Origin of the sequence: Streptomyces cynarae (assembly GCF_025642135.1) — a bacterium.
GTDB lineage: Bacteria > Actinomycetota > Actinomycetes > Streptomycetales > Streptomycetaceae > Streptomyces > Streptomyces cynarae.
This window is the reverse complement of record NZ_CP106793.1, coordinates 6,244,777-6,302,447: the sequence shown is the minus strand read 5'-3', so window position 1 is coordinate 6,302,447 and position 57,671 is coordinate 6,244,777. Positions and strand designations below refer to the sequence as shown.

Genomic DNA, 57,671 nt, shown 5'->3' with positions numbered 1-57,671 from the left:
CGTACTTCGTGTCGATCTTCATGCCGAAGGCGCCGAGCTCCTTGAGCCCGGTGATCGTCTCGTCGGGGATCCGGGCCTCGCGTTCGATACGGGCGCCGTCGATGTGCGTCTCGCAGAAGTCGCGCAGCTTGGCGAGGAACTCCTCGCCGCGCTGGACGGCCTCCTCGGCGGGCATCGGGTGGGGGTGGATGAGGTCGAGCCGGAAGCGGCCGAGGAACAGTTCCTTGGCGAAACTGGGCTTGCGCCAGTCCTGCTCGCGCGCGGCCTCCGCGACCTGGCGGGCCTCACGCTCGGTGACCGTCGGCTTGGTCGGCTTGGGAGTGGGGGCTGTTGGTGCGGTCATGAGGCTCACCTCGCCGCGAATCGGGATGTTTGGGGCGTACACCGCTCGAGGGGCCGTACGGCGACCACGTGTGCCGTACGGCGATCTTGCGGGCGTACGTTACTGACCGGTGCTACTCGATCGTTGGTACCCCGATCCGGGCAAGGTCACCAGTCCTCGCGCAGCGACCGGCCGCGGAAAAACGCTCAGCCGACGCCCACCGGGTACGTCTCGGTGTCAAGTCGGCCGACTCCCTCGAAGTGCTTGCGCCCGGGGGCCTTCCGGGGGGACGGTTCGGTTACGCCCGTTCGGTGGCCGCCCAGGGGCCGGTGAGCTCGACTGGCCGCTCGGTGAATGCCTTTTGGTTATCGAAGCGCTTCGACAAACTATGGACAGCCCACTCACGTCAAGCTACTGTCGATCCACCCTTACACGCCCCTGCTTCACGACGCGCGCACTGTCGAAGCGCTTCACTCACGCTTGGAGAGCTGGATGGTCACCCTCGCCGAGGTCGCCCAGCACGCCGGAGTGTCGGCGAGCACGGTGAGCTATGTCCTCAGCGGCAAGCGGTCCATCTCCGCCACCACCCGGCAGCGGGTCGAGCGGAGCATCCGGGAGCTCGGCTACCACCCGAACGCCGGGGCGCGCGCCCTGGCGAGCAACAAGTCGAACATCATCGCGCTGATGGTGCCGCTCCGCACCGACATGTACGTGCCGGTGATGATGGAGATCGCCATCGCGGTGGCGACCACCGCGCGCGCTCACGGGTACGACATCCTGCTGCTCACCGGTGAGGAGGGTCCGGACGCGGTGCGCCGGGTCACGGGCAGCGGCCTCGCGGACGCCATGATCCTCATGGACGTCGAACTGGACGACGAGCGGCTGCCCCTGCTGCGTGAGACGGACCAGCCGTCAGTGCTCATCGGCCTGCCCGCCAACACCTCCGGACTGACCTGTGTCGACCTCGACTTCGGGGCGACGGGCGCGCTGTGCGCCGAGCACCTCGCGGGCCTCGGCCACCGTGACATCGCTGTCATCGGCGAGGCGCCCGCCGTGTACGAACGGCACACCGGCTTCGCGGAGCGCACGCTCGACGGCCTCAGGTCCCGCTCCCGTGAGCTCGGCCTCAGGACGCTGCACCGCCCCTGCGAGGGCGGGTACGACGCGATGGCCGTGACCCTGGCCCGGATCCTGGACGAGCGGCCGGGGACCACCGGGTTCGTCGTGCAGAACGAGTCCGCGGTCGAACCGCTGCTCGCGCTGCTGCGCCAGCAGGGCCGGGCCGTCCCCGAGGACGTCTCGGTGATCGCCGTCTGCCCGGACCAGGTCGCCACCCAGGCGTCGGTGCGGCTGACGTCCGTCGCCATCCCCGCGCAGGAGATGGGCCGGCGCGCGGTCGAACTGCTGGTCGCGAAGCTGGACGGCCACGGCACGGACGAAGTGGTGCTGCTCGCACCGGAGCTCACGGTCCGGGCGAGCACCGGCCCGGCGCCGTCCGCGCCCTGACACCACGGCTTCGCGCCCCCGGCCGCAGGGGCACCCCACGCCGTACTCCTCCCGGGCGCCCGCCGTTCCCGGCGCCCGAAGTTCCAGGCACCCTTCCTGTCTGCACTCCTCCAGGAGCACCCCACCGTGAATCAGCCTGCCGAAAACCAGCCCCAGGTCAGCCTCGCCCAGTCCTCCCCCACTGTGGGCACCTTCCGTGAGCGGGACGGTGCGCTTGAGTGGAGCGGACGTCAGGAGACCGTACGCATCGAGCCGTGGGGGCCGGACGCCGTGCGCGTGCGGGCCCGGCTCGGCGGTCCGGTCCTCGACGGGCTGCCGGGCGCCCTGCTCGACCAGCCGCCGGCCGCCGGGAGCACCGTCAAGATCGAGGAGGGGCGGGGGCGGCTCACGGTCGGCGCGCTCACGGTGGACGTGGACGCCGAGGGCCTGATCCGCTTCCTGCGCACGGAGGACGGCGGCGAGCTGCTGGCCGAGGAGCGCGCCCACTTCTGGTGGCCGGGCTCGCGCCTTTACACGGCCGTCGGCAACGGCCACCACCGTCTGGAGCAGCGTTTCGCCGCGTACGACGACGAGAGGCTGTACGGCCTGGGCCAGCACCAGCACGGGCGGCTGGACCAGAAGGGGCTGGTCGTCGATCTGGTCCAGCGCAACGCCGAGGTCTCCATCCCGGTGCTGACCTCCAGCCGCGGCTACACCCTGCTGTGGAACAACCCGGCGATCGGCCGAGTGGAACTGGCGGGCAACGGCACCCGCTGGGTGGCCGACTCCGCCCGCCAGATCGACTACTGGATCACCGCGGGTGCCCCGGCCGAGGCGCAGCGCGCGTACAGCGCGGTCACCGGCCGCACCCCGATGCTCCCGGAGTGGGCGGCGGGCTTCTGGCAGTGCAAGCTGCGCTACCGCACCCAGGACGAACTCCTCGCTGTGGCCCGGGAGTACAAGCGGCGGGGCCTGCCGATCGACGCGATCGTGTGCGACTTCTTCCACTGGACGCACCTGGGCGAGTGGAAGTTCGACCCGAAGGAGTGGCCGGACCCGGCGGCGATGGTGCGGGAGCTTGAGGAGCTCGGCATCAAGCTGGTCGTGAGCGTCTGGCCGTCCGTGTCGCCGCTGAGCGAGAACCACCCGGTGATGGAGCAGCGCGGCTACTTCATCGGCACCCAGTACGGCCCCCTGGCGCACGCCGACTGGCCCGACAAGGAGGTCGCCTCCACCGTCCAGGTCGCCTTCTACGACGCCACGAATCCGGATGCCCGGGAGTTCGTGTGGTCACGGGTGAAGGAGAACTACCTCGACCCGTACGGCATCAAGGCGTTCTGGCTGGACGCCTGCGAGCCGGAGCTGAAGCCCGGCTTCCAGGAGAACCTGCGCTACTGGGCGGGCCCGGGCCTGGAGGTCGGCAACATCTACCCGGCCGACAACGCCCGCACCTTCTACGAGGGCATGCTCGCGGCCGGTGAGAGGGACGTCGTCACCCTCAACCGCTCGGCGTGGGCGGGCAGCCAGCGCTACGGCGCCGCCCTGTGGTCCGGCGACATAGGCACCGACTTCGCGACCCTGCGCCGCCAGATCGCGGCCGGCCTCAACACCGCGCTGTCCGGCATCCCGTGGTGGAACACCGACATCGGCGGGTTCCACGGCGGCGACCCGGACGATGAGGCCTACCGCGAGGTGATGGTCCGCTGGTTCCAGTTCGGCGCGCTGTCCCCGCTGATGCGCCTGCACGGCTTCCGCGACCCGGGCATGCCGCTGGGCCCGGAGATGACCGGCGGTTCCAACGAGGTCTGGTCGTACGGGGAGGAGGCCGGCGCGATCCTGGAGAGGTACCTGCGGCTGCGCGAGCGCCTGAAGCCGTACGTCCTGAAGGTCATGCGGCAGGCCCATGAGGAGGGGCTGCCCGTGATGCGTCCGCTGTTCCTGGAGTTCCCCGGGGACGAGCGCGCCTGGCAGGTGGCCGACGCCTACCTGTTCGGGCCGGACCTGCTCGTCGCCCCGGTGCTGGAGCCGGGGGCCACGACGTGGACGACGTACCTGCCGGCGGGTGCCCGCTGGAAGGACGCGTGGACGGGCGACACGTACGAGGGCGGCGCGTCCGTCACGGTCGACGCGCCGCTGGACCGGATCCCGTTGTTCCTGCGGGACGGGGCCGAGCTGCCGATCGCGGAGTGAGGCCCGCGTGACGAGCGTGCGGCCGGTCCCGCAGGGGGCCGGCCGCACGCCCATGAGCTCCTCCGGGTCAGCTGCTGCTGACGCTCTCGCTGTTGGTGGTGAAGTTCAGACCGCCGGACGAAGACGTGATCTCGAAGCCGAACTGCAGGTCCCCGATGGTCACGTTGCCGAACCAGCCCTTGGTGTCCTTGATCCACTTGAGGATCGGCAGGACGTCGACGGTGCCGGAGCTGGAGTTGGAGGTGCGGACGAACGAGAAGACGTCGTTCGAGCCGTTGTTGCCCTTGTAGACGGTCCAGGTGTGACCGCCGAGCGTCACGTTGCCCTGCGAGGTGCCGAGCGGCCCGACGGCTCCGGTCTTGTTGACCCAGAGCATGATCTCGTACTTGTAGCCGGTGTCCCAGATGTCGTACGACGTGTTGTACGCGCCGGACGACGGCACGGTGACGTTGTAGCTGCTGGACAGCGAGGAGAGCGAGGTGATCGACTTGTTGATCACCTTCTTGGCGTTCGGGTAGGACTTGATTCCGCCGGTGTTGGGGTGGTTCGCCCACACGCCCCAGTTGGTACCGGAGTTGGCCCAGATGCACTGGCTGCCGGCGCCGGAGCCCCAGATGTTGTTGTAGAGCGTGTAGCCGTTGAGTGTGGTGCTGCCCCACTGGTCGCAGGAGTTCCACACGGCGGCCTGGGCGGGGGCGGAGGCGATGCCGACGGTGGCGCCGAGCGCGAGCGCGGGGGCGATCAGCGCCTTGGTCAGCCTGTTCAGCGTGCGTATTGCCATGGTGTCCCTTCCATGGGTGGGGGGAATTGCTGCTGGTCCTGCGGCCCCGTGGTGAGGACGCAGTCTTCGCCGGCGACGAGGTCGAGCGGGGTCGCGCCGGCGGAAGTCCGGAGGTCGACGCGGCAGCTGCGGGTGGGGCGCAGTACGGCTGTCGTTCGCTCGGGGCTCCAGGTGAGGTCGAGTTCGGCGCCGAACCGGGTGCGGACGCCGAGGAGCCGGCCTCGGGGGTACGCGGCGGGCAGCGCGGGCAGCAGCACCAGCCGGCCGGGCGTCGACTGGACGAGTGCTTCGATGAGCACGGCCGGGAGCGCGTGGGCCGCGTCGGCGTTGTAGACGTCGAGGTGCGGGTAGTGCGCGCTCATCAGGGATGCGTGGAAGTAGTCGCCTGCCAGTACCTGGCCGAGGGCGTGCGCGACCCGGTCCGCATCGCGCAGACGTGCGGCGACGAGCGCGTGGTGCAGGTGGCCGTGCGCCGAGTCGTTCTCGGCGCCGCGCAGTTCGAGCGCCCTGTGGGCGGCCGCGGCGAGGCCGGGCGTGTCATAGGGGTTGATCTCGTCGAGCGGCCACACGCCGTAGAGGTGGCTGAGATGACGGTGGTCGTAGGTGTCTTCCAGGCCCGGCCAGGCCCATTCCGCGAGGGCGCCGTCGGCGTTGACGCGGTGCGGCGGGAGGCGGTCGGCGAGGGCGCGCCAGTCCTCCGCCCGGTCCGGGTGGTAGGCGGCGGCCGTGAGCAGGGCGTGCCGGGCCGCCGAGAGGTCCATGGCGGCGTTGATCGTGCCCCAGCTCGCGTTCGCCGGACGGTTCTCGGGCGAGTAGGAGGGGACGACGACGAGCCGTCCCTCGTCGTCGGTGCGGGTGAGGAAGTCCTCGTAGAACGCGGCGACTTCGGCGAGGACGGCGGCGGTGCGGGGGTCTCGCTCGCCGTAGGTCTCGTCGTGGTCGACGAGCGGCTTGAGCAGCCAGTCGGCGCCCGCGGTCCACAGGTGCAGTGGGTACTCCCGGCTGAAGTGGTACGCGTACCCGGACTCCCCGTCGGTGTGCGCGGGGGCGACGACACCCCGGGCGCCGTGGACGGCGCGGGCGTTCTCCCGCCAGTGGTCGAGTTGGCCGTGGATCAGCGCCGCGTGGGCTTCTGTGACCTCGGGCAGGGCGCCGGCCGACGCGGAGGCGGTCTGCAGGTTCAGGTTGGCGTCGGTGGTGAACGCACCGGACCACGCCGTGTTCCAGTCGCCGGTCCACAGGCCGGTCAGGCGGGGCGGGAGCATGCCGCTGGAGCTGAGCAGGTGGTAGCGGCCCGCGGCGAAGAGCCGTTCCAGAAGGGCGGCGCTCGTGGGGCGCCGGAGGAGCTCGCTGCCGGGCAGGGCGCGTTCGGCGGCGTCCGCGCCGAGATCGAGGGTGGCGCGGCGGTAGGCCGGGCGGTGGAGCGCCAGATGACGGTCGAGGAGTCCGGCGAAGGGTTCCTCGGAGGGCAGCAGGGCGCGCAGGGCACGCGCCTCCGCGAGGGCGTCCAGTTCGCCGGTGTGCCGGTGGACCCGGGTCAGCAGCAGGACCGACTCGGCGTCGGCGATGCGTACGCCCTGCGAGGCGAGGGCACTCGTGCCGCCGGTGACGACGGCCAGCGTCACGCCGGTGAAGGCGCGGTCGCTGCCCGGGTAGCGGGCGCGCAGGGTGAGGAGGGCGCCCTCGGCGGTGAGGGCGGTGCCGTGGCCGACGGCCAGGTCGCGTGGGGCGCCGGGCAGCCGGTGGTCGAGGGACAGCTCGAGTACCGGTCCGGGGGCGGTCACGTACTGCACGATCACGTCGTCCGCGCGCGAGACGAAGACCCGGCTGCTCCAGCCCGCGCACCCGGCCCTCGTGACGCCCGTGGTGAAGTCCACCGAACGCCGGTAGTCGCGTCCCTCCCCCGCCGGCCGCCGCAGCCGCGTCTGGAACGCCGGGTGGAACGGCTGCACCCACTGCAGCTTCCGCCCGTCGGTGAAGTGTTCGGCGGCGGCGGTCTCGCCCGCGAGCAGTCGGTCCTGGAGGGCTGAGAGCCGGGAAGCCAGCTCGGGCGGCCGTGCGTGTTCGCTTCCGTTGGGGCGTAGGAGGGTGTGATGCGTGACGATGACCCGGTCGTCGTTCGGATCCCCGAACATCATGGCGCCATGTCGGCCGTTCCCGCTCAGGAAGGCGTCCTCCCAGCGGGCGGCGGGATCGGGCTCCCAGGTTCCATGCACGACTTCACCGGTCATGGGCGCAGCACCGCCACTCCGTATCGGTCGAGGGCGAGCGTGTCCGTGACCGTCCCACCGGTGAGCAGGTCGTGGTGGGGGCCCGGCACCGTGACCTGGACCGGCTCGCGCCGGTGGTTGAGCACGAAGAGCAGGTCGCCGCGCCGGACGGCCTCGACCCCGGTGGGCAGATCGTCGAGCACGGGCCGTGCGCCCGCGTCGGCGGCGATGCCCGCGAGCAGCTCGCGCAGCGCGTCCGGTTCGGGGAGCGTGGAGAGGTACCAGGCGCGGCCGGTGCGCAGGACGGCGGGGAGTCCGTCGAGTTCGCCGCCCTTGTAGCGGGCGGCCACCGCGGCCGGTTCGGCCTGGAGCTCCTCGGACCACAGGGTGCCGCGGAAGCCACCGCCCGGGCCGTCGCATTCCACCGTCTCGCCCGCGTGCAGCGGCCACCACTCGTGCAGGGTGCGGATGCCGAAGAGGGCACGCAGCCGTGGGTCCATGCCGCCGGGCCTGACGCGGTCGTTCTCGTCCGCGACGCCGGTGAGGAAGCCGCAGACGAGGGTGCCACCGCCGCGTACGTACCCGAGGAGGTTCTCGATCGCCGTGTCCGTGAGGAGGTAGAGCTGCGGGACGACGACGAGACGGTACGCGGACAGGTCGTGCTCGGGGTGCGCGAAGTCGGTGGTGAGGTGGGCCTCCCACAGGGCGCGGTGCCAGGCGCGCACGACCTCGGCATGGTCGACCTCGGTGGACATACGGCCGTCCTGGGCGCCGGCCCACCAGGCGTGCCAGTCGTGGAGGATCGCCACATCGGACTCGAGGTGGCTGCCCGTCACCTCGGGTCCGAGCCGCGCCAGCTCCGCACCGAGCCGCTTGACCTCCTGGAAGGTGCGGCCCTGTTCCCCCGCGTGACTGACCATGCCCGAGTGGAACTTCTCCGCGCCCTGCCGGGACTGGCGCCACTGGAAGTAGCACACGGCGTCCGCCCCGTGCGCCACGGCCTGCAGGGACCACAGGCGGTTCATGCCCTGCGGCTTGGGATGGTTGACACCCCGCCGGTTCACCGGGCCCGCCGCCTGCTCCATGAGCATCCACGGCCCGCGGGCCTGGGAGCGGGTCATGTCCTGCACCAGTGCGCCCTGCTGGGCGCCGAGGGGGTCGCGCGGGTCGGGATAGATGTCGACGGAGACGACGTCCTCCTCCTCGGCCCAGCGCCACGCGTCCTGCCCGAACCACAGCGGCATGAAGTTGGTGGTGACCGGGATGTGCGGGGTGTGCCGACGCACGATGTCACGCTCGGCGACGTAGCACTCCAGCAGCATGTCGGAGGTGAAGCGCCGGAAGTCCAGCACCTGGGTGGGGTTCTTCATGTAGTGGGGTTGCCGGGGCGGCAGGACGCCGTCCCAGCTGTCGTAGCCCTGACTCCAGAAGGCCGTCCCCCAGGCGGTGTTGAGGGCGTCGAGGGTGCCGTACTTCTCCCGGAGCCAGCGGCGGAAGGCCACCGCCGCCTGGTCACCGTGGTCGAAGGTGCAGTACTCGTTGTTGATGTGCCACATCGTGAGGGCGGGGTGGCCGCCGTAGCGGGCGGCCAGGTCCTCGGTGATGGCGGCGGCGTAGCGCCGGTAGGTGGCGCTGGAGTGCGAGAAGTGCTGCCTGCCGCCCCACCACTCGGTGCGGCCGTCCTCGGTGACGGGCAGGGTGTCGGGGTGCAGCCGGCCCATCCAGGGCGGCGGCGATGAGGTGGGGGTGGCGAGGACGACGCCGATGCCGTTGCCGTGCATCAGGTCCATCAGCGTGTCCAGCCAGTCGAACTCCCGTGCGCCCGGGTGCGGTTCGAACTTCGCCCAGGAGAAAACACCGAGCGTCACGGAGTTGACGCCGGCGTCCTTCATCAGCCGGACGTCCTCGTGCCAGGTCTCCTCGGGCCACTGCTCGGGGTTGTAGTCGCCACCGAAGAGGATGCGGCCGCGGGTGGCGGCACTGAGGTCCGGCATCAGGACGGCTCCCCGTACTGGATGCCCCGGCCGTTCGTGGCCAGGTAGACACGGCCGTAGACGCGCGGGTCACCGGTGACGGCCGTGCCGATCCAACCCCACTGGTGCTGGTCGTCGTTGATCCGCACCCAGGTCTTGGCCTCGTCGTCGGAGCGGTGGACGCCGGTGACGGTCCCGATCCTGCCCACCAGATAGATGGCGGGGTGGTCGGCGCCGTCCGCGGCCCTGCCGAAACCGAGACACTCCGAGGCTGCGACGCCGACGGTCTTCGAGAAGCTCGCGCCGCCGTCGGTGGACCGGTGCAGGCCCTCCCATTTGGCGCTCAGCCACAGGTCGCCGGACCTGCCCGGCGACGCGACCAGCTTGAACTGGCTGTCCCCGGAGGGCAGTCCGGTCGCGCGGGCGGTGAAGGTACGGCCACTGTCAGTGCTGGCGTACAGCGTTCCTGTTTCGGTGTCGTACGCGTAGAAGAGCGTCGGGTCGGCCGGGTCGGCGACCGGCGTGGCGCCCTTCGGGAAGGAGGTGACCTCGGACCAGGTGACGCCGTTGTCCGCGGAGCGGTAGGCGGGGAACTTCGTGCCGTCAGAGTGCACGAAGACCCAGAGCAGCACACTGCCGTCGGCGTTGGTGGCGATCGGCCCCGGTGCGTCCTTGGCGATGGAGGGCTGGGCCGTGAAGGGCGCCCAGGTCTGCCCGCCGTCGTTCGAGTAAGCGCCGTTGCCGTGGTCGCCCCAGCCGGTACGGACGACGTACGCCGGCCTGGCCGCGGCCTGGGCGAGCCCCATGGCCGACCCGAAGACCGGGTTCGACGCCATGCCGCGCGAGGGCGATGCCGTGAGCGACTCGTGGTACATCACGCCGATGTCCCCGCACCCGCTGATCAGGTGCGCCTCCCCGACCGGAGGCGAGATCAGCAGGCGCACGGCCGTCTCCTCCAGGCCGCGGATCTGCGGGGCCCAGTTCTTCAGATCCCGCGTGCCGTAGAGGGTGGCGCCGGTGCCGTAGACGATGTGCCGCGAGTCGTACGGGTCGAGGGCGAGAGCCTGGATCCACCAGCCGAACTTCGGCTTGGCCTGGCCCCACTTGAGGTAGGGGGTCTCGGAGACGTCGAGGACGGCCGTGTCCTTCAGGGATATCCAGGTACGGCCGCCGTCGGTCGTCCGGTACAGGGTGTCGACGTCCGCCCACCGGTTGTTGGTGGAGACGACGACGGTGCCCGGGTGGCGGGCGTCGACGGCGACACCCCCGTATCCGAAGGTGTCGGCGGATCCGTCGGCGGCGGTCCCGCCCGGCTTGACCGGCGTGACCTCGGTCCACTTGCCGTTGAGGGTGCAGAGCTTGTGCACGCTGCCGTCGGACTGGCCGTTGGGGCCGGGCGCGTTGGCGTAGGTCACGTACAGGTGGCCGGTGCCCCGGTCGAAGGCCGCCCGGATCGGGACCTCGGCGGCGGTGCCGGAGGGCCGGCCGGGGACGGCTTCCCAGGTGGTGCCGTCGGCGGTGCGGTAAAGGTTCTTTGCACCGGCCGTACCGTCACCGTCGCCCCAGCCGGCGTAGAGGGTGCGTCCCGCGGCGACGAGGAAGGTGACCCCCTGCCCGGTGGCGCTCGGGGACGCCGGGAATCCGGTCACGGCCGCCCAGGTCGCGCCCCGGTCGGTCGACTTGAGCAGCCCGTCGTGCCGGGTGCCCAGCCACAGGGTGTTGCTGTCCCGCGGATCGACGAGCAGCCGCTCGCCCGTGCCCCGGCCGTCCTCGTTGGCGCCGAGCTTGACGCCGAGGTCGGTGCGGGTCCAGGTGGCACCGCGGTCGTCGGACCGCAGGATCGCCCCGTTGCCGGCCCAGGACTGGGTGTAGGTGCCGAGGGCGAGGTAGACGCGGTCGGGGTGGGCGGGGTCGACGGCGATGGCCTCGACGCCGAGGAGGTTCCAGTCGTCCGAACCGAGGTGGTCGGTCAGCGGGGTCCAGAGCGCGGTGCGGTCGTCCCAGCGGTAGGCGCCGCCGATGTCGGTACGGGCGTAGGCGAGGCCGCGGACCGCGGGGTGGAAGAGAACGCCGGTGACGAAACCTGTACCGCCTATGACGGCGTTGCGCCAGCGGTAGGCCGGCGTGGTGGTGGCGGTCGATGCCGCGGCCAGCGCCTGTCCGGGGACGAACGGGACGGCGGTGAGCGCGGCGGTCGCCGCGGTACCGGCGAGAACGACACGTCGGCTCGGAGTGGACGCGGGCATGACATACCTCGTTCCGTGCGGTGGGGACAAGGGGGAGGTTTGGGCCCGCCGCGGCCGACCGCTGATGGGGGCAGGTCGGCCGCGGCGGAGTCGAAAGGGGTGGCTCAGCCCTTGATGGCTCCGGTGAGCATGCCCTTCTTGAAGTGCCGCTGGACGAAGGGGGAGGCGATCCCGACGGGGATCAGGGCGAGGACCATGACCGCCATCTGCAGTCCCAAGGACGAGAGGTGACCGGTTGCGACCGCTTGCTGGAGGCCGGCCGGCGCCTCGGTGTTCTTCTGGACCAGCTGGATGAGCACGTTCTGCAGCGGCATCATCCGCTGGTCGGTGAGGTAGATGGAGGCGTTGAACCAGGCGCTCCAGTACCCGACCGCGTAGAACAGCGAGATGACGGCCAGCACCGCCCTCGACAGCGGCATGATGATGGTCAGCAGAATGCGCAGGTCACTGGCCCCGTCGATGCGGGCGGACTCGGTGAGTTCGGGGGAGATCCCCATGAAGAAGGCCCGCAGGACGAGGATGTTGAAGATGCTGACCGCGCTCGGCAGGATCAGCGACAGATAGGTGTCGGTGAGATGCAGCGACTGCACCAGAAGGTACGTCGGGATGAGGCCGGCCCCGAAGAACATGGTCGCCATCATGGTCATCAGGAAGAACCGGTGGCCCAGAGTGCCCCGCCGGGACAGACCGTAGGCCGCGAGGACCGACACCGTCATCGAGAACAGCGTGCCGCAGAGCGTGACACCGACCGAGACCATGATCGCCCGGCTGACCTGGCCACCGCTGAGCAGTTCCTTGTAGTTGACGAAGGTGATGCCCTGGGGGATCACGACCAGACCGCCGACCCGGTCGATCACCGGTTTGGGCGAGAGGCTGGTGACGATCACGATCCACAGCGGACCGAGGACTCCCAGACAGCACAGCAGAAGGAATCCGCCCTTGGCGGTGAGTCCGGCCTTGCTGGGCGGCTCCTCCCACACGGGGCGGGCGGGTGCCTTGAGGCTGCGGATGAGCGTCGTGTTGAGGCTCACTTCTGATACACCCCCTGCTCGCCGAGCAGATGCGCGACCCTGTTCGCGCCCAGGACGAGACACACTCCGATGACTCCCTTGGCGAGGCCGACCGCGGCCGCGTAGCTGAAGTCGCCGTGCTGGATACCGACGTTCCACACATAGGTGTCGAGGACCTCGCTGGCCCCCGCACCGACCGCGTACCGCTGGAGCAGGAACTGCTCGAACCCGACGCTCAGCGCGTCGCCCACCCGCAGGACCAGCAGCAGTGCGACCACCGGGCGCAACGCGGGCAGCGTCACGTGCCACATGCGTCGCCAGCGCCCCGCGCCGTCCATGGCGGCGGCCTCGTACAGATCGGTGCTGACGGCGGCCAGCGCGGCGAGGAAGACGATGATCCCCCAGCCGGCGTCCTTCCACACGGCCTGCGCGGTGACCATGTACTTGAACAGGCTCGCGTTGGTCATCAGGTCGAAGCCGCTCCACCCGTGGTCTTCCAGGGTCTGGGCGATGATGCCCGCACCGCCGAAGATCTGCTGGAAGACGGTGACCACGAGGACCCAGGAGAAGAAGTGCGGCAGATACATGATCGCCTGGGCCACGGCCCGCACCCGGGGCCGGATCACGCTGTTGATGACCAGCGCGAGGGCGATGGGGATCGGGAAGAACAGCACCAGCTGGAGCACGAACAGGACGATGGTGTTCTTCGCGGCGCCCCAGAACAGCGGGTCGTCGAACATCCGCGAGAACTGCTCCACGCCGACCCAGGGGCTGTGGAAGATCGCCGTGATGCCGTTGCTGGAGGTGTACGGGTCGTAGTCCTGGAAGGCGACGACGTTGCCGAGCAGCGGGACGTAGTTGAAGATCAGGAGCAGGACGATGACGGGCAGCGTCATCAGGATCAGCGCGCGGTCGCGGCGCCACCGAACCCGGAAGGGAACCTTGTCCGCCTTGCCGGCTCTGCGCGGCACGCTCTCCTTCACGGTGGCGGCGGCGACCGCGGCCGTCGGTTCCTCGACGGCCGCGGGGGGACGTGTCCCGTCAGGCCTGCTCCCGGCCGTGAGGGACATCAGTTGCCACTGCCGTTCTTGTCGAGGAGCTGCTTGTACCAGTCGCGCAGCTTGTCGCCGCCGGAGGACTTCCAGGTGGAGATGGCCTGCTGCACGTCGGACAGACTCTTGTTGCCGCGCACGTAGTCGATCTCCAGCTGCTCGAACGGGCTGGAGAGATTGGCGTAGCGGCTCGGCTCGATGATGTTCATGCCGTAGGTGGACGTCTTCTTCACGAAGGCACCCTGCCGCTGTTGCCACTCGACCTGCTTGCGGGTGACCTCGGGCAAGTCGGGGTGGGCGAGGTAGGGAGCCGGGGCGGCCAGCAGCACCCAGGCGTTGTTGACCTCCTGGTTGCCCAGGTCGGTCTTGACCGGGACGCCGTTCTTGACCGTGTAGTGGGTGCCCTCGACGCCGTAGTCGACGAACATCCGCTCCTTGGTGCCGAAGGGGGCTGCCGCGAAGTTGGCGGCGGCCAGCGCGTTCTCGATCGTCTCCTTCGAGGCGCCCTTGCGGATCATCGACCAGATGCTGGCGGGCGGGACGGCGTACAGCGTCGGGTTGCCGCCGCCGGCGGCGAAGTAGTCCATGCCGTCCATCTCGAAGCCGGGGTTGGACTTGGCCTGTTGGGCGGTCAAGCCGTACCAGCCGGACATGTCGCTGTTGACGACCAGGGTCTGCCCGGCGGTGAACCGCTGGGTGGGGTCTCCCGTGTTGGCCTTGTCGTCGGGATGGACCACGCCCGCGTCGAACAGCTTGCGGACCCACTCCAGGTGTTCGAGGTACTCGGGGTGCTCGATGCGGTACGTGAGCTTGCCGTCGGCCCCGATGTTCCAGCCGAGGGGCCCGGCGGGGAGGAGACCGAAGATGGACGCCGCCGCCCACCTCATGTCGCCACAGGCCCACACCTTGGCCTTGGCGCTGGTGGCCTCCTTGGCCCAGCTGAGGAACTCGTCGGCCGACTTGGGAACGGTGTAGCCCTTCTTGTCGAAGATGTCCTTGCGGTAGAAGGGCACGATGTTGGTCACGGGGGCGGCGGGCATCGGGATGCCGCGCAGCGCGCCGCCGAAGATGCTCATGCGCCAGGAGTCGGACGGTATCGCGGCCAGGTTCGGGTACTTCTTGATCTTGTCGCCCGCCAGGTAGGGGCCGAGGTCCATGAACTTCGCGCTGACGGCGCTCGCGATCTTGCCGACCAGGTTCCAGCTGGGCACGACCACCATGTCGGGTATGGAGCTGGAGGCGAGGACCGCGCCGAGCTTCTGGCCGTAGGTGTTGCCGTCCTGGTTCTGCCAGGTGATCTTGGTGCCGGCGGCCGCGTCGAGTGCCTTGTAGTACGCGCAGTCGGGCTTCGGCGGGGTGCCCCAGAGCGGGGACAGGATCGTGAAGGGGGCGCCGGTGCCGAGCTTGTCCGGGACCGACGTGGCCAGGGACGCGAGATCGATCTTGCTGGTGAAGCCGGCGGCCGACCCGTTCTTCGACGGAATGTCCGGCTTGGCGACCGTGCTGGCGATGTATGTCGGGAGCAGCTTGTCCGCGGCCTTGCCCGACGTGGTGCCCTCACGCGAGCCGCCGTCCGAACCGCCACAGGCGGCGAGCAGCGGCATACCACCGGCCACCGCTGCGGTGGCGACCGCCGTGGAGGCGAGGAAGCTTCTCCGGCTGGGCCCGGAAGAAGCGGAAGCGGAGTTCGGCGTCATTGCGTCAACCCTTCGTGGCGCACCAGGACACCCGGCGGAAGAGCCGTCGGCTGCGGTGTCTCGAGTGGAACTTGGCTGAGCTGAAGCGGCGGTGACATGGGAGGGAACGGTGAGCACCGCTGAGGGGCCCTCCACAGTCGAAGCGCTTCGATGTTGCTGCGAGGTTAAGTGAACACCTGGGGGTGCACAAGGGTCACTTCCAAGATTCCTCCCAGCCTCGGAGATACCGGTTGAACCGGTTGGAAGGCTTGGAACGACGGTGAGGAAACGGAGTTGTTGCGGCTGGGTGTCTTGACACCCGCCCTGAAGTCGAATGAGCATCGAAGCGCTTCGAAAGCGCCCCGCCGCTCGACCTCCGAAGGATCACCACGTGACCGCACAGACGCCGCCCGCACCCTCTTTCCGTGATCCGCAGCTGCCGTTCGTGAAGCGCATCGACGACCTGGTGGCGCGGCTGACGCTCGATGAGAGGATCGCGATCCTGCACCAGTTCGTGCCGGCCGTCGAGCGCCTCGGCATCGCCGCGTTCCGCACCGGCCAGGAGGCCCTGCACGGAGTGGCGTGGATGGGCCCGGCGACGGTGTTCCCGCAGGCGGTCGGGCTCGGCGCGACCTGGAACGACAACTTGGTGCGCCGGGTCGGCGAAGCGGTCTCCAAGGAGGTCCGCGCGATGCGGGCCCGCGACGAGCGCGTCGGCCTGAACGTCTGGGCGCCCACGGTCAACCTGCTGCGCCACCCGCTCTGGGGCCGCAACGAGGAGGGCTACTCGGAGGACCCGCAGCTGACCTCTGCGATCGCGACGGCGTACACGCGCGGTCTGCGCGGCGACCATCCGACGTACTGGCGCACCGCCCCGGTCCTCAAGCACTGGCTCGCCCACAACAACGAGACGAACCGCGACACCACCTCCTCCTCGGTCCGTCCGCGTGTGCTGCACGAGTACGACCTGCGGGCGTTCCGTGAGGCCGTTCAGGCGGGCTCGGTGGCCGGGGTGATGCCCGCCTACAACCTGGTCAACGGCCGCCCCAACCATGTCTCGCCGTATCTGCGCGAGCACCTGCGCCGCTGGACCGACCAGGAGTTGCTGGTCTGCTCGGACGCGGGCGCGCCGTCCAACCTGGTCGACTCCGAGCACTACTTCGACACGCACGAGGAGGCGACGGCCGCGGCGGTCCGGGCCGGCGTCGACAGCTTCACCGATCACGGCACGGACAGCTCGACGATCGTCGCGCGGATCAAGGACGCGCTGGTGAAGGGTCTGCTGACCGAGGAGGACATCGACCAGGCGGTGCGCCGGCAGCTCTCGGTGCGGTTCCGGCTGGGGGAGTTCGACCCGCGTCTGGACCCGCATGCGGCGACCCGGGACTTCGACACCCCGGCCCATCGGGCACTCGCCCAGGAGACCGCCGAGCAGGCGGTCGTGCTGCTGAAGAACGACGGCCTGCTGCCCCTCGCCGACGACGTGCGCGTCGCGGCGGTCGGGCTGCTCGCCGACGAGTGCAAGCTCGACTGGTACAGCGGCACGCTGATCCACCGGTCCACGCCTCTGGAGGGTCTGTACGAACGCTTCGGCGCCGATCGCGTGGAGTTCGCGGAGGGTGTGGACCGGGTACGTCTGAAGACCTCCACCGGTGCGTATCTGCGGGTGCCCGTGGCCGACGCCGACGACGAGGTGCGCGGCGCCGAGGGTGCCCTGGACCCGGCGCTGCTGCAGGGCCGCACGGACCTGCCGCCGCTCACCGCCGACGAGCACGGCAGCGAACTCGCGCTGATCGACTGGGGCGAGGGCCTGCTGACCTTCCGCGCCCCCGACGGGCGGTACCTCTCGGTCGCCGACGACGGCTACGTCCGCGCCTCCGCGGACCAGCCCGGCGGCTGGGTCGTCCAGGAGACGTTCCGCCTGGAACCCCATGGCAGCGGCCACCTCCTGAAGCATGTCGGGACGGGCGGGTACGTGTCGGTCGCCGCCGACGGCGTGAAGGTTGCCGAGGACCAGAGGGAAGTCTTCGAACTGGAGGTCGTCGAGAGCGGCGAGGACGCGGTCACCCGGGCGGCCGCGGGTGCTGACGTGGTGCTCGTGTTCGCGGGCAACGACCCCCACCTGAACGGCCGCGAGACCGAGGACCGCACGACGCTGCGCCTGCCCGATCACCAGGAGCGGCTGCTGCGCGCGGCCCGCGCCGCGAACCCGCGCACGGCCTTGGTGCTGGTGTCCGCGTACCCGTACGCGGTCGATCCCACGGAACTCCCGGCCGTGCTGTGGACGGCACACGGCGGCCAGGCCGCGGGCACCGCGCTGGCCCGGGTGCTGTCCGGCGACGTCTCCCCCGCGGGCCGTCTGCCCCAGACCTGGTACGCGGACGACGCGGACCTGCCCGATCTGCTCGACTACGACGTGATCGGCAGCCGTCAGACGTATCTGTACTTCGAGGGAACACCGCTGTTCCCGTTCGGGCACGGGCTGTCGTACGCGTCCTTCGCCTACGGCGACCTCGCCGCCCGGGTGGGGGACGGGCGGGTGGCGGTCTCCTTCACGGTGACCAACACGAGCACACGGGCCGCCGACGAGGTCGCCCAGGTGTACACCCGGGCCGTCGATCCCTCGGTCCCGCGTCCGCGCCGCGAGCTGGTCGCCCACCGGCGCGTGCACCTGGCGCCCGGTGCCTCGGCGGAGCTGGCCTTCGAGGTGCCGCTCAGCGCCTTGGAGTTCTGGGACGTGGCGCACGGGCGGTGGCGGCTCGAACCGGGTCCGTACGAGATCCTGGTGGGCGCGTCGAGCGAGGACATCCGGCTGCGAACGACGATCGAGCCGCCGGGTGAGCCGGCCGGACCGCGCCCGGTGCGCGAACGCGGCCTGGAGGCCGCCGACTTCGACGAGCAGCGGGACACGCTGATCGTCGACCGTACGAAGGTGTCGGGGGACTCCGTGGCACCGGCGGAGGACAGGACGGGCGAACTGCTCTTCCGTCGCTGCGACTTCGGGGACGGCGTCACGGGCGTGACGGCGCAGCTCGCGGGCGAGGGGACCCTCGAGGTCCTCTTGGACGGGGGCGATCCGCCGGCCGTGCTCACGCTCGCCGCACCCACCGGACCGTACGACTACACCACCGTGGACGCCGCCTTCACCGCCTCAGGTGTGCACGACGTCCGTCTCAGGCTGCGCGGCCCGTTGCGGCTCGCGCACGTCGGCTTCTCCGGTTGAGGGTCCGGACCAGCCGACGCACCGACGGCCGGAGCCCCCGCACAGCGGGCTCCGGCCGTCGGTCAAGCAGGTGGGGTCAGAGGGCGAGGCCCGTCAGGACCAGGACCCGCTCGTAGGTGTAGTCCTCCATCGCGAACTTCACGCCCTCGCGCCCGACACCGGACAGCTTGGCACCGCCGTAGGGCATCTGGTCGGCGCGGTAGGACGGCACGTCGCCGACGACCACGCCGCCGACCTCGAGGGCGCGGTGGGCGCGGAAGGCGACCTGGAGGTCGTGGGTGAACACGCCCGCCTGGAGGCCGTACTTGGAGTCGTTGACCGCGTCGAACGCCGCCGCCTCGCCGTCCACCTTCTGCACGGTGAGGACGGGCCCGAAGACCTCCTCGCAGGAGATGGTCACATCGGCGGGGACGTCGGTGAGGACGGTCGGCGCGTAGGAGGCGCCGTCCCGCTTGCCACCGGTGAGCAGCGTGGCGCCCGCGTTCACCGCCTCCTCGACCCAGGACTCCACGCGTTTGGCGGCGTCCTCGCTGATCAGCGGGCCGACATCGGTCGCGCCGTCGGAGGGGTCGCCGGTGGCCTGGGCCTCGACGGCGGCGACGATGCGCGGCAGCAGCCGGTCGTACACCGAGGCGTCGGCGATCACGCGCTGCACGGAGATGCAGGACTGGCCGCCCTGGTAGTTGGAGAAGGTGGCGATGCGGTTCGCGGCCCAGTCCAGGTCCTCGTCGCTCGCGTAGTCGGCGAGCACGACGGCCGCGCCGTTGCCGCCCAGTTCCAGCGTGCAGTGCTTGCGCGGCACCGAGTCCATGATCGCGTAACCGACCTTCTCGGAGCCGGTGAAGGAGATGACCGGCAGGCGCTCGTCCTGGACGAGGGCGGGCATGCGGTCGTTGGGGACCGGCAGGATCGACCAGGAGCCGGCGGGCAGCTCGGTCTCGGCGAGCAGCTCGCCGATGATCAGGCCGGACAGCGGGGTGGCCGGGGCGGGCTTGAGGATGATGGGGGCGCCGGCGGCGATCGCCGGGGCGACCTTGTGGGCGCACAGGTTCAGCGGGAAGTTGAACGGCGCGATGCCGAGGACGACGCCCTTGGGGAAGCGGCGGGTCAGCGCCAGACGGCCCTGGCCGCCGGCGTCCGTGTCGAGGCGCTGGGCCTCGCCGCCGTTGAAGCGGCGGGCCTCCTCGGCGGCGAAGCGGAAGACGGAGACGGCACGGCCGACCTCGCCGCGCGCCCACTTGATGGGCTTGCCGTTCTCGGCGGAGATCAGCTGCGCGATCTCCTCCGTGCGCTCCGCGAGCCGCTTCGAGACGTGGTCGAGGGCGGCGGCACGGACGTGGGCCGGGGTGGCGGCGAACTCGTCGCGCACGGCGTACGCGGCGGCCACGGCCTCCTCGACCTGCGCCTCGGTCGGGACACTGACCTTGCCGACGAGCCGGCCGTCCCACGGCGAGGTGACGTCGAAGGTGGTCTCACCGGTGGCCTGGCGGCCGGCGAGCCAGAAGGCGTGGGTGGAAGTCATAGCGTTCAGTCCCGGCCCTTCCGAGGTTGGCTGGTGCTTGGGGGTTGCGTGGTCCACGGTAGGGCCGGGATGTCCGGGGGTCGTTTGTCCGGGGAGTAGCACTGCCCGGACGGGCTTCTACGCGATGTACAGCGGGGCTGCGCGCAGGGCCGTCCGGCGGTGCCGTACGGCGGTGACCGCCGTCCGGTGGTGGCGTCACTCCCCCGCCGCTGCCGTGGCCTTGAGCGCGAGCCACAGTTCCATCCGGACGTCCGGGTCGTCCAGGGAGCGGCCCAGGATCTCCTCGACCCGGCGCATCCGGTAACGCAGCGTGTGGCGGTGGACGCCGAGGTCGGCCGCCGCCGCGTCCCACTGGCCGTGGCGGGACAGCCAGGCCCGCAGCGAGGCGACCAGGTCGCCGCGGCCCGTCGCGTCGTGTTCGCGCAGGGCGCGCAGCAGTCCGTCGGCGAAGGCGCGGACGGCGTCGTCCTGGAGCAGCGGCAGCACCGATCCGGTCGCCAGTTCCTCGTGCTCGACCAGCGCCCGGCCGCGCCGCCGGGCCACCGAGAGCGCCTGTTCGGCCTGTTTGTAGGCGGCAGCCGCGGCTATCGGCCCCGCGGGCGCCGACATCCCGACCACCAGTTCGTCCTCGTCGGTGGCCGACTGCTCGCGGGCGGCGGCCCGGGCCGCCTGGACCGCCGGCGCGTACTGCTGGCAGGCGGCGACGGCGGCGCCCCGTCGGCGGCGAGGATCACGAGCCGGGCCTCCCCTCGGGCACGACGAGCACGGCCTCGCCGGTGCGGGCGGCGGCGGACTCCACGGTCTCCGCGAGCCCTTCCAGAGGGTCGCCGTCCGTGTCGGCCGCCGCGAGCGCGGCGGCGGTCGGCTGCGCGGTCACCACGCGCGCGTGCCCGTCCGCGTGCGCCCGGGCGGCCGACGCGGACGCCGACTCGGCGACGATCACCCGGAAGGGCGCGTCCAGCAGGTCGCCGTACAGGTCCCCGGCCACGGCACGGGCGTGGTCCGGCTGCCCGGCCAGCAGCATGCGCAGCACGGCCCCGCCGATCCGCTGCTCGGCGGCGTGCAGGGACCCGGAGCGTTCGGTGGTGAGGGTGAGCAGGGCGATGGCGGAGTGCACGGCGTACCGCTCGGCGGTGCCCAGCGGGGCGGCCGTGCCCACGGCGAGCGCGGCGCGCGGGCGCCGTCCGGTGCCGAGGAGTGCAGTTCGACCCGGTCCTCTCCGTTCGCCTCTCCGTTCGACCCGCCGACCACGGACGTGGCCGGCGCGGACCGCTCCCGCAGGCGCTCCACGTCGGGGGTGAGCCGTGCCGCGCGCCGTCCCGCCCACTCGGGCGCGGCGGCGACGACGGCGCCGGAGGCGTCGTACAGCGCGGCCCAGCCGTCGACCTGGGCGGCGAGCGCGGCGAGGAGCCCCTCCGGGCCGTCGATGAGGGCCTGTCTGGTCAGCTCGCGCTGCGCGGCGAACCCTGCGGTCACGGCCCGGTACTGGTCGGCGGCGAGCGCGGCGGAGACGGCCTTGCTGATGGCGAGGAACGGGGTGCGGCGCGGCACCTCGAGCAGCGGGAGCCCCTCCTCGCGGGCCGCGTCCACGAGGGCCTTGGGGACCTCGTCGTAGTTGACGCCGACGGCGAAGCCGAGGCCGACCACGCCTGCGCCCACCAGCCGCTTCACATAGCGGCGCATGGCCTCCGGGTCCTCCGCGTCCAGCTTCAGCGCGGTGATCAGGAGCAGTTCGCCGCCCTCCATGTAGGGCACGGGGTCGGCGAGTTCGCTGACGTGTGCCCAGCGGACGGGGACGTCCAGGCGGTCCTCGCCCGCGCGCACGGTCAGCTTGAGCGCGGAGTGGTGGACGAGCGAGGCGAGGGTGAGGGGCATGGGGCCTTCGGGTCCTGTGTGATCTCTGCGATCGGTGCGATCATTGTGTGATCGTTGTGATCCTTTGGCCGCCGCGTATGAACGACCTATGCCGATTCTGCCTCACCGTACGGTCGGCGCGTGCCCTGAGCCCCCTCAGTTCCGTAGATCCACCAGCAGCGGCGGGGCGTGCTCGCCCTTCACGTTCGTCAGGGAGAGCACCGCGTGCCCCGGCGGCACGGCGTGCGCCAGTTCGGACGCGGACCACCGCTCGCGCTCGACCTGGCGGACGGTCACCGCCCGCGCGGTCGGCGCGTGGCCGGTGATCACCCGGCGCAGCATGTGCAGGGCCTTGCCCGCCGGGGTCTCGGCGATGATCTGCCGATCGGTGACGTCCCGGGTCTCGGTCCACTCCTTGCCCCACACCTCGGCGAAGTCCTGGCCGTCCCATGGGGTGAGGCCGGACAGCGCCATCCGGCACCCGGTGGCGCCGAGCAGGGGCCCGCGCAGCGGTCGGGGCACGTCGTCCAGGGTGCGCAGGGTGAGGACGACACCGGCGTTCGCGGACCTGAGCCGCTGGATCCCGCGGACGGCCTCGGGCGTGACGATCCCGCTCGCGTCGTCGAGGAGCAGGCAGGCGAACAGCGACCGGTCCTCACGGGTGGCGACACTGGCCGTGAACTGGGCGAGCACCAGTCGCGCGAGGATCCGCGAGGCGTCGGCGTGACCGCGCTCGGGCAGGTCGATGCGGACCCGCACCGGGTGGTCGAGGGCGCGCAGGGAGAACGGCCGGGTCTGCCCGGAGGTGTCGAAGAACTGTGCGAAGGCGGGCCGGTCGAGCAGCGCGACCCGGTCGGCGAGGACGCCGCCGACGTCACCGGGGTGCCGGGACTGGCGCTCCCGCGCGTCCAGTTCGCGCAGCAGGGCGTCCTGCCCGGTGTCCTGAAGGGCCTTGCGCAGGGCGGCGAGGGGCCCGGGTGCGCCGTCGAGGAGCTGGCGCAGCTCCGGTACGGACGGGAAGCGGCCGTGGACGGCCCGGTAGGGCCCGAGGAGCTGGGCGAGGACGGTGGTGGAGCGGCGGCTGTCCCCGCCGGGGTGCGGGTCGGCGAGGTCGCCGACGAGCGCCTCGGCGAGCACGGACGCCGCCTCGTCCGGGTCGGTGGTCCCGCCGTACAGGTCCAGGTCGTACACGGATTCGGGGTGTCCGACGCGTACGACGACGTCGTAGGCGTCCGCCGGTCCGAGCCCGGCGCCGCCGCACCGACCACGACGACGGCGGCCCGCCCGGTGAGCGCCTGCAGGCACAGCGACTCGGCGAGCGGCCACACCAGCGAGCTGGTCTTGCCGGACCCGGCGGGCCCCACGGCGACCAGGGAGGTGGCGAGCAGGTCGGGGCCGAGGGCGAGTCCGCTGCCGCGGTAGGCGTAGGGGTTGCGGGGGTCGTCCACGGCGGTGCCGAGCCGGACCTGGCCGGTGAACAGGTCGTGGCGGGCGAGCCGGGCGGGCAGATCCCGCTCCCCGGAGGGGTGCGGGCAGGCGGCGGCGCCGTCCTTGAGTACCGCCCCTGTGAACGTGGCCAGGTCGTGCCGCCCGCTGAGCACGCCCTGCCAGGCGCGGGTGATGCGGGCGTGGTCGACGTCGCGCATCAGCCCGGAGTGCGCTTCGGCGGCGAGCCGGTCGGCGGCCTCGTGCGCCCCGGCGGCGCGGAGCTGGTTGAAACGGGCGGGGTCGTCCTCGGGCGCCGGGGGCTTCTCGGCCGCGGGGGCGGCGGGGCGCCAGGCGGGCGGTCCGAAGCGGCGCCAGACCTCGCCCCAGCGGCCGAGCTTGCCGACCGTGAACATGATGGCCAGGGCGATCACCGTGTAGTAGCCGTACCAGAGGACGGCGTTGCCGACGCGGTCGTTGCTGTGCCGCCAGGAGTCGGGGGTGAAGAGGTCCAGCGGTACCACCCACCAGCCGCCGAGGTAGCCGTTCCACAGCAGCGACCAGATCAGCCAGCCGACCAGGAAGGCGATCAGCGCTCCGCTGAGCAGCTGCCGCGTCGGGATCAGCTCCGGTTCCTGCTCGGGCCGTGGCCGGTGCCCGAAGCGCCACACGCCGGGCAGCGCGGGCGGCCGTGGCGCCCGCAGCCAGGCCAGGAACGCCGAGCCGTCCGGCCGCGGCGGCAGCCCCGGGGCGTGCGCCGGGCGGGGCGGCACCGGGGGCGGCCCCGCCGGACGCGGCACGGGACCGGCCCGTGTGCTCCGTGCGTCCTGCGTTCCGTCGCTGTCCATCGCCTTCGCCCCCTGACCAGCCGCTCCGTCCACCATCAGCGAGTCAATCTAACGTCTGCGCAAGGGGAGTTCACCGCATACGCGACCGGGTGTCCGGTGACGCGTCCCCTTCCGTCGGGTCCACCGCTATGTCCACGGCGGACAAGCGGGCGCGCGCAAGGCGCCCACATGGAGCATGCCCACCCTCTGCGGCCCGTCTTAGCCTGCGAGAAAAGAAGGCAAGCGTCCGAAAAACACCTACGTCGACACGACCGTCGACATGCCGAACGCAAGATCATCAGGGAGCCCTCATGACCGCACTTCCGCAGGAGCGTCGCGTCGTCACCGCCATCCCCGGCCCGAAGTCGCTCGAGCTGCAGGCCCGTCGCACCGCCGCGGTCGCGCAGGGCGTGGGCTCCGTGCTGCCGGTCTTCACCACGCGCGCGGGCGGCGGGATCATCGAGGACGTCGACGGCAACCGGCTGATCGACTTCGGCTCCGGCATCGCCGTGACGTCCGTGGGCGCCTCCGCCGAGGCCGTCGTACGCCGGGCCTCCGCCCAGCTGCAGGACTTCACGCACACCTGTTTCATGGTCACGCCGTACGAGGGCTACGTGGCCGTCGCCGAGGCGCTGGCCGAGCTCACGCCGGGTGACCACGCCAAGAAGTCGGCGCTGTTCAACTCGGGCGCCGAGGCCGTCGAGAACGCGGTCAAGATCGCCCGCGCGTACACCAAGCGCCAGGCGGTCGTCGTCTTCGACCACGGCTACCACGGCCGCACGAACCTCACGATGGCGCTCACGGCGAAGAACATGCCGTACAAGCACGGTTTCGGCCCGTTCGCGCCCGAGGTCTACCGGATGCCGATGGCGTACGCCTACCGCTGGCCGACCGGCCCGGAGAACTGCGGCCCCGAGGCCGCCGCGCAGGCCATCGACCAGATCACCAAGCAGGTCGGCGCGGACAACGTGGCCGCGATCATCATCGAGCCGGTGCTCGGCGAGGGCGGCTTCATCGAGCCGGCGAAGGGCTTCCTGCCCGCGCTGCGGAAGTTCGCCACGGACAACGGCATCGTCTTCGTCGCCGACGAGATCCAGTCGGGCTTCTGCCGCACCGGCCAGTGGTTCGCGTGCGAGGACGAGGGCATCGTCCCGGACCTGATCACCACGGCCAAGGGCATCGCGGGCGGCCTCCCGCTCGCCGCGGTCACCGGCCGCGCCGAGATCATGGACGCCGCGCACGCGGGCGGCCTGGGCGGCACCTACGGCGGCAACCCGGTCGCCTGCGCGGGCGCGCTCGGCGCGATCGAGACGATGAAGGAGCTCGACCTCAACGCCCGGGCGAAGGAGATCGAGGACACCATGAAGGCCCGCCTGACGGCGATGGCCGAGAAGTTCGACGTGATCGGCGACGTCCGCGGCCGCGGCGCGATGATCGCGATCGAGCTGGTGAAGGACCGTACGACGAAGGAGCCGAACCCGGAGGCGACCTCGGCGCTCGCCAAGGCCTGCCACCAGGAGGGCCTGCTGGTCCTGACCTGTGGCACCTACGGCAACGTGCTGCGCTTCCTGCCGCCGCTGGTGATCGGTCAGGATCTGCTGAACGAGGGACTGGACATCATCGAGCAGGCGTTCGCACGCATCTGACCACCAAGGTCAGGGGGTGTGAAGAAGGTGTGCGAGGTGCATGGCGGGACGCGATTCCGACTGTCGGAGCGGTTTTCCCTGCCGTAGGTTCTACCCAGATGAGAGATACACCCGCCCACAGGGGACTGTGGGCGGCACTGGGCCGGGGCCTCCCCAGCTTCGACCTGGTCGTGCCCTCGCGCACACAAGGAGCCTTCGGCTCCGGATCTCCTCATGATCGGACGGCCGCACGCCCCAAACCCCCCGGGGCGGGCGGCAACCCGGTCACTACGGCCGCCCCGGAACCACCCCCCCTGTTCCGGGGCGGCCGTCCCGCGTCCCGCCTCACCCGTTCAGCGGCCAGGCGTCCCAGATCAGGTCCAGGCGGTGGTACGCGTCGTCGAACCACTCGTCCTTCAAGGGGACCGTCACGGTCACCGTGGTCAACGACGTCGAGGCGTCCTCGACGGTGACGCGGCACCGCTCGCCGTCCTCGGCGCGTTCGACGAACAGCCGGGGACCCCGTGTGCCCTCACGCCAGGCGATGTCCCGGCCGGCGTCCAGCGCGTCCAGGGCCTGCTGCCACTGCCGCAGGTCCTCGGGCAGGAGCCAGGCGGCGACACTGCCCCGCACGAACGGTGTGTCCACCAGGAACTCCCCGGTCAGTACAGGGGCCGCTTCCGGATCCTTCCGCGGCTCCATACCGGTGATCCTGAGCACGACGCTGTTGCCCTCGCCTTCCAGGCGCATCAGGTCGATCGGCGCATCGGCCATTCCAGCCTCCCCCACTCGAGTGCTGCCCCACACTAACCGCCGCCACCGACACCGGGCGGGACCCGACCACGGCGGCCCGGCCGGCCGGTGTGAAGCTGTCAGACGTGTCGTCGTCACGAGAACCCGCCCCCCACCGCAGGTGGCCGGCCTGTGTCCTGGCCACCGCCGTCCTCCTCTTCCTCCTCCTCACCTGGCAGGTCGTCACTCAGGGGCCGCTCGCGCGGGCGGACCGGCGGCTGAGCGGGGACCTGGTCCGGCCCGACCGGGTCTCCGGGGTTCTCGCCGACCTGGGGAACGTCTCCGTCGCCGTCCCGGTCCTCGCCGCGGTGCTCGCCTGCGCCGCCTGGCGTGCCCGGCGCGCCGGTACGCGGCGGTGGTGGCTGCCGTCCGTCGCCGCGGCCGTCCTGATGGCCGTCGTCCCGGTGGTCGTCGTCCCGCTCAAGGACCTCGTCGCCCGGCCGGGCCCACCCCTGATGGGCCCGGCCACCGGCTTCTTTCCCTCCGGCCACACGGCCACCGCCGCCGTCGCCTACGGTGCTGCGGCCCTCGTCCTGTGGCCCTGGCTGCGCACTGCGTACGCCCGCCGCGGCGTGCTCCTCGCCTGCCTCGCCCTCAACCTCGGTGTGGCCTTCGGCCTGGTCCGCCACGGCTATCACTGGCCCCTGGACGTCATGGCCAGTTGGTGCCTGTGCGCCGTGCTGCTGACCGGGCTCGCGGTGTTCCTCACCCGACAGGACAGACCGTAGGGGTCGGCGGCAGGTCCTCAGCTGTCGAAGCCCAGGCCCAGTCTGTCCATGGTCCTCAGCCACAGATTGCGCCGCCCCGCGTGCGCGTCCGCCCGCGCCAGCGACCACTTCGTCAGCGCGATGCCCGTCCAGGCGAACGGCTCCGGCGGGAACGGCAGTGGCTTCCTGCGGACCATCTGGAGTTCGGTCCGCTCGGTGCGCTCCCCCGCCAGCAGGTCGAGCATCACCTCCGCGCCGAAGCGGGTCGCGCCGACGCCGAGGCCCGTGTAGCCGGCCGCGTACGCCACCCGCCCCTGGTGGGCCGTGCCGAAGAACGGCGAGAAGCGCGAGCAGGTGTCGATCGCCCCGCCCCACGCGTGGGTGAAGCGGACGCCCTCCAGCTGCGGGAAGCAGGTGAAGAAGTGCCCGGCGAGCTTGGCGTACGTCTCCGGACGGTCGTCGTACTCGGCGCGCACCCGGCCGCCGTACGGGTAGATCGCGTCGTAGCCGCCCCACAGGATGCGGTTGTCGGCCGAGAGCCGGAAGTAGTGGAACTGGTTCGCCGAGTCCCCGAGGCCCTGGCGGTTCTTCCAGCCGACCGAGGCCAGCTGGTCGGCGGTGAGCGGCTCGGTCATGAGCGCGTAGTCGTAGACCGGGATCGTGTACGAGCGGACGCGCCGCACCAGGTTCGGGAAGACGTTCGTGCCGAGCGCGACGCGCCGCGCGCGCACCTCGCCGTACGGGGTGCGGACGGCCATGCCGGCGCCGTACGGCTTCAGGGTGAGGGCGGGCGTGTGCTCGTGGATGCGGACGCCGAGCCGCAGGCAGGCCCGCTTGAGGCCCCAGGCGAGCTTCGCCGGGTGCACCAGGGCCACGCCCCGGCGGTCGTACAGGCCCGCCAGGAAGGTCGGCGAGTCGACCTGTTCCCGTACCGCGTCCGTGTCCAGGTACTCGACGCCGTCGGCGAGGCCCCGGCGTTCCATCTCCTCGTGCCAGTCCTTCAGTTCCCACGCCTGGTACGTCTCGGTCGCCACGTCGATCTCGCCGGTGCGCTCGAAGTCGCAGTCCAGCGAGTGGCGGGCGACCGTCTTCTCGATCTCGTCGAGGTTGCGGGCGCCCAGTTCCTGCAGCTTGTGGATCTCGTCCGGCCAGCGGGCAAGGCCGTTGGCCGGGCCGTGGGTGAGGGAGGCGGCGCAGAAGCCTCCGTTGCGGCCGGAGGCGGCCCAGCCCACCTCACGGCCCTCCACCAGCACCACGTCCCGTCCGGGGTCGCGCTCCTTGGCGGTCAGCGCGGTCCACAGTCCGCTGTAGCCGCCGCCGACGACCAGCAGGTCGCAGGTCTCGGCGCCGGTGAGCGCGGGCTCGGGGCCGGGCCTTGCGGGGTCGTCCAGCCAGTACGGGACCGGCCGGGCTTCGGAGAGGGATCTCGTCCAACGGGTCATGGCGCTCGGGGCCATGATGTCAACTCCCTACGGAATTCCAAGGAACGGTGGACTACGCCTTCTGGCGCTTTCTGCGGTTGCCGACGGTCATGGACGCCAGCACGAACAGGACGGCGACGATGAACATCGTCGTGCCGATGACATTGATCTGGACGGGCGTGCCGCGCTGCGCCGAACCCCACACGAACATGGGGAAGGTGACGGTGGAGCCCGCGTTGAAATTGGTGATGATGAAATCGTCGAAGGACAGTGCGAAGGCCAGCAGCGCGCCCGCGGCGATTCCGGGGGCGGCGATGGGGAGCGTGACCCTCAGGAACGTCTGTGCCGGGCCCGCGTACAGGTCCTGCGCCGCCTGTTCCAGCCTCGGGTCCATCGACATCACGCGGGCCTTGACCGCGGTGACGACGAAGCTGAGGCAGAACATGATGTGCGCGATCAGGATGGTCCAGAAGCCGAGCTGAGCACCCATGTTGAGGAACAGGGTGAGCAGCGAGGCCGCCATGACGACCTCGGGCATCGCCATCGGCAGGAAGATCAGCGAGTTCACGGCACCGCGCGCGCGGAAGCGGTAGCGGACCAGCGCGAAGGCGATCATCGTGCCGAGGACCGTGGCGCCGAGCGTCGCCCACACGGCGATCTGGAGGCTGACCGCCAGCGAGCCGCACATTCCGGCGACGCCGCACGGATCCTTCCAGGCCTCCATGGAGAACTGCTGCCACTCGTAATTGAAGCGGCCCGTCGGCTTGTTGAAGGAGAACACCGTGACGACGACGTTCGGAAGCAGGAGATATCCGAGCGTCAGCAGCCCGGCGATGACGACGAGATGGCGCTTGAGCCAGTTGAGGAAGGTCATCTTTAAACCAGATCCTCCGTGCCGGACCTGCGGATGTAGACCGTGACCATGACGAGGATCGCGGCCATCAGGATGAAGGAGAGGGCTGCGGCCTTCGGATAGTCGAGGACGGTCAGGAACTGTGTCTGGATGACGTTGCCGACCATGCGGGTGTCCGTGGAGCCGAGGAGATCGGCGTTCACGTAGTCGCCGGCCGCCGGGATGAAGGTCAGCAGGGTGCCGGAGACCACGCCCGGCATCGACAGCGGGAAGGTGACCTTCCGGAAGGTGGTGAAGGGCCGGGCGTACAGGTCGCCGGCCGCCTCGTGCAGGCGCGGGTCGATGCGCTCCAGCGAGGTGTACAGCGGCAGGATCATGAACGGCAGGAAGTTGTACGTCAGTCCGCACACCACCGCGAGCGGGGTGGCGAGCACGCGGTCGCCGGAGGTCCAGCCGAGCCAGTTGGTGACGTCCAGGACGTGCAGGGTGTTCAGGGCGCCGACGACCGGTCCGCCGTCCGCGAGGATCGTCTTCCAGGCGAGCGTACGGATCAGGAAGCTGGTGAAGAACGGCGCGATCACCAGGATCATGATCAGGTTCCGCCAGCGGCCCGCGCGGAAGGCGATGAGGTACGCGAGCGGGTAGCCGAGGAGCAGACACAGCAGTGTCGCGGCGGCCGCGTAGAGGACGGACCGCACGAACTGCGGCCAGTACGCGGACAGCGCGTCCCAGTAGGTGGCGAAGTGCCAGGTGACCTTGTATCCCTGCTCCAGGGAGCCCGTCTGCACCGACGTGGACGCCTGGTAGATCATCGGCAGCGCGAAGAAGACCAGCAGCCACAGGATGCCGGGCAGCAGCAGCCAGTACGGCGTGAGGCGGCCCCGTCTGCGCGGGGGCTTCTGCTTCCGGGGGGCGGTGGGCGCGAGGGGCGGGGGCGCCTCGGTGACGGCGGCCATCAGGCGGCCACCCCCTCTTCCGGCTCCACGGTCTCGACGCCGGCGTCGCCCGTCGTCCCGGCAAGCAGGGACTGGGCGGCGTCCAGGCCGAAGGTGTGGGCCGGGCTCCAGTGCAGGACGACCTCCGCGCCGGGCACCAGACGGGGGTCACGGTCGATGTTCTGGGCGTAGACCGCGAACTCCGGGCAGACCGGGCTGTCGACGACGTACTGGGTTGAGACGCCGATGAAACTCGCGTCGGCGATCTTGCCGGTGATGCGGTTGCGGCCCTCGGGGACCTCGCCCGCGTCGTCGGCGTGGGTGAGGGAGACCTTCTCCGGGCGGACCCCGACCAGGACCTTGCCGCCGGGGCTCGTCGGCGCGGAGCAGCGCGCCTTGGGCAGGGTCAGCTTGCCGCCGCCCGCCTTGAGGACGATCTCCTCGCCGTATCTGGAGTCGACCTCGGCCTCGATCAGGTTGGAGGTGCCGAGGAAGTTGGCGACGAACGTCGTCCGCGGGTTCTCGTACAGGTCGGTGGGCGAGCCGAGTTGCTCGACCCGGCCCGCGTTCATCACGGCGACCGTGTCGGCCATCGTCATGGCCTCCTCCTGGTCGTGCGTGACATGGATGAAGGTGATGCCGACCTCGGTCTGGATCCGCTTGAGCTCCAGTTGCATCTGGCGGCGCAGCTTGAGGTCGAGGGCGCCGAGCGGCTCGTCCAGGAGGAGCACCTTGGGGTGGTTGATCAGCGCACGGGCCACGGCGACGCGCTGCTGCTGCCCGCCGGAGAGCTGGTGCGGCTTCTTGCGCGCCTGCTCGCCGAGCTGCACCAGCTCCAGCATGTCCTCGACCTGCTTCTTCACCGACTTGATGCCGCGCCGGCGCAGGCCGAAGGCGACGTTCTCGAAGATGTCCAGGTGCGGGAAGAGGGCGTAGGACTGGAAGACCGTGTTCACCGGGCGTTTGTACGGCGGCAGGTGGGTGACGTCCTGGTCGCCGAGGTGGACGGCGCCGCTCGTGGGCTCCTCCAGGCCGGCGATCATGCGCAGGGTCGTGGTCTTGCCGCAGCCGGAGGCGCCGAGCAGGGCGAAGAAGGAGCCCTGCGGCACGGTCAGGTCGAGCGGGTGCACGGCGGTGAAGGAGCCGTAGGTCTTGCTGATGCCCGTCAGGCGGACGTCGGCGCCGGTGTCTGTCGTGGTGGTCATCGTCGTCACGCCCCTGTGAGCTTCGCGAACTTCTCTTCGTAGGCCGTCTCTTCCTTCTGCGTCAGCGAGCGGAAGGCGTGGGACTTGGCGGCCATGGCCTTGTCGGGAATGATCAGCGGGTTGTTCGCCGCCGACTTGTCGATCTTCGCGAGGTGGTCCTTCACGCCGTCGACGGGGGACACGTAGTTGATGTAGGCGGCGAGCGCGGCGGCCTGCTCGGGCTCGTAGTAGAAGTCGATGAGCCTCTCGGCGTTGCTCTTGTGGCGCGCCTTGTTGGGGATCAGCAGGTTGTCGGTCGACGTCATGTAGCCGCTGTCCGGGATGACGTAGTCGACGTCCGGGCTGTCCGCCTTGAGCTGGACGACGTCGCCGCCCCAGGCGACGCAGGCGGCCAGGTCGCCCTTGGTGAGGTCGGACGTGTAGTCGTTGCCGGTGAAGCGGCGGATCTGGCCCTTGTCGACGGCCTTCTGCAGGCGGGCCATCACCGCGTCGAAGTCGTCGTCGGTGAACTTCGCGGGGTCCTTGCCCATGTCGAGCATCGTCATGCCGACGCTGTCGCGCATCTCCGACAGGAAGCCGACTCGGCCCTTGAGCTTGGGGTTGTCGAGCAGGTCGGACACCGACCTGACCTCGATGCCGTCGAGCGCCTTCTTGTTGAAGGCGATGACCGTGTCGATGCCCTGCCAGGGGTAGGAGTAGGCGCGGCCGGGGTCCCAGTCGGGGCTTCGGAACTGGGCCGACAGGTTGGCGAAGGCGTGCGGCAGGTTGGACGGGTCCAGTTTCTGCACCCAGCCCAGGCGGATCAGCCGGGCGGCCAGCCAGTCGGTGAGGACGATGAGGTCGCGGCCGGTGTCCTGGCCCGCGGCGAGCTGCGGCTTGATCTTGCCGAAGAACTCGTTGTTGTCGTTGATGTCCTCGGTGTATTTGACCTTGATCCCGGTCCGCCGGGCGAACGTGTCGAGCGTCGGGTGGTGCTTGCCGCTGTCGTCCACGTCGATGTACTCGGGCCAGTTGGAGAAGTTGACGACCTTCTCCTTCGCCGAGAAGTCCTGGGTGGACGTGCCGCCCTGTGTCTTGCCGGCCGGCGGGATGCCGCAGGCGCTCAGCGCCCCCAGGCCGCCCACGGCGAGCACACCGCCCGCGGAGGCGCGCAGCAGCGAACGGCGGGTCAGGGCGGCCCTGCCGCTGCGGAAACTGCGCCGCATGGCGGCCACTTGGGCCGGGGTCAGGCGGTCGGGCTCGTACTGCTCCATGCGCGTGGTGCCCTTTCGGAGGTGGTGCCCTTTCGGGAGGGTGTGCGGCCGCGGGTCGGGCGGCCGTCTATTGGCGGTCCCCGAAGATCGTGCGGTGCCAGTCCTTGCGGGCCACCGCCGTGTTGTCGAACATGACGTGCTTGATCTGGGTGTATTCCTCGAACGAGTAGGAGGACATGTCCTTGCCGAAGCCGGACGCGTCGAAGCCGCCGTGGGGCATCTCGCTGATGATCGGGATGTGGTCGTTGACCCAGACGCAGCCCGATCTGATCTCGCGGGTCGCGCGGTTCGCCCGGTAGACGTCCCGCGTCCAGGCGGAGGCGGCGAGGCCGTAAGGGGTGTCGTTGGCGAGCCGGATGCCCTCGTCATCGCTGTCGAAGGGCAGGACGACCAGCACGGGCCCGAAGATCTCGGACTGGACGATCTCGCTGTCCTGGGGTGCGTCGGCGATCAGGGTGGGCCGATAGTACGCGCCGTCCTTGAGGTCGCCCCCGGGGGCCTCCCCGCCGGTCACCACGCGCGCGTAGGCACGCGCCCGGTCGACGAAGCCGGCCACACGGTCCCGCTGGACGTGCGAGATCAGCGGGCCCAGGTCGGTGCCGGGAGCGAACGGGTCGCCGAGCCGGACGGTCTCCATGAGGGCGGCGGTCCGCGCGACGAACTCCTCGTAGAGAGACCGTTGCACGTACGCGCGCGTGGCGGCCGTGCAGTCCTGGCCGGTGTTGATGAGGGCGCCCGCGACCGCGCCGTGCACGGCGGCCTCCAGGTCCGCGTCGTCGAAGACGACGAAGGGGGCCTTGCCGCCGAGTTCCAGGTGGAGGCGCTTGACGGTCGCGGTGGCGATCTCGGCGACGCGCCTGCCGACCGTGGTCGAACCGGTGAAGGAGGTCATGGCCACGTCGGGGTGACCGACGAGATGCTCGCCGGCCTCCTTGCCGGTGCCGGTCACGATGTTGATGACACCGTCCGGGATGCCGGCGTACGTGGCGGCCCGCGCGAAGAGCAGGGAGGTCAGCGGGGTCAGCTCGGCCGGTTTCAGGACGATCGTGTTGCCCGCGGCGATCGCCGGGAGGATCTTCCAGGCGGCCATCTGGAGGGGGTAGTTCCAGGGCGCGATGGAACCGATGACGCCGATGGGTTCGCGGCGGACGTAGGAGGTGTGGTCGCCGGAGTACTCACCGGCGGACTGCCCTTGCAGGTGGCGGGCGGCACCGGCGAAGAAGGCGGTGTTGTCGATCGTGCCGGGTACGTCGAACTCCCGCGTGAGCTTCAGCGGTTTCCCGCACTGGAGCGATTCGACGCGGGCGACATCCTCGGCGCGGTCGGCGAGGACGGCGGCGAACCGGTGCAGGGCGTCGGAGCGTTCGCCCGGGGTCGCCGCGGACCACTCGGGGAAGGCTGCGCGGGCTGCGGCCACGGCACGGTCGACGTCGTCGGTGCCGGCCAGTTCGTAGGTGTACACCTCGGTGCCGGTGGACGGGTCGATCACCGAGTGCGTACGGCCCGAGGTGCCCGTGGCCGGCCGGCCCGCGATGTACTGCGCACCGTCCGCGAAACGTTCCTGTACGTCGTCACGCATCATCAGGCGGGTGTCGGCGTCGCCGGCGTTGCCGGGGTTCTGCATGTCGCTCTCCTCCGCCGCCGTCCCCGCGTGCGCTGCAGGGGTCGGCGTAGCTTCGGCTCGATGTGAGTGCCGATCCTGACAGAGGGAGGGGAGGTCAACAAGTGATTCCGTTGTTGCCTTTTGGTTACGCGACGGAATCTGTCGACCAGGTGTCGAGTGCTGCCCGTAAACGGGGGACGGAATGTCAGTGGTGCGTGCCAGACTCGGCGGCATGGAGAAGATCGATTCTTGGGACGCCCTGATCAGGGAGGTCCGCGCGGGGGCGAGGATCAAGTACCTCCACTTCTGGGGGCACCGGCCGCGCGGGGACGGGCGGATCGGGGCGAGCTGCCTCAGCCAGTGGTGGCCCTCGCCGTTCACCGTGGACGGCGTGGACTACGCGACGGCGGAGCACTGGATGATGGCGTCGAAGGCGCGCCTCTTCGACGACGCGGAGGCGGAGCGGAAGGTGCTTCAGTCGCCGGAGCCCGCGCTCGCGAAGAAGGCGGGGCGGCTGGTGCGCGGCTTCGACGAGGCCATATGGGAGCGCGAGCGGTTCGGCATCGTGGTCGAGGGCAGCGTGCACAAGTTCGCCGCGCATGAGGCGCTGCGCGACTTTCTGCTGGGCACCGGGGAGCGTGTGCTCGTGGAGACGAGCCCGCTGGACCGGGTGTGGGGCATCGGGCTCGCCGCGGACGACGAACGGGCGGCGGATCCGGAGCGGTGGCGGGGGCCGAACCTTCTGGGGTTCGCGCTGATGGAGGCGCGGGAGCGACTGACCGCGGGTCAGGGGGCGTCCGGTGGCTCAGCCGGCGGCGCCCGTCACCAGTGAGGTCGAGTAGCCGTCGTCGGTGCCCGTCCACGGGTCGTCGCCGCTGTCGTCCGGGATGGCGAGGAGGACGATGAGCAGGACGGCGCTCAGGACGAAGCCGACCGCTCCGCAGATGACGCCGGCCAGGGCCATGCCTCCGTTCGTCGCCTCGCCCCGGCGCGCCTTGCGGCGGCCGATGATGCCGAAGATCACGGCGAGCACACCGACGATCAGGGCCACCGGCCAGAGGCAGAACAGGACGAGGGAGATGACGCCGAGCACCAGCGAGGCGATCCCCATGCCGTTGCTCGGCGGGAGGGGCAGACCGGGCCAGCCGTAGCCGGCGCCCTGGGAGCCGTGGGGCGCGCCGTACCCCGGATGTCCGGGGTACTGGGGATAGCCGTACGGCACCTGCCCCGGCCCCTCGGGCCCGACGGGGGGCGGCGGCACGGGCCCGCCCTGGGCGGCGTGCGAAGGAGCGAAGGGGTTGCCGGGGGCTGCGATGCCGGGGCCCGGAGCGGCGTACGGGCCGGCCCAGGGCCCCTGGGGCGGGGTGCCTGGCAGGACGGGACCCGGCGGCGGTGCGGCCGTGGGCCGGGCGTGCACTGAGGGGGCACCGCCGCCGGAGGCCACGGTGCCCCGGGGGTCGACGGGGGCGCCCACGGGTCGTGGGCGGGCTTGTCGAGCCGTACCCCGGAGGGCTGATCGGCGGGGGCGGCAGGCGCACCCGGTATCCGGCCGCCCGCACTGTCCGGGGTGCCCGGCGCCTGTCCGCCCGCCGCCCCGTCCGTCCCGTGACCCGGGAAGGCCCACCCGTCCGGGGCCGCGTCCTGAGGTGTTCCCGGGCGCTGGGCGTCGTCGGACATGCGTGGGTCCCCCTCTGTCGAATGTCCCGTCATGCTACGGCCGCGTCTCCCCGGCGTCGGCCCGCGTCCTACGATGATCCCGCACGTCACCGATCAGCCGATCACCCGCGTCCCGCCCGAGCGTGGCTCCACCGCCCGGCGCCGGGACGCCGTTCCCGGGGAGGGACCTTGACCGACCACCGCGACGCTCCCGCCGTGCGCGACCTGCACGCCTTCATCGCCGGACTGCCCAAGGCCGAACTGCACGTGCACCACGTCGGCTCCGCCTCCCCCCGCATCGTCTCCGAACTGGCCGCCCGCCACCCCGACTCCAAGGTGCCCACCGACCCCGAGGCCCTGGTCGACTACTTCACGTTCACGGACTTCGCCCACTTCATCGAGGTGTACCTGTCGGTCGTCGACCTGATCCGGACCCCCGAGGACGTCCGCCTGCTGACGTACGAGATCGCCCGTGACATGGCCCGCCAGCAGGTCCGCTACGCGGAGCTGACCATCACCCCGTACTCGTCCACCCGCCGCGGTATCGACGAGCGCGCGTTCATGGACGCCATCGAGGACGCCCGCAAGGCCGCGGAGGCCGACTTCGGGACCGTGCTGCGCTGGTGCTTCGACATCCCCGGCGAGGCCGGGCTCGTATCGGCCGAGGAGACGGCCCGGCTCGCCACCGACGACCGGCTGCGTCCCGAGGGGCTGGTCTCGTTCGGGCTCGGCGGTCCCGAGGTCGGCGTACCGCGGCCGCAGTTCAAGCCCTACTTCGACCAGGCCATAGCGGCGGGCCTCCGCTCCGTTCCGCACGCGGGCGAGACGACCGGGCCCGAGACGGTCTGGGACGCGCTGAACGAGCTGCGGGCCGAGCGCATCGGGCACGGCACCAGTTCCGCCCGCGACCCGAAGCTGCTCGCCCACCTCGCCGAGCACCGCATCCCGCTGGAGGTGTGCCCGACCTCCAACATCGCCACGCGCGCGGTCCGCTCGCTCGACGAGCACCCCATCAAGGAGTTCGTGCGCGCCGGGGTCCTCGTCACGATCAACTCCGACGACCCGCCGATGTTCGGCACCGACCTCAACAGCGAGTACGCGGTCGCCGCGCGGCTCCTCGACCTCGACGAGCGGGGTCTGGCCGCACTCGCCGGGAACGCGGTCGAGGCGTCGTTCCTCGACGACGCCGGAAAGGCGGCGCTGTCGGCCGAGATCGACGCGTACACCGCCGCCTGGCTGGCGCCCTGACGGCCCGACCGTCTCCCGGCCACCACCCCCGGCGGGCCGCTGCGCGGCGCCGCACCGTCACAATGAGCCCCATGCGTACCGTGACCGCCGTGGCCCATCGCGGCGACCCCTACCGTCACCGTGAGAACACGATCGACTCGCTGCGTTCCGCGCTCCGGCGTGGCGCGGACGCGGTCGAGATCGACGTACGGCTCGCCCGGGACGGTGTGCCTGTGCTGCTGCACGACGGGACGCTGAAGCGTCTGTGGGAGCAGGACCGCCCGCTCGCGGCGCTCTCCGCGGACGAGGTGCGGGGCCTGACGGCCGGCGGTGTGCCGACGCTGGCGGACGCGCTCGCGGCGACCGACGGCAGCCGGGTGATGATCGACCTGCCGGGCGGCCCCTCGTCCCGGGCCGTACGCCGGATCGTCGACATCGTGCGGGACTGCGGGGCGGCGGAGCGCGTGTACTACTGCGCGGGAGCCGAGACCATGCTGGCGCTGCGGGCCGCCGACCCCGCGGCGGAGATCGCCCTGACCTGGACGACCCTCGCCCCGCCACGGCCCGCGCTGCTCGACGCGGTGCGCCCGCGCTGGCTCAACTACCGCTTCGGCCTGGTCGACCGGGACATGGCCGCCCGGGTGCACCGGGGCGGCCATCTGCTGTCCGTGTGGACGCCGGACACCCGCCGCTCGATGCGGCGCCTGCTCGAGGCGGGCGTGGACTCCATCACCACCAACCGCATCGACGCGCTGTGCGCGCTGCAAGGACCGGTGGACGACTACACGCGGGAACGCTGAGGGACGGTCGCCGGATCGGCCGGGGTCGCGCGGGTGACGTACTGCGGCACCGGTGCGGTGTCCTTGCCGTTGTCACGGACCATGCCGTAACGGATCACGCCCTGGGCGGGGCCCGTCCGGATGTCCTTGTCCACCGCGTCCCAGCTCGACGGGAAGACGGTGACGCCGTAGTCGCAGCCGTGCTCGTTGAGGGTGAGGGTGACGGAACCGTCGAGGTAGAAGTACTCGTTCTGCCACATCTGCTGGGTGCCCGCCGGCAGGACGGCGTACCCGATGGTCGGTCCGCCCATGCCGGTGGCGTAGCCGCCGGGGCTTCCGACGAGAGGGTCGTCCATCCGGCGGCCGCCGCCGGACGCCACGTGGAACAGCTTTCCCTTCAGGCCGGTCCAGGCCGGCATGACCAGGTTGCCCGGCCGGTGCGCCGGCGCGATGTACCAGCGCACCAGGACGTAGCCCTGACCCCTGAGGGTGACGCTCTCCCCGCGGTGCTGCATGACGGTCCTCGGGCCGCCGCTGCTGGTGATCCCGGACTCGGGGCGGTGCGGCAGCGGCCCCGGCGGGACGTTCGCGGCGGGGGCGTTGTCGACGGCGTCGACGACCGTGCCGTACAGGTCCGCCGTCTTCGACGGTGTGGGGGCGGCCGTGGACGGGGAGGGCAGGAGACTCGGCGGGGTGTGCGCGGGCGGGCGGGCCGTGCTCGCCGCGGTGGGTGAGATCTGAGGGGCGGGCGGCGCCTGTGGCGTCCGGGTCACGACGTACGCGCCGCCCGCGGCGATCGTCGCGCCCGCCGTGACGACGACGGCGGGCTTGGTGAGCGCGCCGAGCACCTTGGCGGACCAGCCGACGGAGACTGCCGCCGCGGACGTCTTACCGCCCAGCGCCAGCGACAGGGCGAAGCCGGCCGGGACGGGGACGAGCGCGATCCCGGCGAGTAGCCGTTCGGCGGGCACGACGGCCTTCTCGGCCCCGGCGCAGACCGGGCAGCCGCGGATGTGCCGGGCCAGCCGCTTGCGCCACACGGATCCGGGCCGGCCGTCCCAGCGGGCGGTAACGGCGGCCAGCTCGGGGCAGGAGCCCTCCAGCGCCCGTATGATGCCGCGCGCCACCTCCAGGCGCGCCTTCATCCGCTGCACCCGGACGGCGGCGTGCTGGCGGCTGATGCCGACGGCGGCGGCCAGCTCCCGGCGGGTGAGTTCACCCGCGACCTCCAGCCACCACAGCGACAGCAGCTGCCGGTCCTCGTCGTCGAGCCAGCGCACCGCCTCCGCGACCTCGCGCCGCTGACCCTCCAACTGCAGCCGCAGCACGGTGAGTTCGGCGAAGTCGGCGGCCCGGTCCGCCGCGTCCCCGGCCAGCGGCTCGGACGTCCTGCGGCGCGCCCGCTCCCGTATCTGCCGCATCGCGATGGCGACCAGCCAGGAGCGGAAACTGTCCGGATCGCGCAGGGCGCCGATGTTGCCGACGGCGCGCAGCATCGTCTCCTGCACGACGTCGTCGACGTCGGCATGGCCGTTGAGCGCGCGGCCGACGATGTTGTAGACGAGCGGCAGCCAGCCCGCGACCAGCTGGTCCAGCGCATGCCGGTCACCGGCCTGCGCCGCCGCGATGGTGGAACGCCACTGCCGGCTGTCCACGTGCGTCCTCTCCCTGGTCGTCGTACCGCCCTGCGGACGTACAGTCTCAGCCACGGCCGGGATCCACGGGACGGGCGGTCCACGACGGCTCACGGCACAACGCCGGATATCCGTCGGTACCGGGACGGATCACCGGTCGTGGCCGGCGGTGGGGGCGGGTGCGGTCGCCGTGACCATGCCTCACGCGTTTCGCTCCTGTGCGTCGGGATCTGCGGCGCTGAGGGAGACGGAGGGACGGGTACCGGGATAACAGTTTTTCGGGCCCGACGTGGACCACACGCTCCCGTGCCGGGGCCGGATCCGGCCCCCTAGGGGCGACCCCCGGTCCCATGCCAGGGGCCGCGCCCTCCTTCGAGAGGATCCCCCACCGCCTGAACGGTCCGCAGGATGATCACCGACATCCCCTCGATCAGGGAGCATCCCATGCAGTTACGTCCGACCGCCGTCGCCCTCGCCGCCGCCCTCGCCCTGAGCCCGACCGCCCTCCCCCTGGCGGGAGTCGCCTCCGCGAACTCCGCGGCCCCGTCGTCCTCGGCACGGATGACCCCGCCGTCCGCGACCGAGGGACCCGACACCGAGGCCCTGCGCGCCGCGATCGCCGGGCTGCCCGACCACGACGCCACCGCCGCGCTCATCCGCGTGGGCGGCAAGGGCAGTTGGCGCGGCGTCGCGGGTGTGCGCGATGTCCGGACGGGGGCGCCGGCGTTGGACAACGCCCGCTTCCGGGCCGGTTCGGTGACCAAGGTGGTGACCGCGGCGATCGTGCTGCAGCTCGCCGCCGAGGGGCGGATCAGCCTGGACGGCACCGTGCAGCAGTATCTGCCCGGGCTGCTGACCGAGGACTTCGAGCCCGTCACCGTACGGCAGTTGCTCAACTACACGAGCGGACTCCAACCCGGAGCGTCCCTCGGGGAGACGGTGGAGGAGGGATACGCGCACCGCTTCGAGACGCTGACGCCACGTCAAGTCGTGGCGGCCTCGGTCGCCAAGGGCCCGGAGTTCGCGCCCGGCATGCAACAGGACTACTCCAACATCCACTACACCGTCCTCGGCATGCTGATCGAGAAGATCACCGGCGACTCGTACGCGCACCAGGCGGCCGTACGGATCTTCCGGCCGCTCGGCATGCGGGAGACCTCGTTCCCGAACGGGTCCGACCCGCGTATCCACGGTCCGCACAACCGCGGATACGACTGGATCGACGGCAGGCTGGTCGACGTGACCGACTGGAACATGTCCGACCGGTGGGCGGCCGGCGACATGATCTCGACGACCGCCGACCTGGAACGGCTGCTGGTGGCGCTGTTCCGCGGCCGCGTCGTGCCCGGGCCGCAGCTGAAGGAGATGTTCACGCTCCCCGACGTGCCGGGGGCGCGGTACGGGGCGGGGCTGGAGCGGTTCGAGCTGACCGGCAGGGTGATCTGGGGCAAGACGGGCTCCCGCCCCGGCTACGCCACGGTGATCGCCGCCACCCGCGACCTGTCCCGGACTCTCGTCTACTCCGTCAACGCCACCGACGCGAAGGGCGACGGCGCGGCCGTCGCGCAGCGGTTCGGGTTCCCCGCGTTCAACCGCTGACGGCCGCCGGCGACCCCGCGGGTTCGGCCGGCGGGATCTCATATCCCCCCTCCTCCCAAGCCGAGGCCCGACGGTCGGTCGGGACCGTGCGCGTCCGGCACCTCGGGAGGACTCGGTGCGTCATCCGGCAGTCGGCCGAGTTCGTCCGTGCCCCCCGCCTGCGGAGCATCCCGTACCACTGCCCGCCTCGCCTCCTCGTCCGGCAAAAGCGCCACCTTCCGCATCACTCGCTCCGTGAGGCGGTTGTATGCGGGGGCGATCGAGGACACGTGGACCTCCGGTCGTAGCTCCTCGGAGCAGACCACGACGTTGTCCCACCCGACGCTGACGCCCTCCAACCCCTCCACGCACAACCCGTCGCGGCCCCGGCTCACCGTGCCGGGCTCCCAGAAGCGGACCTCGTACGAGCGCAGGGCACTGTCGAGTTCCGCGTGCAGGGCGTCGGTGGGGCCGGGTTCCGCGCCGCCGATCATCATGTCCACGAGTGCGCCGGCGACGGCCGGGTTCTCCTCGAGCAGCGTGACCTCGTCGATCCGGGGACGCTTGCACACGTAGGCGAACTCGGCCGTCTGGCGGCAGTGGTCGCCGATCTGCACCCCGTCGCAGTCGCGCACCACCACCATGCTCCCGGTGTCCGGTTCGCACAGGCGGTCCAGGACCCTCTCGCCGGGTGTCACCTGCGCGTAGCCGGAACCGTTCAGCCGCTCCACCCGCCGCAGCTCCAGTGCCTTCGATCCGAGGAACTGCCAGCGGTGGCACAGGTGCCTCATCACCCGGTCACGCAGCTTTCCGTTCTCCGGGTCCAGTGCCAGCTCAGCGAGATCCTCCTGCACGTCGGGGCGCCGCAGCACGGACCCGAAGTCCACCTGGGCCCTCAGGTCGCACCGGAAGTGCAGGAACTGCCAGTTGTGGCTTCCCACCTGGACGGCACGGCACCCGATCACCATCACCTTCGGCGACGTCGGCGAGGTCTCCCGCGTGCTCGCGGCCCGTGCGCCGTCCACTGCGCCCGCAGCCGGCGTGGTATCGGCGGCCCGCGCGGGGGACCGTCGCGGCAGGTCCGTGCGCGGGGCCGGAGGGCCGCCGACGGCCGGGGCCGGTATGGGGCCGAAGGCGACGCCGAGGGCATCGAGCTGCGCGGTGCCCGCCGTCGCGCGGCGGTCGTCGTCCCGCCGCTCGGCGGTCGGGGAGCCGGACGCGCTCTGCGCCCGGTCCTCGGACCGGACCTGGTCCGGTGGTGCCGGCACGCGGTGGGCGGGCGTCATGGCGGAAGGCCGGGCCGGGGTACCCGGTGCCCGCGCCGGGGCGTCCCCGGCCGTCCGCACGGCGACGGCGCCGCTCCGGGACCCCCTACCGGCTGCCCGCACGGCACGGCGGCTGAGCAGGCCGCGCCTCGCCGTCCGCGCTCCCCGGATCACGAGCATGCCCGTGACGACTGCCGCGAGGACACCGCCCGCGAAGAGACCGACGTGCAAGAGACCGTCCCGCAGCGCGGGCAGAACGACGCGGCGTACATGGTCGGTCCGGGCGAGCAGCCACGCGACGATGCACACGGCCACGAACACCTTTGCCGCCGGGCGCCGCTCGCGCATGCCCCGCGCTCCCCCCTCCCCCGGTCCCGGGGGAACTCCGACGCGTCCGGGGTCAGTTCTGCCTGGTGTCCGGAGAGGACGACGTGTGGATATTCATGACGGTGAAGTCGCCGTTCGCCACGTTCGTGTTGCCGAAGACGTGGTTGTGGACCACTTTCGGGGGGAGCGGCGCCGAGCCGGTCCCGTCGACCCTGTGGGCGGTGCCGTTGGCGTGGACCACCAGCCCGTCACTCCCGCTCTGCTCGCCGCTCCCCGAACCGGCCACTGCGGGGGGCTGCTGGGGTACCGCCTGTGCTTCGTCACCCCTGCGCCCGCGCCGGAACCAGCCCGCGACCACACCGCTCACCCCCGTCTGCATGCCTGCCGCCACACCCGCGATGACCGCGGCTGCGATGATCGCCACGAGATCCACGGCGCTCCCCCCATCCACCGACCGGGACTTGAGGAAGCACTACCCATCGCGCGACGAAGCGAAAAGCGGCGAAACAAGAAAATCAGGCATCAGCGGCCATAACAGGCGACTCGTACCGCTGCGGACCCACCGCTCGCAGCGATGGCGGAGAGACGGGAACGCCGAGGCCCCGGCCGGGACACCCCGGCCGGGGCCTCTGCGTGACGGTCCGTCACGCGTCCAGCGACGTCATCACGTGCTTGATCCGCGTGTAGTCGTCGAAGCCGTACGCCGACAGGTCCTTGCCGTAGCCGGACTTCTTGAAGCCGCCGTGCGGCATCTCCGCGACCAGCGGGATGTGCGTGTTGATCCACACGCAGCCGAAGTCGAGGGCCCTGGACATGCGCATCGCGCGCCCGTGGTCCTTGGTCCACACCGAGGAGGCGAGGGCGTAGTCGACGCCGTTCGCGTACTCGACGGCCTGTTCCTCGTCGGAGAACGACTGCACGGTGATGACCGGGCCGAAGACCTCGTTCTGGATGATCTCGTCGTCCTGCTTGAGGCCCGAGACGACGGTCGGGGCGTAGAAGTAGCCCTTGTCGCCGACCGGGTGACCGCCGGCCTCGACCTTGGCGTGGGCGGGCAGACGCTCGATGAAGCCGGTGACCTGCTTGAGCTGGTTCGGGTTGTTCAGCGGGCCGAAGAGCACGTCCTCGTCGTCCGGCTGCCCGGTCTTGGTCTCGGAGGCGGCCTTGGCGAGCGCGGCCACGAACTCGTCGTGGATCGACTCGTGGACCAGGACGCGGGTGGCGGCCGTGCAGTCCTGGCCGGCGTTGAAGAAGCCCGCGACCGAGATGTCCTCGACGGCCTTGGCGATGTCGGTGTCCTCGAAGACGACGACCGGCGCCTTGCCGCCCAGCTCCAGGTGGACGCGCTTGAGGTCCTTGGACGCGGACTCGGCGACCGACATGCCGGCGCGGACGGAGCCGGTGATGGAGGCCATCGCCGGGGTCGGGTGCTCCACCATCATGCGGCCGGTCTCCCGGTCGCCGCAGATGACGTTGAAGACGCCCTTGGGCAGGATCGAACCGATGATGTCGGCGATCAGGACCGTGGACGCCGGGGTGGTGTCCGACGGCTTCAGCACGACCGTGTTGCCCGCCGCGATCGCCGGGGCGAACTTCCACACGGCCATCATCATCGGGTAGTTCCACGGCGCGACCTGCGCGCAGACGCCGACCGGCTCGCGGCGGATGATCGAGGTCATGCCCTCCATGTACTCGCCGGCCGAGCGGCCCTCGAGCATCCGGGCCGCGCCCGCGAAGAAGCGGATCTGGTCGATCATCGGCGGGATCTCCTCCGACCGGGTCAGCCCGATCGGCTTGCCCGTGTTCTCGACCTCGGCCGCGATCAGTTCCTCGGCGCGCTCCTCGAACGCGTCAGCGATCTTCAGCAGGGCCTTCTGCCGCTCCGCGGGCGTGGTGTCGCGCCAGCCGGGGAAGGCCGCCGCGGCGGCCGCCATCGCGGCGTCGACGTCCGCCTGCCCGGACAGCGGGGCGGTCGCGTACGCCTCACCGGTCGCGGGGTTGACCACCTGAGTGGTCCGTCCGTCGGCGGCGTCACGGTATTCGCCGTCGATGTAGTTGCGCAGACGACGCAGCTCGGTGCTCACTGCGGGCCCTCCAAGTTCGGGTGTCCAATCGCTGAGACACCCACCCTAGTCCGAAGGCCGACGTTTTCAACACCCTTGATTGCGTCAGTACTGCGAAATCCGCAGACTGAGATCACAGAAACAACGAATTTCATCGATCCTGCCTTGCGGAACTGTCGATACGTCGTGCACAGTGAGGTCGTGGCCAGTCGAAGCGCAGACCAGAGGGACTCCCGCGAGTCCAAGAACGGCACACCCCAGCTGGACGCCGTCTCCCTCGCCATCATCGAACAGCTCCAGGAGGACGGCCGCCGGCCGTACGCCGCGATCGGCAAGGCCGTCGGCCTGTCCGAGGCGGCGGTGCGCCAGCGCGTCCAGAAGCTGCTCGACCAGGGCGTGATGCAGATCGTCGCCGTCACGGACCCGCTCACCGTGGGGTTCCGCAGGCAGGCGATGGTCGGGGTGAACGTCGAGGGCGACGTGGAGGCCGCGGCCGACACGCTGGCCGCCATGGACGAGTGCGAGTACGTCGTGATGACCGCGGGCTCCTTCGACCTGATGGTGGAGATCGTCTGCGAGGACGACGACCACCTGCTGGAAGTCATCAACAAACGCATCCGGGCCGTCCCCGGAGTGCGCTCCACCGAGAGCTTCGTCTACCTCAAGCTGAAGAAGCAGACCTACATGTGGGGAACCCGATAGCCGTGAGTACCAAGGACCTCAGCAAGACCGCGTACGACCACCTGTGGATGCACTTCACCCGCATGTCCTCGTACGAGAACGCGCCCGTCCCCACCATCGTCCGGGGCGAGGGCACCTACATCTACGACGACAAGGGCAAGCGCTACCTCGACGGTCTCGCCGGTCTGTTCGTGGTCCAGGCGGGCCACGGACGCACGGAGCTGGCGGAGACGGCGTTCAAGCAGGCACAGGAGCTGGCGTTCTTCCCGGTGTGGTCCTACGCCCACCCCAAGGCCGTCGAGCTCGCGGAGCGGCTCGCCGACCACGCGCCGGGCGACCTGAACAAGGTCTTCTTCACCACCGGCGGCGGCGAGGCGGTAGAGACCGCCTGGAAGCTCGCCAAGCAGTACTTCAAGCTGGTCGGCAAGCCCACCAAGCACAAGGTCATATCCCGCGCGGTCGCCTACCACGGCACCCCGCAGGGCGCCCTGTCCATCACCGGACTGCCGGGCCTGAAGGCCCCGTTCGAGCCGCTGGTGCCGGGCGCGCACAAGGTCCCCAACACCAACATCTACCGGGCCCCGATCTTCGGCGACGACCCGGAGGCCTTCGGCCGCTGGGCCGCCGACCAGATCGAGCAGCAGATCCTCTTCGAGGGCCCGGACACGGTCGCCGCGGTCTTCCTGGAGCCGGTGCAGAACGCCGGCGGCTGCTTCCCGCCGCCGCCCGGCTACTTCCAGCGGGTGCGCGAGATCTGCGACCAGTACGACGTACTGCTGGTCTCCGACGAGGTCATCTGCGCCTTCGGCCGCCTCGGCACGATGTTCGCGTGCGACAAGTTCGGCTACGTCCCGGACATGATCACCTGCGCCAAGGGCATGACCTCTGGCTACTCCCCCATCGGCGCGTGCATCGTCTCCGACCGCCTCGCCGAGCCCTTCTACAAGGGCGACAACACCTTCCTGCACGGCTACACCTTCGGCGGCCACCCGGTCTCCGCCGCGGTGGGCCTGGCCAACCTCGACCTGTTCGAGCGCGAGGGCCTGAACCAGCACGTGCTGGACAACGAGGCCGCGTTCCTCTCCACCCTGCAGAAGCTGCACGACCTGCCGATCGTCGGCGACGTCCGCGGCAACGGCTTCTTCTACGGCATCGAGCTCGTCAAGGACAAGGCGACCAAGGAGTCCTTCGACGAGGAGGAGACCGAGCGCGTCCTGTACGGCTTCCTGTCCAAGGCGCTGTTCGACAACGGCCTGTACTGCCGCGCCGACGACCGCGGCGACCCGGTCGTCCAGCTCGCCCCGCCGCTGATCTCGAACCAGGAGACCTTCGACGAGATCGAGCAGATCCTGCGGGCCACCCTCACGGAGGCATGGACCAAGCTGTGACCCGTCGGTGCGGGGTTCGTCCTCCCGGATGACCGGCAGCGGCCCCGGGCCACCCGTTCGAGTGAGAAACGGGGGTCCGGGGCCGTTCGCTGTCCCGGCTCACGGGTTCCTCCTGCTTAGCGTGCGAGGTGACCGATCGCCCTTGCCATCGTTCGCCCGAACGGGTCCCCCGGACGGGGATCGGCACGGGAAAACGGATCAGAACCGAGGTGTACGCGATGGTGGCCCCGCCGGACAACGACGTGCTCTGGGCACGCGCCCTGCACTTCCAGCACAACGGCTCACCCGCGCTGCGCGGGGTCTCCCTCGGGGTGCGCGAGGGTGAGATCCTGGCCGTCACCGGCCCGCGCGGCAGCGGCAAGACGACCCTGCTGCAGTGTCTGGCGGGGCTGCTGCCCGCCCAGCAGGGCGAGGTCTGGTTCAACAGCACGCCCGTGCACACCATGGGCCCGCTCACCCGCGAGAGGCTGCGGCGCGACCGGTTCGGCTGGATCGACCCGGTGCCGATGCTGGTCCCCGAGCTGAACGCCTGGGAGAACGCGGCGCTGCCGCTGCTGCTGCGCGGCACCAGCCGCCGCCGCGCCAAGACCGCCGCGCTGGAGTGGCTGGAACGCCTCGACATCGGCGACAGCGCCCGCAAGCGCCCCCACGAGCTGACCCAGGCGCAGCGGCAGCGGGTCGCCGTCGCCCGGGCGCTCGCCACCTGCCCGACCGTGCTCTTCGCGGACGAGCCGACCGCCTCCCTGCACCGCGCCGACGGCGCCCAGGTGCTGCGCACGCTCACCACGGCGGCCCGCTCGCACGGCATCACCGTCGTCATCGCCACCCACCCGGCCCAGGCCGCGGACCTCGCCGACCGGACGGTGTCGCTGCTGGACGGTCGGCGCGTGAACACCGTCCACCTGCCACCGGTTTCCGAGACGGAAGGCCGTCAGACGTGCTCGCTCTCCGCCTAGCCCGCGGGGCGCGCCCCCTGGTCCAGCTCCGCCGGCTCCTGGTCGTCGCGGCCTCGGCGGGCACGGGCTTCCTGCTGCTCTTCACGCTGGGGTACGCGCTGGGGCACCCCGAGGCGGCGGACGGCTCGACACTGCGTCTCGCCTGGTGCCTCGCGCCGATCGCGGCCACCGTGTACCTCGCGGTCGCCGTCGCCCGCACGGACCCCGGCACCCGTCCACGGTCCGGTCTGGCGGCGATCGGCCTCGGCCCGGCCCGGCTGATGGTCCTTTCGGCGACCACCACGGCCCTCACGACCTCGCTCGGCTCGCTGCTGGCTCTGCTGGGCTTCCTGCACTTGCGCGGCGACCCGACGGGGATGCCGCTGGACGGCGCGGCGGCGGACCTCCTCGCCGCCGACCAGCCCCTGCCCGTCCCCGCGGCGCTCACGCTGCTGGCGCTGGTGCCGTTCACGGCGTCCGCGGCGACCGCGGTGGCGCTGCGCCCGCGGGGCGAACGGCCACCGCACGGCGGCGACGCCGACCGCGACGACTCCCACGAGGTGCCGGCCGAGGATGCGGTACCAGAGCCTCCCACCGCCCCCCAGCCCGCCCCCGGCGGCCTTCCCTGGGGTGTGGCCGCCCTCGCCGCGGGGTTCGCCGTCGAGGCGCACGCGAGCCGGCCGGGCCCGGCACCGAGTGCTCCGCTGCCCGGCGGGCTCACGGGCGGGCCCGTGGCGGTGCTCGCGGGCTGGGCGCTGACCGCTCTGGGACTCGCGCTGGCGGGGCCCGCGCTGACACATCTGTGCGGGTGGCTGTTGCAGGCGGTGCGCCCGGGTGCCGTGCGGCTGCTGGCCGGGCGCGGTCTGCAGGAGGAGGCACGGCGGATCGGCCGGCCGCTGGGGGTGGTGTGCGCGGTGGCGTCGGGTTTCTACGCCATGGCGGCGCTGTACGCCGACACGCGCCCGTCCCCGGGGCCGCTGACGACGCTGGGCGCGGCGGTGGTGGGGGCTGCGCCGTCGCGGCCTTGGCGACGGCCGCGGTCGAGGCGAGGCAGGCGCGCACCGACACGGTCGCCGCGCTGGTGCGACTCGGCGCCCCGGCCACCGTGCTGCGCACCGCGGCACTGCTGCGCGCGGGCGCTCTGGCGGCGGTGTTCACGCCGCTGACCTGGGTCGTCGCGGAGCTGGCGGCCATGCCGCTGACGGGCTGAGAACCTCCCGGAAGGTTTTTTCGCGACCGGCGATGAGTTTGGCATCGGCGCGCGGTCCATCTCTGCGTACGGCTCATCCGCCACGTTGAAAGAGAGGCCGCCCATGTACCGGCAGATGATCTTCGTGAACCTGCCCGTCGCCGACGTCGAGACGTCGAAGAAGTTCTTCACGGAGCTGGGCTACACCATCAACCCGCAGTTCACGACGGACGACTGCGCCTGCGTCGTGATCAGCGACACCATCATCGCGATGCTGCTGAGCCACCGGCACTACGCCAACTTCACCAAGAAGGAGATCGCGGACGCCACCAGGACCAGCGAGGTGCTGCTGTGCCTGAGCGCCGAAAGCCGCGAGAAGGTCGACGAGTTGGTCGACCGGGCGGTCGCCGCGGGCGGCACGGAGTCCGGCGAGGCGCAGGACTACGGCCACATGTACGGCCGTGCCTTCGACGACCCGGACGGTCACACCTGGGAGGTCATGTGGATGGACCCGGCGGCGGTGCAGGGCTGAGCACACGCGGGTGAACGGGCCTGCCCCGGCGGGGGGTTGAGACGGCTCTTCGGATTTCAAACGCATGGGCGGTTAATGAGCAGGCAAAGACGGCCGTCATGCCGGACATCGGCGTTGACAGCACTTAGCTACCGCTTATAAACCTGTGAGCCTCGCGGGGATGTTGTGATTGCAGCGCAACGTCCCCTGAACCCCCCGCAGTTGCGCATCCCGTGAAGGGCAATCGTGTCCATATCCTCCCGCACCGCTCGAACGGTGCGCATCCTCGGCGTCGCCTCGGCCTCCGCCGCGCTCGCACTCGGCGTCGCCGGCAACGCGCTCGCCTGCAACATCCGTGACTTCTCGGCCGTCGCCTCCTGCGACAGCGGGAAGGGCAGCATCACCGTCACCGACACGGACGCCTCGCGCAAGGAGGCGACCGTCACCGTCTACCTGGAAGAGAACGGCGCTGACGCGAAGAAGGTCGGTGAGAAGACGGTCACCGGGTCCAAGGACGGTGCGATCGTCACGTTCTCCGAGGACTGGGCGGCGAACGCCAAGTACCGCGTCCGCATCGACGTCGAGGGCATCCTCCACCAGGACCTCGACATCCTGACCACCCCGTCGAAGGCCTGCGCCACCTCGGAGACCACTCCGCCGGCCTCCGAGTCCACCCCGCCGGCCTCGGACACCCCGACCCCGTCGGCCACCCCGTCCTCGTCCGCCACGCCGTCGCAGGCGGAGACCACGGCTCCCGCCACGGCCGGGGACAACTCCCCCTCGCCCGCGGCGGGCAGCTCCAACCTCGCCGAGACCGGTGCCAGCTCCAGCACGCCCATGATCGCCGGTATCGCCGGCGGCCTGGTCGTCATCGGTGGCGGCGCGGTGTTCTTCGGCATGCGCCGCCGCGGCAGCGCGTCGAAGGGCAACTGACGCCTCCGCGCCCGTACGCATCGACGGCCCGCCCCTTCTGCGGGGGCGGGCCGTCGTGCGTGCCGCACATCAGTCCGGCTTGCGAACCATGAACACGTCCACCGGATCCTCGCTCTCCGCTGTGAACCCGTGCCGCTCGTAGAGCCGTCGGGCGGGACTGCCCTGGAGCACGTTCAACCGGACGAGGACACCGCGGGAGTCACACCGCTCCAGCAGCTCGCGCAGCACTCCCGAACCGATGCCGCTGCCCTGGAGGTCCGGCGCCAGGTAGAAGTGCTCGAGCCAGTGGGCGTCCTCGGCCGGTCGCAGCGCCACGCAGCCGGCGAACGCGCCGCCCACCTCGATCACCCATGTGTGGGCCGGGTCGAATCGGTCCCGCAGCCGCTGCCGCACCCGCTGCTCGTCGTACCGTCCGAGCCGTTCCAGGTCCGCCCGCATCACCACGGCACGCAACTCGACCACCGCCTCGACGTCCGACACCGACGCCGGGCGCATGTGCCACTCCGCCATGATCGCCACCCTAGGTGGCGGACGCGCCGCCGAGCACCACGATTTCCGCTGCGTCGAACACGACCCCGACCTCGTCCCCGGGTTCCGGCGCCGACCGCAGCGGGCAGGCCGCCTCCAGTGCGGGGGCCTCCTCCGGTCGCAGGCGTACGGCGACGTGGGTGCCGCGGAAGGTGCGGGCGGTCACGGTGCAGCCCAGGCCCTCGGTGGGGTTCGTCAGCCGTACGCCCCCGGGACGCACGAGCAGCGTGCCGGGCCCCTGCGGGGAGCCTTCCGGGACCGGCAGCTTGCCCCACGGGGTGTCCGCGGCCTCGCCGGCGACGGTCGCCTCCACCACGTTGTCGAAGCCGAGGAAGCGCGCCACGAACTCGTTCGCGGGCCGCTGCCACACCTCGAGCGGCGTACCCGACTGGGCGATCCGTCCGTCGCGCATCACCACGACCCGGTCGGCGAGCGCGAAGGCCTCGCCCTGGTCGTGGGTGACGGCGAGCACGGTCGTGCCCAAGCGGCCGAACAGGTCGCGCAGTTCGACGACGAGCCGCTCGCGCAGGGACCGGTCGAGCTGGCCCAGCGGCTCGTCCAGCATCAGCAGCCGCGGCCGGGGCGCGAGGGCGCGGGCGAGCGCGACGCGCTGCTGTTCGCCGCCGGAGAGCTCCGACACCGCCCTGCGCGCGGCCCCCGGAAGTCCGACCAGGTCGAGCAACTCCGCTGTGCGTGCCTCCCGTTCGGCGCGCGCGGTGTTGTGCATACGCAGTCCGAAGGCGACGTTCCCGCCGACGTCCCGCTGCGGGAACAGCTGATGGTCCTGGAACATAAGGCCCACCTCGCGCCGGTGCGCGGGCACCCCGTCCAGGTCACGGCCGTCGAGGAAAAGCCGCCCCGCGTCGAGGGGTTGCAGCCCGGCCACCGTCCGCAGCAGCGTCGACTTGCCGCTGCCGCTCGGCCCGAGCACGCACACGATCTCCTGCTCGGCGACCTCGAGGTCCACTCCGTCGAGCGCGGTGCGCCCGTCGAAGCGTACGGTCGCGCCTTGCAGCGTGAGCATCGTCAGAACTCCCCCGTCCGATCGGTCCGCAGCCTCTCCAGCACTCCCAGCGCCACCGCGCACACCACCATCAGAATCGTCGACAGGGCCATCGCCTGCCCGTAGTTGAGGTCGCCGGGCCGGGCGAGCAGCCGCGCCACGGCCACCGGCAGCGTCGGGTTGTCGGGCCGCGCGATGAACACGGTCGCCCCGAACTCGCCCAGCGACACGGCGAACGCGAACCCGGCCGCGATCAGCAACGCCCGCCGCACGATCGGCAGATCGACCTCGCGCCACACCCGCCACGGCGACGCGCCGAGCACGGCGGCCGCCTCCCGCAGCCGTTCGTCCACGGCCCGCAGCACGGGCAACATGGTGCGCACGACGAAGGGGGCGCCCACCAGCGCCTGCGCGAGCGGCACCAGGATCCAGGAGCCGCGCAGGTCCAGCGGCGGTTCGTCGAGCGCGATGAGGAAGCCGAACCCGACGGTCACCGCGGACACGCCGAGCGGCAGCATCAGCAGCGCGTCGAAGCCCCGTACGAGCCGGCCGGCGTCCCTGCGGGCGAGGGCCGCGGCGGCGAGCGAACCGATCAGTACCGCGATGAGTGTGGCCGCGACGGCGTACTGGAGGGAGTTCACGATGGCGTCGACGGGCGGGACGAGGAAGGTGCTGTCGTCGCTGCGGGTCAGCGCCTTGTAGTAGGCGAAGCCGGGCGCGTCGAGCGAGCGCTGGACGAGGACGGCGAGCGGCAGGACGAGTAGGAGGGCGACGGTCGCGAGGACCGCGCCGAGCAGCGCCCACTGTGCGGCGCCGCGCGGCCTGCGCGCCGTGCGCGACGGGTCGACCAGCTTCAGCGCGCTCTCCCGGCGGCGCACCGTCCAGGCGTGCACCCCGAGGATCGCGCCCACCGCGGCGAACTGGACGATCGTCAGCACCGCGGCGGTGGACAGGTCGAAGATCTCCGAGGTCTGCCGGTAGATCTCCACCTCGAGGGTGGAGAAGGTGGGGCCGCCGAGGATCTGCACGACGCCGAAGGAGGTGAAGGTGAACAGGAACACCATCAGCGCGGCGGCGGCCACCGCCGGTGCGAGCGCGGGCAGCGTCACCGTCCGCCAGGCCGTGAGCCGGGAGGCGCCGAGCACGCGCGCGGCCTCCTCCTGGCGGGGGTCGAGCTGCGCCCACAGCCCGCCGACCGTGCGGACGACGACGGCGTAGTTGAAGAAGACGTGGGCGAGCAGGATGGCCCACACGGTGGTGTCGAGCCGTACGCCCCACAGGTCGTCGAGGAGGCCGCCGCGACCCACCAGCGCCAGGAAGGCGGTGCCGACGACGACCGTGGGCAGCACGAACGGGACGGTGACGACGGCACGCAGCACGTGCCTGCCCGGGAAGTCGTAGCGCGCGAAGACATACGCGCCGGGCAGCGCGATCAGCAGGGTCAGAGCGGTGGAGACGAGCGCCTGCCAGGTGGTGAACCACAGCACGTGCCGCATGTCCGGCTCGGCGAGCACGTCCATGACCCGCCCGAGCCGCCAGACCCCGTCCGCCTTCAGACCGCGTGCGACGATCGCGGCGACGGGGTAGGCGAAGAAGACCGCGAAGAACGCGACGGGCAGGGCCATCAGCCCGAGCCGCGCCGCGTTCCCCCGCCCGCGTGGGGTCACTTCAGTACGAGCGACGTCCACGACTTGACCCACTGGTCACGGTTGGCGGCGATCTTCGTCGGGGTCATGGTCTCGGGGTCCTTGGCCGCGGGCCCGTACGCGGTGAACTCCGCGGGCACCTTCGCTCCCCCGACCACCGGGTAGACGAACATGTTGAGCGGCATGTCCTCCTGGAACCTCCTGCTGATCAGGAAGTCGAGGAACGCCTTGCCGCCCTTGGTGTTGTGCGCGTTGCTCAGCAGACCGGCGAACTCGATCTGGCGGAAGCAGGTGCCGGTGGCGACACCGGTCGGCGCGGTCTTGGGCCGGGGGTCGGCGTAGACGACCTCGGCGGGCGGCGAGGAGGCGTAGGAGACGACGAGCGGCCGGTCGCCCTTGGCCTTCTTGCCGCCGGCGGAGCCGGAGAACTCCTGGTTGTAGGCCTGCTCCCAGCCGTCGACCACCTTCACGCCGTTGGCCTTGAGCTTCTTCCAGTAGTCCGGCCATCCTCCGTCGCCGTACTTCGCGGCGGTGCCGAGCAGGAAACCGAGGCCGGGCGAGGACGTGGAGGCGTTCTCGGTGACGAGGAGGTTCTTGTACTCGGGCTTGACGAGGTCGTCGAAGGACGCCGGCGGGGTCAGCTTGTGGTCGGCGAAGTACTTCTTGTCGTAGTTGACGCAGATGTCGCCGTAGTCGATGGGCGTGACCCGGTGCTTGCCGGCGTCCAGCTGGTACGGGGTGCCGACCTGGTCGAGGCCCTTGGCCTCGTACGGCTGGAAGAGGCCGTTGTCCAGCGCCCTGGACAGCAGTGTGTTGTCGACGCCGAAGAAGACGTCGCCCTGCGGGTTGTCCTTGGTGAGGATCGCCTTGTTGACGGCCTGGCCCGCGTCGCCGTCCTTGAGGACCTTGACGGTGTAGCCGGACTCCTTCTCGAACGCCGCGATGACGCTCTTGGAGGCGGCCCACGAGTCATGGCTGACGAGGGTCACGGTCTTTGAGTCGCCGCTGCCGTTCCCGCTTGCGGAACCGGACGACCCGCACGCGGACAGCGTGACCATGCCCAGCCCGACGGCCACGGCCGCCCACTGCTTACCGGTGATGCTCAACTGGATTCCTCCTGGGGGTGACCAGGAAGAGACGCGGCCCCGCCCCGGACCTCGGAGGGTCCCGGGCAGGGCGCAACAGCTCGAGTGAAGACCGAACTCCCTACCCAGAATGACCTGGGCGAGGTTCAGAGGGTCTGCGGTCGATACCGCACTCTCAGCGCTGTGGCGCTCCCCTGTCGGAATATGAAGATGTACGTACTGACTGACGGCCCTCAGACTACCGCTCGGTGGCGGCGAGCTGACCGCACGCCCCGTCGATCTCCTGACCCCGGGTGTCCCGGATCGTCACCGGCACACCGTGGGCGGCGATCGCCTCGACGAACGCCTTCTCGTCCTCGGGGCGGGAGGCGGTCCACTTGGAGCCGGGCGTCGGGTTCAGCGGGATCAGGTTGACGTGCACGGGCTTGCCCTTGAGCAGCCGGCCCAGCAGGTCACCGCGCCACGCCTGGTCGTTGATGTCCCGGATGAGGGCGTACTCGATGGACAGCCGGCGTCCGGACTTCTCGACGTATTCGAATCCGGCGTCGAGGACCTCGCGCACCTTCCACCGCGTGTTGACGGGGACGAGGGTGTCGCGCAGCTCGTCGTCCGGGGCGTGCAGGGAGATGGCGAGACGGCACTTGAAGCCCTCGTCGGCGAACCGGTGGATGGCCGGCACCAGTCCGACGGTTGAGACGGTGATGCCGCGCTGCGAGAGGCCCAGCCCGTCCGGCGCGGGGTCGGTGAGGGCGCGGACGGCGCCGACGACCCGCTTGTAGTTCGCGAGTGGCTCGCCCATCCCCATGAAGACGATGTTGGACAGCCGCGCCGGGCCGCCGGGGATCTCGCCGTCGCGCAGCGCCCGCATGCCGTCCACGATCTGGTGCACGATCTCGGCGGTGGACAGGTTGCGGTCCAGGCCCGCCTGGCCGGTGGCGCAGAACGGGCAGTTCATGCCGCAGCCCGCCTGCGAGCTGATGCACATGGTGACCCGGTCCGGGTAGCGCATCAGCACGGACTCGACGAGCGTGCCGTCGAACAGCCGCCACAGCGTCTTGCGGGTGGTGCCCTGGTCCGTCGCCAGATGCCGGACGACCGTCATCAGCTCCGGGAGCAGCGCCTCCTGGAGCTTGCCGCGGGAGGGCGCGGGGATGTCGGTCCACTGCTCCGGGTCGTGCGCGAACCGCGCGAAGTAGTGCTGCGAGAGCTGCTTGGCGCGAAACGGCTTCTCGCCGATCGCGGCGACCGCCTCCTTGCGCTCGGCGGGCGAGAGATCAGCGAGATGCCGCGGCGGCGTCTTGGCTCCGCGCGGCGCGACGAAAGTGAGTTCTCCGGGCTTAGGCATGGCTCAACCAGTGTCGCAGATCCAATCGGGTGACCTGGGGCTGTCACTGGCTACGACTGTCGTTAGTAGTAGTCACCGGTGCCGCTGAGCGGCCTCGGACGGCCCAGGGACGGCCCAGCGGAGATCACTTGTCGGCTGCCGCCCACTCATCGAGCCGGACCTTGACCTGGTGGTTGTGGGCGGCGTGCCAGATGACCTCCCCGCTGACGGAGGCCCCGAGGGCCGGGAGGTCCATCCCGTGCGGCATGGCCGTGATCTCCGCCAGCGCTCTGGCGTTCGGCACGCCGTCAATACGTATGAAGACCCCGAAGCGCTGGCGCCCGACGACCTCGCCGGTGATCCGGGTTCCTACAGGCAGGGCCGCGACGGTTGCCGCCCAGTTCGACCGGACCGCATCAGCGGCCGGCACTTCAGGACCCGTGGGCCAGGCGTACTCATCCATCGGTAGATCATGACGCCCTGGGACCGGTGCTCAGAAAATGTGGGCGCACCCCGGCAGGCTAGACCAGCGGGTCCGCCGGGCTACCGTTACAGGCTGCCCAGCGTCGTCGTCCGCGCTCGTTGCCGTCAGCGTTGCCGTCATTGCTGTCTGGGTCTTGATACGGACCGCCGCTCTGCAAGTTCGATCACTCTGCTGAGCGGCGTGCCGAAACGCGGCTCGATCTTGGATCGCGCCTCACGGCCCTGGGCTGTGATCTCGTGTGGGCGTCGACGTGGATGGAAGAGGCAAACGAGGCCGTCGCCCCACGCATCGGACTACCACGGCTGCCCGTCGTCGAGTGGCCGGACGCCTGTACCGACAGCAGTCCGCGGGGCCTGCACTGGAAGACCCCTCATCTCGTCGAGTGGGCCAACCGCCGGCCGTTCATCTGGGTCGACGACGAGATCAGCAGCATGGACCGCCTGTGGGTCGCTGCCCGACATCCTGGGCCGTCGCTTCTTCGCCGCGTCGACCCGACCAAGGGCTTGGAAGACGCCGACTTCTCCGTGCTCGCCGATTGGCTCAGGCGCTGGAGGCGAGCCGAGGGGCAGGCGCTTAGAAGGCGCTCTGTGGGTGCGTCCCGTCCTCCTCTTGACCTGTGACTCTTCCTCAGCTGAGCGGCTTGTCGGTAGAACTTCGACACGGATTCGACACGCAGTGTCCTGGTGGCTCTGTACGGTGCCAACGACACACACGCTGAGTACTAACTGTTGGGGGCGGGCATGACGGAGTATCTGTCTGAGGTTGATCCGCGATGGGCTGGGCACTCGGGCGAAGAGGGGCACTGCGGCGCCCCGGAATGGGGTCCGGAGGACTTGCAGCGCGCCGCAGTGTTCTGGGCTGAACTCGCACCGCAGGCCCGGCAGGTGCTCGAGTACTTGGCGCGCAACCCTGGCCGGCGGATCCACTGCACGGAGCTGGCGGACAAGGCCCTGGACGGGCCGAACGAGAGTGATCCGGCGCGGCGCGTGGCAGGGGTGCTGTCCGGGATGAGCAAGGGACACAGCAACAGTGGGCGGCGGCTTCCGTTCTACTGGTGGGAGGCACCCGAGGGGAGCGCGGGCGCGACGTACGCAGTCCGCCCCTCGGTGGCAGCGGTGTTCCTGGCCGCTCGGCTCGGCGAGTGACTCCATCATCGCTCATGGCCTAGGTGTTCTGGCCGGCGGATCATGGGCCGAGCGAGGGCCGGACCGAGGCGAGGGCCGACCAGTGCCCTAATCGTGTTGA

At 71.1% G+C, this 57,671-nt stretch carries 42 protein-coding genes and 4 pseudogenes (1 of these 46 running past the window's edge); 17 read left to right on the top strand and 29 right to left on the bottom strand.

The genetic code is table 11. The annotated features are described in order from the left end of the window. Positions 1-343: the beginning of an acyl-CoA dehydrogenase family protein gene (locus tag N8I84_RS28710; RefSeq protein WP_263232336.1), read on the bottom strand. The gene continues 1,607 nt to the left of window position 1, outside the view; 343 of the gene's 1,950 nt are visible here — the first part of the coding sequence; its start codon is at positions 341-343; the stop codon falls past the left edge of the window. Between the two features lie 471 nt (positions 344-814). On the opposite strand from N8I84_RS28710, the gene N8I84_RS28705 reads away from it, so the two are divergent. Both N8I84_RS28705 and N8I84_RS28700 read left to right on the top strand, forming a co-directional pair. After that, positions 815-1,828 carry a LacI family DNA-binding transcriptional regulator gene (locus tag N8I84_RS28705; protein ID WP_263232335.1) on the top strand — a complete coding sequence of 338 codons (1,014 nt, stop codon included), beginning with the start codon at positions 815-817 and terminating at the stop codon, positions 1,826-1,828. Between the two features lie 126 nt (positions 1,829-1,954). Then, entirely contained in the window at positions 1,955-3,997 is a 2,043-nt protein-coding gene (locus N8I84_RS28700; RefSeq protein WP_263232334.1) for a glycoside hydrolase family 31 protein, read from the top strand. Positions 3,998-4,064: 67 nt separating this feature from the next. Here N8I84_RS28700 and N8I84_RS28695 read toward each other — a convergent pair whose 3' ends face one another. The 7 genes from N8I84_RS28695 to N8I84_RS28665 all read right to left on the bottom strand — a co-directional run bounded on the left by N8I84_RS28695 (position 4,065) and on the right by N8I84_RS28665 (position 14,966). Continuing rightward, positions 4,065-4,778 (bottom strand): glycoside hydrolase family 12 protein, encoded by a 714-nt coding sequence (locus N8I84_RS28695; RefSeq protein ID WP_263232333.1) that lies wholly within the window; start codon positions 4,776-4,778, stop codon positions 4,065-4,067. Continuing rightward, positions 4,760-7,009, bottom strand: a complete 2,250-nt coding sequence (locus N8I84_RS28690) for a glycoside hydrolase family 95 protein (protein ID WP_263232332.1) — start codon at positions 7,007-7,009, stop codon at positions 4,760-4,762. The genes N8I84_RS28695 and N8I84_RS28690 overlap by 19 nt, the downstream gene beginning before the upstream one ends. Then, entirely contained in the window at positions 7,006-8,982 is a 1,977-nt protein-coding gene (locus N8I84_RS28685) for a beta-galactosidase (protein WP_263232331.1), read from the bottom strand. Before N8I84_RS28685 ends, N8I84_RS28690 begins: the two co-directional genes overlap by 4 nt. Next, the gene (locus N8I84_RS28680; RefSeq protein ID WP_263232330.1) at positions 8,982-11,207 is read right to left on the bottom strand and encodes a sialidase family protein; all 2,226 of its coding nucleotides are present in this window, start codon (positions 11,205-11,207) and stop codon (positions 8,982-8,984) included. The genes N8I84_RS28685 and N8I84_RS28680 overlap by 1 nt, the downstream gene beginning before the upstream one ends. 104 nt (positions 11,208-11,311) lie before the next feature. After that, a complete protein-coding gene (locus N8I84_RS28675; protein WP_263232329.1) occupies positions 11,312-12,238 on the bottom strand; it encodes a carbohydrate ABC transporter permease in 927 nt (308 codons plus the stop codon). Beyond that, positions 12,235-13,287 (bottom strand): ABC transporter permease, encoded by a 1,053-nt coding sequence (locus tag N8I84_RS28670; RefSeq protein WP_263232328.1) that lies wholly within the window; start codon positions 13,285-13,287, stop codon positions 12,235-12,237. The genes N8I84_RS28675 and N8I84_RS28670 overlap by 4 nt, the downstream gene beginning before the upstream one ends. Beyond that, a complete protein-coding gene (locus N8I84_RS28665) occupies positions 13,287-14,966 on the bottom strand; it encodes an extracellular solute-binding protein (RefSeq protein ID WP_263232327.1) in 1,680 nt (559 codons plus the stop codon). The genes N8I84_RS28670 and N8I84_RS28665 overlap by 1 nt, the downstream gene beginning before the upstream one ends. 370 nt (positions 14,967-15,336) lie before the next feature. Between N8I84_RS28665 and N8I84_RS28660 the strand changes: the two genes are divergently transcribed. Then, positions 15,337-18,168, top strand: coding sequence for a glycoside hydrolase family 3 C-terminal domain-containing protein (locus N8I84_RS28660; RefSeq protein WP_263232326.1), 2,832 nt, complete (start codon positions 15,337-15,339; stop codon positions 18,166-18,168). A gap of 76 nt (positions 18,169-18,244) precedes the next feature. Here the strand turns inward: N8I84_RS28660 and N8I84_RS28655 are convergent, their stop codons facing one another. The 3 genes and pseudogenes from N8I84_RS28655 to N8I84_RS28645 all read right to left on the bottom strand — a co-directional run bounded on the left by N8I84_RS28655 (position 18,245) and on the right by N8I84_RS28645 (position 23,817). After that, entirely contained in the window at positions 18,245-19,690 is a 1,446-nt protein-coding gene (locus N8I84_RS28655) for an aldehyde dehydrogenase family protein (RefSeq protein ID WP_263232325.1), read from the bottom strand. 195 nt (positions 19,691-19,885) lie between these two features. After that, a pseudogene (locus N8I84_RS28650) lies at positions 19,886-21,565 on the bottom strand (PucR family transcriptional regulator). Between the two features lie 135 nt (positions 21,566-21,700). Continuing rightward, positions 21,701-23,817 (bottom strand): annotated as a pseudogene (locus tag N8I84_RS28645) (ATP-binding protein). A gap of 290 nt (positions 23,818-24,107) precedes the next feature. On the opposite strand from N8I84_RS28645, the gene gabT reads away from it, so the two are divergent. After that, positions 24,108-25,442 (top strand): 4-aminobutyrate--2-oxoglutarate transaminase, encoded by a 1,335-nt coding sequence (gene gabT, locus N8I84_RS28640; protein ID WP_263232324.1) that lies wholly within the window; start codon positions 24,108-24,110, stop codon positions 25,440-25,442. A gap of 324 nt (positions 25,443-25,766) precedes the next feature. Here the strand turns inward: gabT and N8I84_RS28635 are convergent, their stop codons facing one another. Further along, positions 25,767-26,195, bottom strand: coding sequence for a DUF5959 family protein (locus N8I84_RS28635; protein ID WP_263232323.1), 429 nt, complete (start codon positions 26,193-26,195; stop codon positions 25,767-25,769). Positions 26,196-26,299: 104 nt separating this feature from the next. Here N8I84_RS28635 and N8I84_RS28630 point away from each other — a divergent pair, with 104 nt between their 5' ends. Next, on the top strand, positions 26,300-26,941 hold the full coding sequence (locus N8I84_RS28630; protein ID WP_390898956.1) for a phosphatase PAP2 family protein: 642 nt from the start codon (positions 26,300-26,302) through the stop codon (positions 26,939-26,941). A gap of 17 nt (positions 26,942-26,958) precedes the next feature. Here N8I84_RS28630 and N8I84_RS28625 read toward each other — a convergent pair whose 3' ends face one another. From N8I84_RS28625 to N8I84_RS28600, 6 genes are all read right to left on the bottom strand, one after another. Further along, positions 26,959-28,377: an NAD(P)/FAD-dependent oxidoreductase gene (locus tag N8I84_RS28625; protein ID WP_263232322.1), complete on the bottom strand. Its 1,419-nt coding sequence runs from the start codon at positions 28,375-28,377 to the stop codon at positions 26,959-26,961. A 37-nt stretch (positions 28,378-28,414) separates the two neighbouring features. Next, complete coding sequence (locus tag N8I84_RS28620) at positions 28,415-29,215, bottom strand: ABC transporter permease (protein ID WP_263232321.1); 801 nt, start codon at positions 29,213-29,215, stop codon at positions 28,415-28,417. A 2-nt stretch (positions 29,216-29,217) separates the two neighbouring features. Continuing rightward, complete coding sequence (locus N8I84_RS28615; RefSeq protein WP_263232320.1) at positions 29,218-30,150, bottom strand: ABC transporter permease; 933 nt, start codon at positions 30,148-30,150, stop codon at positions 29,218-29,220. Beyond that, a complete protein-coding gene (locus N8I84_RS28610) occupies positions 30,150-31,334 on the bottom strand; it encodes an ABC transporter ATP-binding protein (protein WP_263232319.1) in 1,185 nt (394 codons plus the stop codon). The genes N8I84_RS28615 and N8I84_RS28610 overlap by 1 nt, the downstream gene beginning before the upstream one ends. Positions 31,335-31,339: 5 nt before the next feature. After that, positions 31,340-32,587 (bottom strand): polyamine ABC transporter substrate-binding protein, encoded by a 1,248-nt coding sequence (locus N8I84_RS28605; RefSeq protein ID WP_263232318.1) that lies wholly within the window; start codon positions 32,585-32,587, stop codon positions 31,340-31,342. A 67-nt stretch (positions 32,588-32,654) separates the two neighbouring features. Continuing rightward, positions 32,655-34,211: a gamma-aminobutyraldehyde dehydrogenase gene (locus N8I84_RS28600; RefSeq protein WP_390898955.1), complete on the bottom strand. Its 1,557-nt coding sequence runs from the start codon at positions 34,209-34,211 to the stop codon at positions 32,655-32,657. Between the two features lie 181 nt (positions 34,212-34,392). On the opposite strand from N8I84_RS28600, the gene N8I84_RS28595 reads away from it, so the two are divergent. Beyond that, complete coding sequence (locus tag N8I84_RS28595) at positions 34,393-35,022, top strand: NADAR family protein (protein ID WP_263232317.1); 630 nt, start codon at positions 34,393-34,395, stop codon at positions 35,020-35,022. Here the strand turns inward: N8I84_RS28595 and N8I84_RS28590 are convergent. Next, on the bottom strand, positions 34,996-35,664 hold the full coding sequence (locus N8I84_RS28590; RefSeq protein ID WP_263232316.1) for a DUF4190 domain-containing protein: 669 nt from the start codon (positions 35,662-35,664) through the stop codon (positions 34,996-34,998). The two genes, N8I84_RS28595 and N8I84_RS28590, sit on opposite strands and share 27 nt — an antisense overlap. A gap of 371 nt (positions 35,665-36,035) precedes the next feature. Here N8I84_RS28590 and N8I84_RS28585 point away from each other — a divergent pair, with 371 nt between their 5' ends. Together N8I84_RS28585 and N8I84_RS28580 are read left to right on the top strand one after the other, a co-directional pair. Then, the gene (locus N8I84_RS28585; RefSeq protein WP_263232315.1) at positions 36,036-37,094 is read left to right on the top strand and encodes an adenosine deaminase; all 1,059 of its coding nucleotides are present in this window, start codon (positions 36,036-36,038) and stop codon (positions 37,092-37,094) included. Between the two features lie 71 nt (positions 37,095-37,165). Further along, positions 37,166-37,873, top strand: coding sequence for a glycerophosphodiester phosphodiesterase (locus N8I84_RS28580; RefSeq protein ID WP_263232314.1), 708 nt, complete (start codon positions 37,166-37,168; stop codon positions 37,871-37,873). Here N8I84_RS28580 and N8I84_RS28575 read toward each other — a convergent pair. Continuing rightward, positions 37,855-39,507 (bottom strand): RNA polymerase sigma factor, encoded by a 1,653-nt coding sequence (locus N8I84_RS28575; protein ID WP_263234917.1) that lies wholly within the window; start codon positions 39,505-39,507, stop codon positions 37,855-37,857. The two genes, N8I84_RS28580 and N8I84_RS28575, sit on opposite strands and share 19 nt — an antisense overlap. Positions 39,508-39,930: 423 nt before the next feature. On the opposite strand from N8I84_RS28575, the gene N8I84_RS28570 reads away from it, so the two are divergent. Next, on the top strand, positions 39,931-41,085 hold the full coding sequence (locus N8I84_RS28570; protein ID WP_263232313.1) for a serine hydrolase domain-containing protein: 1,155 nt from the start codon (positions 39,931-39,933) through the stop codon (positions 41,083-41,085). Between the two features lie 38 nt (positions 41,086-41,123). On the opposite strand, the gene N8I84_RS28565 is transcribed toward N8I84_RS28570, so the two are convergent. From N8I84_RS28565 to N8I84_RS28555, 3 genes are all read right to left on the bottom strand, one after another. Further along, positions 41,124-42,677 carry an RIP homotypic interaction motif-containing protein gene (locus N8I84_RS28565; protein ID WP_263232312.1) on the bottom strand — a complete coding sequence of 518 codons (1,554 nt, stop codon included), beginning with the start codon at positions 42,675-42,677 and terminating at the stop codon, positions 41,124-41,126. A gap of 52 nt (positions 42,678-42,729) precedes the next feature. After that, a complete protein-coding gene (locus N8I84_RS28560) occupies positions 42,730-43,080 on the bottom strand; it encodes a hypothetical protein (RefSeq protein ID WP_263232311.1) in 351 nt (116 codons plus the stop codon). 220 nt (positions 43,081-43,300) lie between these two features. Then, on the bottom strand, positions 43,301-44,740 hold the full coding sequence (locus N8I84_RS28555) for a gamma-aminobutyraldehyde dehydrogenase (RefSeq protein ID WP_263232310.1): 1,440 nt from the start codon (positions 44,738-44,740) through the stop codon (positions 43,301-43,303). A gap of 165 nt (positions 44,741-44,905) precedes the next feature. On the opposite strand from N8I84_RS28555, the gene N8I84_RS28550 reads away from it, so the two are divergent. From N8I84_RS28550 to N8I84_RS28525, 6 genes and pseudogenes are all read left to right on the top strand, one after another. Next, positions 44,906-45,421, top strand: a complete 516-nt coding sequence (locus tag N8I84_RS28550; RefSeq protein WP_263232309.1) for an Lrp/AsnC family transcriptional regulator — start codon at positions 44,906-44,908, stop codon at positions 45,419-45,421. After that, complete coding sequence (locus N8I84_RS28545) at positions 45,406-46,788, top strand: aspartate aminotransferase family protein (protein WP_390898954.1); 1,383 nt, start codon at positions 45,406-45,408, stop codon at positions 46,786-46,788. The genes N8I84_RS28550 and N8I84_RS28545 overlap by 16 nt, the downstream gene beginning before the upstream one ends. 218 nt (positions 46,789-47,006) lie before the next feature. Continuing rightward, positions 47,007-47,744 (top strand): ABC transporter ATP-binding protein, encoded by a 738-nt coding sequence (locus N8I84_RS28540; protein WP_263232307.1) that lies wholly within the window; start codon positions 47,007-47,009, stop codon positions 47,742-47,744. Continuing rightward, positions 47,726-48,933, top strand: a pseudogene (locus N8I84_RS28535) (hypothetical protein). Before N8I84_RS28540 ends, N8I84_RS28535 begins: the two are co-directional and overlap by 19 nt. 103 nt (positions 48,934-49,036) lie before the next feature. Continuing rightward, the gene (locus N8I84_RS28530) at positions 49,037-49,444 is read left to right on the top strand and encodes a VOC family protein (RefSeq protein WP_263232306.1); all 408 of its coding nucleotides are present in this window, start codon (positions 49,037-49,039) and stop codon (positions 49,442-49,444) included. 225 nt (positions 49,445-49,669) lie between these two features. After that, positions 49,670-50,356, top strand: a complete 687-nt coding sequence (locus N8I84_RS28525; RefSeq protein WP_263232305.1) for an LAETG motif-containing sortase-dependent surface protein — start codon at positions 49,670-49,672, stop codon at positions 50,354-50,356. A gap of 69 nt (positions 50,357-50,425) precedes the next feature. On the opposite strand, the gene N8I84_RS28520 is transcribed toward N8I84_RS28525, so the two are convergent. From N8I84_RS28520 to N8I84_RS28495, 6 genes are all read right to left on the bottom strand, one after another. Beyond that, positions 50,426-50,866, bottom strand: a complete 441-nt coding sequence (locus N8I84_RS28520) for a GNAT family N-acetyltransferase (RefSeq protein ID WP_263232304.1) — start codon at positions 50,864-50,866, stop codon at positions 50,426-50,428. A 10-nt stretch (positions 50,867-50,876) separates the two neighbouring features. After that, positions 50,877-51,908 (bottom strand): ABC transporter ATP-binding protein, encoded by a 1,032-nt coding sequence (locus tag N8I84_RS28515; RefSeq protein WP_263232303.1) that lies wholly within the window; start codon positions 51,906-51,908, stop codon positions 50,877-50,879. A gap of 2 nt (positions 51,909-51,910) precedes the next feature. Further along, complete coding sequence (locus N8I84_RS28510; protein WP_263232302.1) at positions 51,911-53,575, bottom strand: ABC transporter permease; 1,665 nt, start codon at positions 53,573-53,575, stop codon at positions 51,911-51,913. After that, positions 53,551-54,591, bottom strand: a complete 1,041-nt coding sequence (locus tag N8I84_RS28505) for a thiamine ABC transporter substrate-binding protein (RefSeq protein WP_390899059.1) — start codon at positions 54,589-54,591, stop codon at positions 53,551-53,553. Before N8I84_RS28505 ends, N8I84_RS28510 begins: the two co-directional genes overlap by 25 nt. 265 nt (positions 54,592-54,856) lie before the next feature. Then, complete coding sequence (gene rlmN, locus N8I84_RS28500) at positions 54,857-55,963, bottom strand: 23S rRNA (adenine(2503)-C(2))-methyltransferase RlmN (RefSeq protein WP_263232301.1); 1,107 nt, start codon at positions 55,961-55,963, stop codon at positions 54,857-54,859. A 124-nt stretch (positions 55,964-56,087) separates the two neighbouring features. Beyond that, on the bottom strand, positions 56,088-56,405 hold the full coding sequence (locus N8I84_RS28495) for a S1 domain-containing protein (RefSeq protein WP_263232300.1): 318 nt from the start codon (positions 56,403-56,405) through the stop codon (positions 56,088-56,090). A gap of 212 nt (positions 56,406-56,617) precedes the next feature. On the opposite strand from N8I84_RS28495, the pseudogene N8I84_RS28490 reads away from it, so the two are divergent. Further along, positions 56,618-57,046 (top strand): annotated as a pseudogene (locus N8I84_RS28490) (hypothetical protein); the annotation flags it as partial. Between the two features lie 213 nt (positions 57,047-57,259). Next, complete coding sequence (locus N8I84_RS28485) at positions 57,260-57,571, top strand: DUF6416 domain-containing protein (RefSeq protein WP_263232299.1); 312 nt, start codon at positions 57,260-57,262, stop codon at positions 57,569-57,571. Positions 57,572-57,671: the final 100 nt, after the last annotated feature.

Coding starts and splice junctions, on each gene's coding strand:
- N8I84_RS28705 (WP_263232335.1), top strand. CDS start 815: ATGGTCACCCTCGCCGAGGTCGCCCAGCACGCCGGAGTGTCGGCGAGC.
- N8I84_RS28695 (WP_263232333.1), bottom strand. CDS start 4,778: ATGGCAATACGCACGCTGAACAGGCTGACCAAGGCGCTGATCGCCCCC.
- N8I84_RS28690 (WP_263232332.1), bottom strand. CDS start 7,009: ATGACCGGTGAAGTCGTGCATGGAACCTGGGAGCCCGATCCCGCCGCC.
- N8I84_RS28685 (WP_263232331.1), bottom strand. CDS start 8,982: ATGCCGGACCTCAGTGCCGCCACCCGCGGCCGCATCCTCTTCGGTGGC.
- N8I84_RS28680 (WP_263232330.1), bottom strand. CDS start 11,207: ATGCCCGCGTCCACTCCGAGCCGACGTGTCGTTCTCGCCGGTACCGCG.
- N8I84_RS28670 (WP_263232328.1), bottom strand. CDS start 13,287: ATGTCCCTCACGGCCGGGAGCAGGCCTGACGGGACACGTCCCCCCGCG.
- N8I84_RS28665 (WP_263232327.1), bottom strand. CDS start 14,966: ATGACGCCGAACTCCGCTTCCGCTTCTTCCGGGCCCAGCCGGAGAAGC.
- N8I84_RS28655 (WP_263232325.1), bottom strand. CDS start 19,690: ATGACTTCCACCCACGCCTTCTGGCTCGCCGGCCGCCAGGCCACCGGT.
- gabT (WP_263232324.1), top strand. CDS start 24,108: ATGACCGCACTTCCGCAGGAGCGTCGCGTCGTCACCGCCATCCCCGGC.
- N8I84_RS28635 (WP_263232323.1), bottom strand. CDS start 26,195: ATGGCCGATGCGCCGATCGACCTGATGCGCCTGGAAGGCGAGGGCAAC.
- N8I84_RS28625 (WP_263232322.1), bottom strand. CDS start 28,377: ATGGCCCCGAGCGCCATGACCCGTTGGACGAGATCCCTCTCCGAAGCC.
- N8I84_RS28620 (WP_263232321.1), bottom strand. CDS start 29,215: ATGACCTTCCTCAACTGGCTCAAGCGCCATCTCGTCGTCATCGCCGGG.
- N8I84_RS28615 (WP_263232320.1), bottom strand. CDS start 30,150: ATGGCCGCCGTCACCGAGGCGCCCCCGCCCCTCGCGCCCACCGCCCCC.
- N8I84_RS28610 (WP_263232319.1), bottom strand. CDS start 31,334: ATGACCACCACGACAGACACCGGCGCCGACGTCCGCCTGACGGGCATC.
- N8I84_RS28605 (WP_263232318.1), bottom strand. CDS start 32,587: ATGGAGCAGTACGAGCCCGACCGCCTGACCCCGGCCCAAGTGGCCGCC.
- N8I84_RS28600 (WP_390898955.1), bottom strand. CDS start 34,211: ATGCAGAACCCCGGCAACGCCGGCGACGCCGACACCCGCCTGATGATG.
- N8I84_RS28595 (WP_263232317.1), top strand. CDS start 34,393: ATGTCAGTGGTGCGTGCCAGACTCGGCGGCATGGAGAAGATCGATTCT.
- N8I84_RS28580 (WP_263232314.1), top strand. CDS start 37,166: ATGCGTACCGTGACCGCCGTGGCCCATCGCGGCGACCCCTACCGTCAC.
- N8I84_RS28570 (WP_263232313.1), top strand. CDS start 39,931: ATGCAGTTACGTCCGACCGCCGTCGCCCTCGCCGCCGCCCTCGCCCTG.
- N8I84_RS28565 (WP_263232312.1), bottom strand. CDS start 42,677: ATGCGCGAGCGGCGCCCGGCGGCAAAGGTGTTCGTGGCCGTGTGCATC.
- N8I84_RS28540 (WP_263232307.1), top strand. CDS start 47,007: ATGGTGGCCCCGCCGGACAACGACGTGCTCTGGGCACGCGCCCTGCAC.
- N8I84_RS28530 (WP_263232306.1), top strand. CDS start 49,037: ATGTACCGGCAGATGATCTTCGTGAACCTGCCCGTCGCCGACGTCGAG.
- N8I84_RS28520 (WP_263232304.1), bottom strand. CDS start 50,866: ATGGCGGAGTGGCACATGCGCCCGGCGTCGGTGTCGGACGTCGAGGCG.
- N8I84_RS28515 (WP_263232303.1), bottom strand. CDS start 51,908: ATGCTCACGCTGCAAGGCGCGACCGTACGCTTCGACGGGCGCACCGCG.
- N8I84_RS28505 (WP_390899059.1), bottom strand. CDS start 54,591: ATGGTCACGCTGTCCGCGTGCGGGTCGTCCGGTTCCGCAAGCGGGAAC.
- rlmN (WP_263232301.1), bottom strand. CDS start 55,963: ATGCCTAAGCCCGGAGAACTCACTTTCGTCGCGCCGCGCGGAGCCAAG.
- N8I84_RS28495 (WP_263232300.1), bottom strand. CDS start 56,405: ATGGATGAGTACGCCTGGCCCACGGGTCCTGAAGTGCCGGCCGCTGAT.